At 69.9% G+C, this 57671-nt stretch carries 53 protein-coding genes (2 of these 53 cut by a window edge); 31 read left to right on the forward strand and 22 right to left on the reverse strand.

Annotated features, from left to right (window positions below; all coding sequences use genetic code 11):
* The 4 genes in view from IE200_RS00260 to IE200_RS00275 are tightly spaced (at most 11 nt apart) and all read left to right on the forward strand, a layout consistent with a single transcriptional unit that may run on beyond the window.
* Positions 1–916, forward strand: partial view of a hypothetical protein gene (locus IE200_RS00260; RefSeq protein WP_191277365.1) — the 3' portion only. 236 nt of this gene lie to the left of the window's left edge; only the last 916 of its 1152 coding nucleotides appear in the window; its start codon lies beyond the left edge, outside the window; it ends in the stop codon at positions 914–916.
* A complete protein-coding gene (locus tag IE200_RS00265) occupies positions 909–1934 on the forward strand; it encodes a glycosyltransferase family 4 protein (protein ID WP_191277366.1) in 1026 nt (341 codons plus the stop codon). Before IE200_RS00260 ends, IE200_RS00265 begins: the two co-directional genes overlap by 8 nt.
* Positions 1935–1945: 11 nt before the next feature.
* Positions 1946–3046, forward strand: a complete 1101-nt coding sequence (locus IE200_RS00270) for a glycosyltransferase (RefSeq protein WP_229855925.1) — start codon at positions 1946–1948, stop codon at positions 3044–3046.
* Between the two features lies 1 nt (position 3047).
* The gene (locus IE200_RS00275; protein WP_229855926.1) at positions 3048–4460 is read left to right on the forward strand and encodes a sugar transferase; all 1413 of its coding nucleotides are present in this window, start codon (positions 3048–3050) and stop codon (positions 4458–4460) included.
* Here the strand turns inward: IE200_RS00275 and IE200_RS00280 are convergent.
* Positions 4426–5907, reverse strand: a complete 1482-nt coding sequence (locus tag IE200_RS00280) for a polysaccharide biosynthesis tyrosine autokinase (protein ID WP_191277368.1) — start codon at positions 5905–5907, stop codon at positions 4426–4428. The two genes, IE200_RS00275 and IE200_RS00280, sit on opposite strands and share 35 nt — an antisense overlap.
* A gap of 72 nt (positions 5908–5979) precedes the next feature.
* Between IE200_RS00280 and IE200_RS00285 the strand changes: the two genes are divergently transcribed.
* Both IE200_RS00285 and IE200_RS00290 read left to right on the forward strand, forming a co-directional pair.
* Positions 5980–6837 (forward strand): nucleotidyltransferase family protein, encoded by an 858-nt coding sequence (locus IE200_RS00285; protein ID WP_191277369.1) that lies wholly within the window; start codon positions 5980–5982, stop codon positions 6835–6837.
* Positions 6834–7121 carry a PqqD family protein gene (locus IE200_RS00290; RefSeq protein ID WP_191277370.1) on the forward strand — a complete coding sequence of 96 codons (288 nt, stop codon included), beginning with the start codon at positions 6834–6836 and terminating at the stop codon, positions 7119–7121. The genes IE200_RS00285 and IE200_RS00290 overlap by 4 nt, the downstream gene beginning before the upstream one ends.
* On the opposite strand, the gene IE200_RS00295 is transcribed toward IE200_RS00290, so the two are convergent.
* Positions 7057–7506, reverse strand: a complete 450-nt coding sequence (locus IE200_RS00295; protein ID WP_191277371.1) for a VanZ family protein — start codon at positions 7504–7506, stop codon at positions 7057–7059. The genes IE200_RS00290 and IE200_RS00295 overlap by 65 nt on opposite strands.
* 23 nt (positions 7507–7529) lie before the next feature.
* On the opposite strand from IE200_RS00295, the gene IE200_RS00300 reads away from it, so the two are divergent.
* The 5 genes from IE200_RS00300 (at position 7530) to IE200_RS00320 (ending at position 13652) form a co-directional block, all read left to right on the forward strand.
* Positions 7530–8606: an ATP-binding protein gene (locus IE200_RS00300; RefSeq protein WP_191277372.1), complete on the forward strand. Its 1077-nt coding sequence runs from the start codon at positions 7530–7532 to the stop codon at positions 8604–8606.
* Between the two features lie 27 nt (positions 8607–8633).
* Positions 8634–9794 carry an acyl-CoA dehydrogenase family protein gene (locus IE200_RS00305; RefSeq protein ID WP_191277373.1) on the forward strand — a complete coding sequence of 387 codons (1161 nt, stop codon included), beginning with the start codon at positions 8634–8636 and terminating at the stop codon, positions 9792–9794.
* Positions 9795–9971: 177 nt separating this feature from the next.
* The gene (locus IE200_RS00310; RefSeq protein ID WP_191277374.1) at positions 9972–10925 is read left to right on the forward strand and encodes a hypothetical protein; all 954 of its coding nucleotides are present in this window, start codon (positions 9972–9974) and stop codon (positions 10923–10925) included.
* Positions 10926–11070: 145 nt separating this feature from the next.
* A complete protein-coding gene (locus tag IE200_RS00315; RefSeq protein ID WP_191277375.1) occupies positions 11071–11601 on the forward strand; it encodes a type 1 glutamine amidotransferase domain-containing protein in 531 nt (176 codons plus the stop codon).
* A 140-nt stretch (positions 11602–11741) separates the two neighbouring features.
* A complete protein-coding gene (locus IE200_RS00320) occupies positions 11742–13652 on the forward strand; it encodes a glycosyl hydrolase family 28-related protein (protein WP_191277376.1) in 1911 nt (636 codons plus the stop codon).
* A gap of 7 nt (positions 13653–13659) precedes the next feature.
* Here IE200_RS00320 and IE200_RS00325 read toward each other — a convergent pair whose 3' ends face one another.
* On the reverse strand, positions 13660–14334 hold the full coding sequence (locus IE200_RS00325) for a dihydrofolate reductase family protein (RefSeq protein WP_229855927.1): 675 nt from the start codon (positions 14332–14334) through the stop codon (positions 13660–13662).
* A 30-nt stretch (positions 14335–14364) separates the two neighbouring features.
* Here IE200_RS00325 and IE200_RS00330 point away from each other — a divergent pair, with 30 nt between their 5' ends.
* The gene (locus tag IE200_RS00330; RefSeq protein ID WP_191277377.1) at positions 14365–15267 is read left to right on the forward strand and encodes a dihydropteroate synthase; all 903 of its coding nucleotides are present in this window, start codon (positions 14365–14367) and stop codon (positions 15265–15267) included.
* Between the two features lie 47 nt (positions 15268–15314).
* Here the strand turns inward: IE200_RS00330 and IE200_RS00335 are convergent, their stop codons facing one another.
* Complete coding sequence (locus IE200_RS00335) at positions 15315–16187, reverse strand: hypothetical protein (RefSeq protein WP_191277378.1); 873 nt, start codon at positions 16185–16187, stop codon at positions 15315–15317.
* A 145-nt stretch (positions 16188–16332) separates the two neighbouring features.
* Positions 16333–17346 carry a UDP-glucose 4-epimerase GalE gene (galE, locus tag IE200_RS00340; protein ID WP_191277379.1) on the reverse strand — a complete coding sequence of 338 codons (1014 nt, stop codon included), beginning with the start codon at positions 17344–17346 and terminating at the stop codon, positions 16333–16335.
* A 42-nt stretch (positions 17347–17388) separates the two neighbouring features.
* Here galE and gmd point away from each other — a divergent pair, with 42 nt between their 5' ends.
* Both gmd and IE200_RS00350 read left to right on the forward strand, forming a co-directional pair.
* Positions 17389–18369: a GDP-mannose 4,6-dehydratase gene (gene gmd, locus IE200_RS00345; protein ID WP_191277380.1), complete on the forward strand. Its 981-nt coding sequence runs from the start codon at positions 17389–17391 to the stop codon at positions 18367–18369.
* The gene (locus IE200_RS00350) at positions 18366–19295 is read left to right on the forward strand and encodes a GDP-mannose 4,6-dehydratase (RefSeq protein WP_191277381.1); all 930 of its coding nucleotides are present in this window, start codon (positions 18366–18368) and stop codon (positions 19293–19295) included. Before gmd ends, IE200_RS00350 begins: the two co-directional genes overlap by 4 nt.
* Here the strand turns inward: IE200_RS00350 and rfbA are convergent.
* Positions 19292–20158 carry a glucose-1-phosphate thymidylyltransferase RfbA gene (rfbA, locus tag IE200_RS00355; protein ID WP_191277382.1) on the reverse strand — a complete coding sequence of 289 codons (867 nt, stop codon included), beginning with the start codon at positions 20156–20158 and terminating at the stop codon, positions 19292–19294. The two genes, IE200_RS00350 and rfbA, sit on opposite strands and share 4 nt — an antisense overlap.
* Before the next feature lie 64 nt (positions 20159–20222).
* On the opposite strand from rfbA, the gene IE200_RS00360 reads away from it, so the two are divergent.
* The 4 genes from IE200_RS00360 to IE200_RS00375 all read left to right on the forward strand — a co-directional run bounded on the left by IE200_RS00360 (position 20223) and on the right by IE200_RS00375 (position 25339).
* A complete protein-coding gene (locus IE200_RS00360; protein ID WP_191277383.1) occupies positions 20223–22124 on the forward strand; it encodes a DUF4012 domain-containing protein in 1902 nt (633 codons plus the stop codon).
* A 10-nt stretch (positions 22125–22134) separates the two neighbouring features.
* A complete protein-coding gene (gene rfbB / locus IE200_RS00365) occupies positions 22135–23133 on the forward strand; it encodes a dTDP-glucose 4,6-dehydratase (RefSeq protein WP_191277384.1) in 999 nt (332 codons plus the stop codon).
* Entirely contained in the window at positions 23130–24548 is a 1419-nt protein-coding gene (locus tag IE200_RS00370) for a sugar nucleotide-binding protein (protein ID WP_191277385.1), read from the forward strand. The genes rfbB and IE200_RS00370 overlap by 4 nt, the downstream gene beginning before the upstream one ends.
* Positions 24549–24697: 149 nt before the next feature.
* Positions 24698–25339 (forward strand): hypothetical protein, encoded by a 642-nt coding sequence (locus tag IE200_RS00375; protein WP_191277386.1) that lies wholly within the window; start codon positions 24698–24700, stop codon positions 25337–25339.
* Here IE200_RS00375 and IE200_RS00380 read toward each other — a convergent pair.
* The 4 genes from IE200_RS00380 to IE200_RS00395 all read right to left on the reverse strand — a co-directional run bounded on the left by IE200_RS00380 (position 25288) and on the right by IE200_RS00395 (position 27928).
* Positions 25288–25581: a DUF2516 family protein gene (locus tag IE200_RS00380; protein WP_191277387.1), complete on the reverse strand. Its 294-nt coding sequence runs from the start codon at positions 25579–25581 to the stop codon at positions 25288–25290. The two genes, IE200_RS00375 and IE200_RS00380, sit on opposite strands and share 52 nt — an antisense overlap.
* Positions 25582–25690: 109 nt before the next feature.
* Positions 25691–26410, reverse strand: a complete 720-nt coding sequence (locus IE200_RS00385) for a hypothetical protein (RefSeq protein ID WP_191277388.1) — start codon at positions 26408–26410, stop codon at positions 25691–25693.
* A 48-nt stretch (positions 26411–26458) separates the two neighbouring features.
* Complete coding sequence (locus IE200_RS00390) at positions 26459–26854, reverse strand: helix-turn-helix domain-containing protein (RefSeq protein WP_191277389.1); 396 nt, start codon at positions 26852–26854, stop codon at positions 26459–26461.
* Between the two features lie 117 nt (positions 26855–26971).
* Positions 26972–27928 carry an asparaginase gene (locus IE200_RS00395; protein WP_191277390.1) on the reverse strand — a complete coding sequence of 319 codons (957 nt, stop codon included), beginning with the start codon at positions 27926–27928 and terminating at the stop codon, positions 26972–26974.
* A gap of 41 nt (positions 27929–27969) precedes the next feature.
* Between IE200_RS00395 and cysC the strand changes: the two genes are divergently transcribed.
* The 3 genes from cysC to IE200_RS00410 are packed head-to-tail and all read left to right on the forward strand — an operon-like array spanning position 27970 to position 30729.
* The gene (cysC, locus tag IE200_RS00400) at positions 27970–29181 is read left to right on the forward strand and encodes an adenylyl-sulfate kinase (RefSeq protein WP_229855928.1); all 1212 of its coding nucleotides are present in this window, start codon (positions 27970–27972) and stop codon (positions 29179–29181) included.
* Entirely contained in the window at positions 29174–29719 is a 546-nt protein-coding gene (locus tag IE200_RS00405) for an arsenate reductase/protein-tyrosine-phosphatase family protein (protein WP_191277391.1), read from the forward strand. The genes cysC and IE200_RS00405 overlap by 8 nt, the downstream gene beginning before the upstream one ends.
* A complete protein-coding gene (locus IE200_RS00410) occupies positions 29719–30729 on the forward strand; it encodes a sulfite exporter TauE/SafE family protein (protein WP_191277392.1) in 1011 nt (336 codons plus the stop codon). Before IE200_RS00405 ends, IE200_RS00410 begins: the two co-directional genes overlap by 1 nt.
* A 60-nt stretch (positions 30730–30789) precedes the next feature.
* Here IE200_RS00410 and IE200_RS00415 read toward each other — a convergent pair whose 3' ends face one another.
* Entirely contained in the window at positions 30790–31386 is a 597-nt protein-coding gene (locus IE200_RS00415) for a TetR family transcriptional regulator C-terminal domain-containing protein (RefSeq protein WP_191277393.1), read from the reverse strand.
* Between the two features lie 118 nt (positions 31387–31504).
* On the opposite strand from IE200_RS00415, the gene IE200_RS00420 reads away from it, so the two are divergent.
* Positions 31505–32566: an NHL repeat-containing protein gene (locus IE200_RS00420; protein WP_191277394.1), complete on the forward strand. Its 1062-nt coding sequence runs from the start codon at positions 31505–31507 to the stop codon at positions 32564–32566.
* 13 nt (positions 32567–32579) lie between these two features.
* Here the strand turns inward: IE200_RS00420 and IE200_RS00425 are convergent, their stop codons facing one another.
* On the reverse strand, positions 32580–33404 hold the full coding sequence (locus IE200_RS00425) for a BKACE family enzyme (protein ID WP_191277395.1): 825 nt from the start codon (positions 33402–33404) through the stop codon (positions 32580–32582).
* A gap of 17 nt (positions 33405–33421) precedes the next feature.
* Here IE200_RS00425 and dtd point away from each other — a divergent pair, with 17 nt between their 5' ends.
* Positions 33422–33850 (forward strand): D-aminoacyl-tRNA deacylase, encoded by a 429-nt coding sequence (gene dtd / locus IE200_RS00430; RefSeq protein WP_191277396.1) that lies wholly within the window; start codon positions 33422–33424, stop codon positions 33848–33850.
* Here the strand turns inward: dtd and IE200_RS00435 are convergent.
* On the reverse strand, positions 33847–35043 hold the full coding sequence (locus IE200_RS00435; protein WP_191277397.1) for a glycoside hydrolase family 16 protein: 1197 nt from the start codon (positions 35041–35043) through the stop codon (positions 33847–33849). The two genes, dtd and IE200_RS00435, sit on opposite strands and share 4 nt — an antisense overlap.
* Positions 35044–35145: 102 nt before the next feature.
* Here IE200_RS00435 and cysD point away from each other — a divergent pair, with 102 nt between their 5' ends.
* From cysD to IE200_RS21150, 6 genes are all read left to right on the forward strand, one after another.
* Positions 35146–36060, forward strand: coding sequence for a sulfate adenylyltransferase subunit CysD (cysD, locus tag IE200_RS00440; RefSeq protein ID WP_191277398.1), 915 nt, complete (start codon positions 35146–35148; stop codon positions 36058–36060).
* Complete coding sequence (gene cysN / locus IE200_RS00445; protein ID WP_191277399.1) at positions 36060–37373, forward strand: sulfate adenylyltransferase subunit CysN; 1314 nt, start codon at positions 36060–36062, stop codon at positions 37371–37373. Before cysD ends, cysN begins: the two co-directional genes overlap by 1 nt.
* Before the next feature lie 115 nt (positions 37374–37488).
* Positions 37489–38415, forward strand: a complete 927-nt coding sequence (locus IE200_RS00450; RefSeq protein WP_191277400.1) for an NAD-dependent epimerase/dehydratase family protein — start codon at positions 37489–37491, stop codon at positions 38413–38415.
* On the forward strand, positions 38412–39680 hold the full coding sequence (locus tag IE200_RS00455) for a nucleotide sugar dehydrogenase (protein ID WP_191277401.1): 1269 nt from the start codon (positions 38412–38414) through the stop codon (positions 39678–39680). The genes IE200_RS00450 and IE200_RS00455 overlap by 4 nt, the downstream gene beginning before the upstream one ends.
* Before the next feature lie 104 nt (positions 39681–39784).
* Positions 39785–40288, forward strand: a complete 504-nt coding sequence (locus tag IE200_RS21145; RefSeq protein WP_407940955.1) for a methyltransferase domain-containing protein — start codon at positions 39785–39787, stop codon at positions 40286–40288.
* Entirely contained in the window at positions 40285–41214 is a 930-nt protein-coding gene (locus IE200_RS21150) for a glycosyltransferase family 2 protein (RefSeq protein ID WP_407940939.1), read from the forward strand. Before IE200_RS21145 ends, IE200_RS21150 begins: the two co-directional genes overlap by 4 nt.
* 712 nt (positions 41215–41926) lie before the next feature.
* On the opposite strand, the gene IE200_RS00470 is transcribed toward IE200_RS21150, so the two are convergent.
* The 9 genes from IE200_RS00470 to IE200_RS00515 form a co-directional block, all read right to left on the reverse strand.
* Entirely contained in the window at positions 41927–43240 is a 1314-nt protein-coding gene (locus IE200_RS00470; RefSeq protein ID WP_191277404.1) for an O-antigen polymerase, read from the reverse strand.
* 43 nt (positions 43241–43283) lie between these two features.
* The gene (locus tag IE200_RS00475; RefSeq protein ID WP_191278178.1) at positions 43284–44405 is read right to left on the reverse strand and encodes an MATE family efflux transporter; all 1122 of its coding nucleotides are present in this window, start codon (positions 44403–44405) and stop codon (positions 43284–43286) included.
* A gap of 227 nt (positions 44406–44632) precedes the next feature.
* Positions 44633–46750 (reverse strand): glycosyltransferase, encoded by a 2118-nt coding sequence (locus IE200_RS00485; RefSeq protein ID WP_191277406.1) that lies wholly within the window; start codon positions 46748–46750, stop codon positions 44633–44635.
* Positions 46751–46764: 14 nt separating this feature from the next.
* Entirely contained in the window at positions 46765–47640 is an 876-nt protein-coding gene (locus IE200_RS00490) for a glycosyltransferase (RefSeq protein ID WP_191277407.1), read from the reverse strand.
* 163 nt (positions 47641–47803) lie between these two features.
* Positions 47804–49675 (reverse strand): asparagine synthase (glutamine-hydrolyzing), encoded by a 1872-nt coding sequence (gene asnB / locus IE200_RS00495; RefSeq protein ID WP_191277408.1) that lies wholly within the window; start codon positions 49673–49675, stop codon positions 47804–47806.
* Between the two features lie 8 nt (positions 49676–49683).
* On the reverse strand, positions 49684–50493 hold the full coding sequence (locus tag IE200_RS00500; protein ID WP_191277409.1) for an MraY family glycosyltransferase: 810 nt from the start codon (positions 50491–50493) through the stop codon (positions 49684–49686).
* Between the two features lie 180 nt (positions 50494–50673).
* Positions 50674–52644: a polysaccharide biosynthesis protein gene (locus tag IE200_RS00505; protein ID WP_191277410.1), complete on the reverse strand. Its 1971-nt coding sequence runs from the start codon at positions 52642–52644 to the stop codon at positions 50674–50676.
* Between the two features lie 166 nt (positions 52645–52810).
* Complete coding sequence (locus tag IE200_RS00510; protein WP_191277411.1) at positions 52811–54598, reverse strand: DUF4012 domain-containing protein; 1788 nt, start codon at positions 54596–54598, stop codon at positions 52811–52813.
* A gap of 80 nt (positions 54599–54678) precedes the next feature.
* Entirely contained in the window at positions 54679–55098 is a 420-nt protein-coding gene (locus IE200_RS00515; protein WP_191277412.1) for a hypothetical protein, read from the reverse strand.
* A 216-nt stretch (positions 55099–55314) separates the two neighbouring features.
* On the opposite strand from IE200_RS00515, the gene IE200_RS00520 reads away from it, so the two are divergent.
* On the forward strand, positions 55315–56697 hold the full coding sequence (locus tag IE200_RS00520) for a polysaccharide biosynthesis tyrosine autokinase (protein ID WP_191277413.1): 1383 nt from the start codon (positions 55315–55317) through the stop codon (positions 56695–56697).
* Positions 56698–56779: 82 nt separating this feature from the next.
* On the forward strand, positions 56780–57671 hold the 5' portion of the coding sequence (locus IE200_RS00525) for a helix-turn-helix domain-containing protein (protein WP_191277414.1). 467 nt of this gene lie beyond the right edge of the window; only the first 892 of its 1359 coding nucleotides appear in the window; the start codon lies at positions 56780–56782; the stop codon falls past the right edge of the window.

Raw genomic sequence — 57671 nt, forward strand, 5'->3', positions numbered from 1 at the left:
CGCCGCCCTGCTGGCCCTGCTGACGTTCTCCGGCGTGGCCAACGACGTCGACTGGACCCGCCGGGTGGGCCACGTCGCGATCCTCGCTGGGCTCGTGTGGGCCCTCGGCACCGGACGTGTCTCGCTGCGCTCCGCGGCTGCCGGCCTCGGTGCCGGCCTGGTCGCCGTCATCGGGCTCGCCGTGGTCGGCATCGGCGGGGACACCTACCCCGGGCGGCTGACCGGGTTCCTCGGTGACCCCAACGCCGGTGCCTACTTCATCGTCGTCCTCGGCACCCTCGCCGTGCTCTTCGCCGACGACCGGTGGAAGGTACGACTGGCAGTGGCGCTGCCGCTGCTCGCGGGGCTCGTCCTCACCTTCTCCCGCACCGGCCTCCTGGCGGGGGCGCTCGCGATCGCCTGGGTGTTGGCCGGCCGCCGTCTGGGTGCCCTGGGAGGCGCCGCCCTCGTCGCCGCGCTGGTGTGGCTGGTCGACCACATCCCCGACGACCTCGTCCTCTTCGGCCCGTTCTCCAACCGGTCCGGCAGCGACGACCTGCGCGAGCGGATCATCGCGCAGGAGCACGTCGAGCTCGCCGCCGCACCCTGGCACGGCAACGGCCCCGGCACGGCGAGGGTCGTCGTCCGCGGGCTCGAGTTCTTCTTCCACAACAGCTATCTCGCCGTGCGGCAGGAGGGCGGCTGGATCGCGCTCCTGCTGGTCCTCGCGCTGGTCGCCCTCGCATTCGTCCAGCTCGCGGCACGCTCGCGCGCCGGCGACCTCGCCGCCGCGGGCGCCCAGGCCGCCCTCATCGGGTCCCTCGTCATGGCGATCACGCTCGGCGAGGTGCTCCTCGACACCCCCGTGGCGATCGCGGTCGGCTTCGCCCTCGGCCAGCTCCTGCGCCCGCCGCCCGAGGGAGTGCCGGATGCCTGAGCGGATCCACCTCGCGGCCAACAACCCGGACCTGGGCGGCGGCGAGCAGGTGCTGCTGCGCCACGCCGAGGCGCTGCTCGCGCTCGGCCACCCGGTGACCGTGGTGGCCGCCGACCGTCCCACCGAGGTCCTCGACGCCGCCGCCCGTGCCGGGGCCGACGTGGTCGCGATCCGCGCCGACGGGCGCCGCGACCACCTCCGCCGGCTGCGCGCCTGGGACCGTACGGAGCGTGAGGGCCTGCTGTGGTGCCACGGGCTGGTGCCCGCCCTCGCCACGGCCGGGCACCGGCGCCGCATCGTGCACCTGCACCAGGACCCGCGCAGCCGCGCCCAAGCGCTCGCTTCCCGCATCGCGCGCCGGGGTGCGCTGGCCACCCTGGTGCCGTCCGCCGACATGGCGGCACGCGTGCCCGGCAGCCGGGCGCACCCCAACTGGACCGCCGACCTCCCCCTGCTCGACCGGCCGGACGACGGCTCCCGCGACGTGGGCTACCTGGGGAGGATCTCGACGGACAAGGGCGTCGACGTCCTCGCCCGCGCGCTCGTCCGTACGGACTCCGCGCAGCGGCTGCTGCTCGCCGGCGACAGCCGTTATGTCCCCGACGCCGACGTGCGCACCGTCGAGCAGGCCCTCGCGGCGCTGGGTCCGCGCGCCGTGCGCCTCGGTCACGTCACCCCCACCGACCTCTTCGCCCACGCCCGTGTCGTCGCCTTCCCGAGCGTGTGGGCCGAGCCGTTCGGCCTGGTCGTCTCCGAGGCGATGGCGGCCGGCGTGCCCTTCGTCGTCTCCGACGCGGGTGCACTGCCCGAGGTCGCCGGTCCCGACCACCCGTGGGTGGCGCGCGCCGGCGACGCCGACGACCTGGCCCGCGTCCTCGCCCGCGCCCTCGCGGCCACCCCGGCGGAGGTGCACGAGGTGACCGCACGCGCCCGCCGGCGCTGGGAGGCGCACCACTCACCCCAGGCCGGCCGGCGACGGGTCGAAGCCCTCCTCGCGGACCTCGGGGTGGTCTCGTGAGGAGGCCGTCGGTGGCGATCGCCCACGACTACCTCACCCAGCGCGGGGGCGCCGAGCGCGTCGTCCTCTCACTGATGCGCGCCTTCCCCGAGGCCGCGGTCCACACGACGCTCTACGACAGCGACGGCACCTACCCCGACTTCGCCGGCGCCGACATCCGCACCTCGCCGCTCAACCGGCTCGGCCCGCTGCGCCGCGACCACCGCCTGGCCCTCCCCCTCCTCGCCCCGGCCGCGTCGCGGCTGCGCGTCGACGCCGACGTCGTCGTCGCGTCGAGCAGCGGCTGGGCCCACGGCTTCGAGACCGGCGACCGCACCCGCACGGTCGTCTACTGCCACAACCCGGCCCGGTGGCTCTACCAGACCGACGAGTACCTCGGCGGCGCCGCGTGGCGCTCCCCGGTCGGCCCCCCGCTGCTGGCGTTGCGGCCGCTGCTCAGGCGGTGGGACCGGCGCCGGGCCGAGCGCGTCGACGTCTACCTCGCCAACAGCCGCGTGGTGCAGCAGCGCATCCGCGAGACGTACGACCGCGACGCCGAGCTGCTGCCGCCGCCGCACGGCATGGACGCCTCCGCCCCGACCGAGCCGGTGCCCGGGCTCGCCGGCTGGGACCCCGGCTACGCGCTGGTCGTGTCCCGGCTGCTGCCCTACAAGAACGTCGACGCCGTCATCGAGGCCGTGCGCGGCACGCCGCGGCGCCTGGTCGTGGTCGGCCGCGGGCCGGAGGAGTCGCGGCTGCTCGCCACGCTCCCCGACAACGTGCGCATCCTCGGGGGCCTCCCCGACGCGCAGCTGCGCAGGGTGTACGCCGGGGCGGGTGTCCTCGTCGCGGCCAGCCACGAGGACTTCGGCCTGACGCCTCTGGAGGCCGCGGCCTTCGGCGTCCCGGCCGTGGCCCTGCGCGGCGGGGGGTTCCTGGAGACCGTCGTCGAGGGCGAGACGGGCGTGTTCTTCGACTGCCCCGAGCCCGCGCAGATCGCTGCCGCGCTCGCCATTTCCGACCGGCACGGGTGGGACGGTGCGAGACTGCGGGCGCGGGCCGAGGAGTTCGGTGAGGCCAGGTTCATCGACCGGATCCGCGCGATCGCGCTCGGGGAAGGGACGGTGGCCTGACGTGCGTCCCGAAGGCATCCGGCTGCTGCCGTGGCTGATCGGTGCCGTCGACCTCGTCATGATCGCCCTGGCGACCGTCCTGGCGATCCGCCTGCGGATCACACTGCCGATCTTCTCGGCCGCCGGCGACGTCCTGGAGAACACCGCCCTCGCCAGCGTCTTCTTCCTCGGCACCTGGCTGGTGCTGCTGGTCTACTCCGGCGCCTACGAGCCGCACGTCTTCGGCGCGGGCACCGAGGAGTTCAAGCTCGTCGTCAACGCGTCGTTCTTCACCGCCGCGCTCGTCGCGACCATGGCCTACCTGATGCAGTACCCGCTCTCCCGCGGGTTCTTCGTCCTTTACTTCCCCCTGGGCGTGATCGCGCTGCTGGTGGGGCGGCTGCTCAGCAGGCGGGTCATCCAGCGACTGCGCAGCGCCGGGCACTTCAACGAGAAGGTGCTCCTCGTCGGCACCCCGGGCTACATCGGCGAGATCCACACCGTCCTGGCCCGGGAGTCCTGGCTGGGCTACGACGTGATGGGCTGCCTGGTCCCCCGCGACTACGCCGGCCTGGAGGTCACCTCGGCCGGGGTGCCGGTGCTCGGGCTCAGCGAGGACGTACGCGCGGTGGTCGACGAGGTCTCGCCCGACGTCGTCTTCTTCACCGCCGGCGCCGTCAGCTCCTCGACGCAGCTGCGCCGCCTCGCCTGGGACCTCGAGGACCACGCCCACGTGCAGATCATCGTCGCCCCCAACGTCACCGACGTCTCGAGCGAGCGGGTGCGCATCCGCCCGGTCGCCGGGCTGCCGCTGATGCACCTGGGCCGCTCGCGCTCGCAGCTGGCGACCAACGACGCCAAGCGCGCCTTCGACGTCATCGGGTCGCTGACCGTCCTCGCCCTCACCTGGCCGCTCCTGGTGGTCATGATGCTCTGGATCAAGGTCCACGACGGCGGGCCGGTGCTGTTCCGGCAGACGCGCGTCGGTCGTCAAGGGGTCGAGTTCACCTGCCTCAAGCTGCGCTCGATGGCGATCGACGCCGAGGACCGGCTCACCGAGCTCGAGGCCCGCGACCACGTCCTCTTCAAGAGCGCCGACGACCCGCGCGTGACCCGTCCGGGCCGCTTCATCCGGCGCTTCTCCCTCGACGAGCTCCCGCAGCTGTGGAACGTCGTGCGCGGCGAGATGAGCCTGGTCGGGCCCCGTCCCCCGCTGCCCACCGAGGTCGAGCAGTACGAGGACGACATGCTGCGGCGCCTCAACGTGATGCCCGGCATGACCGGGCTGTGGCAGGTCTCCGGGCGCTCCGACCTGTCCTGGGAGGACACCGTGCGCCTCGACCTCTACTACGTCGACAACTGGTCGATGGTGCAGGACCTGCTGATCCTCGCCCGCACGGTCACGGCCGTGCTGGGGAGCCGCGGCGCGTACTGACCGCGTCGTCGGTCTCGGCGGGGACCGCATCACTCGGGGCAGCCACGGCCTCGGCGGTCTCGCTCGGGGTCGTCTCGCCGTAGCCGCCGTAGCCGCCGTAGCTCCCGTAGCCGCCGCCGTAGGCGATGGCCGCGGCACCCTTGACCGGGGCCTTGTTGAGCACGACGCCGAGGAGGCGGCCGCCGACCTGGTCGAGGATCCGGCGGCACTGCTGGCTCTGCTCGATCTGCGTCCTGCCGGCCGCCTGCACCAGCAGCGCGCCGTCGCAGAGCGCCGACAGCAGCCCCGCGTCGGTGACCGGGAGGAGCGGCGGGGCGTCGAGGATCACGAGGTGGTCCTGCGACAGCTCGTCGACTAGCTGCTTCATCCGCAGCGAGCCGAGCAGCTCGCTGGGGTTGGGCGGGATGCGTCCCGCGGGGAGCAGGCTGAGGTTGGCCATGCCGGACTCGACGATGACGTCGCGGACGTCGACGTCGCCGGCAAGGGCCTGGGTGAGGCCGACGGCGCCGTCGATGTCGAACGTGGTGGCGAGCATCGGACGGCGCAGGTCGGCGTCGACGAGCAGCACGGGGGTGCCGGCCTGCGCGACGAGGCGGGCGATGTTGGCCGAGACCGTCGACTTGCCCTCCCCCGCGAGCGCGGAGGTCACGACGATGCGGCGTGGCTCGTTGTCGACGTCGACGAAGCGCAGGTTGGTGCGCAGCTGGCGGAACGCCTCGCCCGCACGTCCCAGGTCTCCGCGTACGCCCCGGTGCACCAGCCCGAGCGAGTCCTCCTTGGGGATGACGCCCAGCACCGCGGCACCCGTGGCCTCCTCGACGTGCGCGGCCGAGCGGATGCGGCGGTCGATCAGCCGGCGCGCGATCAGCACGGCGTACGCGAGGCCGAGCCCGCCGGCGGCGCCCTTCATGGCCGCGGTGGGGTAGTCCGGGCTGAACGGGGCCGTCGGCAGCCGCGCCTCCTCGACCGGGACGATGCGCGTCAGCGGGGCCTCGCGCGGGTTCGCCTCGCCGGTCTCGACCTCCTGGGCGTAGACCACCACGGCGTCGACGACGGCGGTCGCCAGGTCCCGCGCCTCCTCGGGCGTGCTGCCGATGGCGGTCACCGTCAGGGCGTTCACGTCGGCGTCGACCGACGCCGAGAAGCGACCCGCGATGGCGCTCGGCGGCACGTCGAGCCCGAGGTCCTCCACGACCTTCTCCGCCACCGGGGTCTTGGAGACCAGGAAGGCGTAGAGCACCGCCTTGTCCTCGGCGAGCTGGGAGTTGCCCTGCTCCTCGCCGGCGGTCGTCGCGGTGCCGACCTGCACGAGCCCCGAGGAGGTCGCCGAGTAGAGCACGGGCTCGCGGGTGGTCCAGGCGACCATCAGCACCGCGCCGAGGACCGTGCAGCCGACCAGCACCCACACGTAGGCGCGGCTGAGCCGCACGAGGTCCGCGAAGGTCATGCTCGCGAGTGTAGGACCTCCGACGCGCTCATCTGGGCCGAAGCGGGACACTCGGGCTGGCACCATGTGCGCATGGACGAGCACCGGGAGGGCCGGGCGGCGCCGGTCGCCGCGCGCGTCCACCTCGCCCATGCCGTCGTGCAGAAGCTCGCCGACGACCGCGCCGTCGACGTGCTCCACCTCAAGGGTCCGGCGGTCCTGCCGGGGCTGCGGGCTGAGGGTCGCCAGTCGAGCGACGTCGACGTCCTCGTGCGCCCGAGCCACCTGCCGCGGCTCGTCGAGGCGCTCGAGTCGGTCGGCTTCGAGCAGCGCACCCACTTCGAGACGGGCTCGGTGTTCGCCCACGCGGCCAACTGGTGGCACGACGACTGGGGCTGGGTCGACGTCCACACGAGCTGGCCCGGGGTCGGGCTCGACGCCGAGGCCGCCTTCGACGTCCTGCGGCGCGACCGCGTGTGGCGCGAGATCGCCCACTGGGGCTGCCCGGTGCCCGACCGGACAGCACAGCGGCTGATCCTCGTCCTGCACGCCGCACGATCGCGGGGCGACGGCGACGTGGACCGGGCGTGGACCGCGGCCACCGCGGACGAGCAGACCGCGGTCCGCGCGCTGGCCGCCGAGCTGGACGCCGAGGTGGCCCTCTCCGCCGGGATCGGCGAGCTCGAGCTGTACCGCCACCACCCCTCGTACCGGCTGTGGCGCCACTACAGCGAGGGGGGCAGCCGCCTCGACGAGTGGCGAGCCCGGATGACGGCGGCGACGACGCTGCGCGCCAAGGCCGGCCTGGTGGCGGCGGCCCTCCGGGTCAACCGGGACCACCTCCGCATGGAGCTCGGCCGCGCGCCCACGCGCGAGGAGGTCCGGGCTCGTCAGCGGCTGCGCGTGCGACGCGCGGCGAACGAGCTCGTCGGTCGGGTGCGCCACGGATGACCTTCACCTACCGCATCGCCGATGACGTCGCCTGGGTGAGCCTCGAGCACCTCGACGTGGGCGGCGAGCCGACGGCGTACCTCACCCGGGTGCCCAAGGGCCTGCCGATCATGCTCGAGGGCTCCGGCTGCCTGGTCTGGCTCGCCCTCGCCGAGGGCGGCACGCTCGAGGACGTCACCTCCACCGCAGCCGCGATGTCCGACGCCGACGTCGACGCGATCAGGGACGACGTGGCGGCGCTGGTCGACCAGCTCGTGGCGATCCGCGTCGTCGACGAGGAGTGACCGCCGCCGCGCCGACCGCCGCGCCCAGCGTGTTGGCCGCGACGTCGACCCACGTGCCCTGCCGGTCCAGCCACAGCCACTGCACCGCCTCGATCACCGCAGAGCCCCCGGCTGCGAGCACGGTCACCGCCCACCACGGACTCCTCGTCAGCAGCACGGCCAGCGCACCGAGCGGGACGAACAGCACCACGTTGAGCAGCACGCCGTAGTGCTCCGGCGTGACCCAGTTCGGGGCGAGCGGCCAGTCGTACCTGAGCTGGACCCAGATCGCGACCGTGAGCCGGTTCAGCGCCCATCCCCAGGGCCCGGCGACCAGGACCGCGAGGGCCACGCCGTAGCCCAGCGCGAGCGCGATCAGCACCCGTCGATCGCCCCACCAGCCCACGTCGCCCACCCTAGAGTGGCCGGGTGAGCTCGCAGGCAACGCCGCAGGGGGCGCCCGGGGCGCCCGAGGTCGTGGTCGACGCGCTGGGCGTGCCCGTCGGCATCCCCGTCACGGGCGAGGCGGCCGTACGGCTGCGCCGCCAGTGGAGCCGGGCGCTCACCGACCGACCGGCCGCCACGGTCGTCGACCTCGCGCAGCTCGGAGTCGATGACGAGGTCGCGCACGACTACGCCGTCACCTCCCGGGTCACCCTCGCCGCGCTCGACGCGACAGCCGGACTGCGCGTCAACCTGCACGCCGGCGTGGTGGCCGACGAGGCGGGCCGGGCACTGGCCGTGGTCGGCCCGTCGGGCTCGGGCAAGACGACCGCGGTGCACCGGCTCGCGCGCCGCCTCGGCTACCTCTCCGACGAGACGACCTCGATCGACGAGGACCTGGTCGTCCATCCCCACCCCAAGCCGCTCTCGGTCATCACCGACCCGGACACGCCGCTCCTCAAGCAGTCCCTCTCACCCGACGACCTCGACCTGGCGCAGCCGCCGCCGACGGCCCGGCTGCACCGCGTCGTGCTGCTGCACCGCGACGGCACCGACCGCGGCCTGGTCCCGCTCACGCCGTCGCGCGCGATCGCCGAGATCGTGGCGCAGACCTCCTCGCTGGTCCGCCTCGAGCACCCCGTACGCCGCCTCGCCGACGTGCTCGACGCCTGCGGCGGCGCGTGGGCGCTGCACTTCGGCGACGTCGGTTCCTGGCTCGACGACCTCGCCGGGCTACTCGACGCCGAGGGCCGGCCGTCGCCGCCGCGCGTCCACCACCCCGGCGTGGACGAGGTCGCGTCCCGGCCCGGGGCCTGGAGCCGTGTGCCGTGGCGCGACGCGGTCGAGTACGACGACGAGCTGGTGCTCATGGTCGACGACCGGGCGCACGTCCTGGCCGGGCTCGGCGTCGTGCTCTGGCTGGCCCTCGACGTCCCGTGCACCACCGGGGAGCTCGTGGCCGAGGTCCAGGAGCTGTGGGGCGCGCACCCCGACGCCGCCTCACTGGTCGCCGACGCCCTCGACCTGCTCGCCGCGGAGGGACTGCTCCGGCCTGCAGGCTGAGCGGCCCGGTTGGGTAGCGTTCGTCACATGACCGCCCGCCGCCAGCTGCCCACCGACGAGGCCCGCGACCTGCTCGCCCTGACCCGCGAGATCTGCACCAAGGAGCTCGCTCCGCGCTCGGCGGAGGCGGAGGCGACCGAGACCTTCCCGCGCGACGTGTTCCGGATGCTCGGCCAGGCCGGGCTGCTGTCGCTGCCCTACCCCGAGGAGCACGGCGGCGGCGCACAGCCCTACGAGGTCTACCTGCAGGTGCTCGAGGAGATCGGCGCGGTGTGGTCGTCGGTCGGCGTGGGTGTCTCCGTGCACGCGCTGTCCTGCTTCGGCCTCGCCGAGTTCGGCACCGACGAGCAGCGCGAGCGGTGGCTGCCCGACATGCTCGGCGGCGACCTGCTCGGCGCCTACTGCCTCTCCGAGCCGCACGCCGGCTCCGACCCCGCCGCGATGCGTACGACCGCGCGCCGGGACGGCGACTCGTACGTCCTCAACGGCGCGAAGGCGTGGACCACGCACGGCGGCCACGCCGACTTCTACAAGGTGATGGCGCGGACGTCGGACGACCGCAACGGCATCTCCTGCTTCCTCGTCCCCGCCGACTCGGAAGGGCTGTCGGCCGATCCGCCGGAGCGCAAGATGGGCCTCACCGGCTCGGCCACCGCGACGATGCGCTTCGACGACGTCCGCGTCCCGGCGGAGCGCCTGCTCGGCGCGGAGGGCGAGGGCCTGCGGATCGCCCTTGCCGGCCTCGACTCCGGCCGCCTCGGCATCGCCGCCGTCGCCGTCGGCCTCGCCCAGGGTGCGCTCGACGCGGCCGTGGCGTACGCCCGCGAGCGCGAGACCTTCGGCTCGCGGATCATCGACCACCAGGGTCTGGCCTTCGTCCTCGCCGACATGGAGGCCGCGATCGTCTCCGCCCGAGCAACCGTCCTCCACGCCGCGCGGCTCAAGGACGCCGGGCTCCCATTCTCCCGCGAGGCCTCGATCGCCAAGCTCGTCGCCACCGACAACGCCATGAAGGTCACCACCGACGCCGTCCAGGTCCTCGGCGGCTACGGCTACACCCGCGACTTCCCCGTCGAGCGCTACATGCGCGAGGCCAAGGTGATGCAGATCTTCGAGGGGACCAACCAGATCCAGCGGATGGTCATCTCCCGCTCGCTCGCCAAGGACGACGCCGGCGCGATCGGCTGAGGTCTCCGGGCCGGTGTCCCGGGTTGGAACCACCGGTTCACCGGTGGTTCGCGCACTTCCAGCCCGTTGCAACGGGCTGGAAGTGTACGGAAGGGACTGCCGGACCACGGCCCGACGGTTCTCCACAGGCTGCGTCCAGCAGGATTGAGGCCCACCGCGGCCGGCAACCATCCCGCCATGATGAAGCCTGTGCAGCTCGCGGAGCTCCCCGTCGTGTCGTCGCGTGCGGCGCTGCTCGACGAGGGCATGACGGACCGACACCTCACGGCGCTCCTGCGCGCGGGCACGCTCGTACGGATCCGCCGGGGTCAGTACGTCGACGGCGAGGCGTGGCGATCTCTCAGCCGCGCCGACCACCATCGGCTCCTCACGCGCGGGGTGATGCTCGCCGCCCACCCCGGCACGACGGCCACCCACGTCTCCGCCGCCGTCGAGTGGGGCGCGCCGGTGTGGGACCTCCCGCTCGACGTGGTCCACACGACCCGGCGCGACGGCAAGGTCGGCCGCCGACGCGACGACTGGATCCAGCACGGCGGCGTCCTGCCCGCGATGGACGTCACGGTGCACCACGGCGTCCCCGTGTCCGTCGCAGCCCGCACCTGCGTCGAGATCACGACCATCACCGACGTGGAGCGGAGCCTGGTCGTGGTCAACGGCCTGCTCAACTCGGGTGCCACCACCGAGCAGGAGTTCGCCGACTGGGTAGGCAGAGCGCGCCACTGGCCGCACAGCCTGGCCACCGACCTGGTGCTCAGGTTGTGCGACTCGCGCATCGAGTCGGCCGGCGAGTCGCGGTTCCACTACCTCTGCTGGCGCCAGCACCTGCCCCGCCCGACTCCGCAGGTCAAGGTGTACGACGAGCGCGGCCGGCTCATCGGACGCGTGGACTTCCTCTTCGAGGACTTCGGCGTCTTCGTCGAGTTCGACGGCAAGGAGAAGTACCTCATCCATCGCCGCGAGGGCGAGACCCTCGACGAGTTCCTCCTGCGCGAGAAGAAGCGCGAGGAGCTGATCTGCCAGCTGACGGGGTGGGTGTGCATCCGCGTGACGTGGGCCGACCTCGCGACCCCGGAGCTCCTCGCGCGCCGGGTGCGCAAGATCCTCGACTCCCGTCGGCCCCTGGGCGCCTGACTTCCAGTCCTCTTCGTACGCTTCTCGGCCGTTGCAACGGACTGGAACCTCAGCAACCACCGGTGAACCGGTGGTTCCAACCACGCCCCACACCCCCACCCCGAAGGCGGTTGCCCGCCCCCCGACCGCGAGGAAGCGTGGACGCATGTCCAAGCGCATCGCATTCCTGACCGCATCCGAAGGCATCGAGGAGGTCGAGCTCACGAAGCCGTGGCAGGCCGCTGTCGACGCCGGCCACACCGCCGAGCTCCTCTCGCTCGATGAGGGCGAGGTCCAGCTCTTCGACCACCTCGACAAGTCCTCCACGCAGCGCGTCGACCGCCGCGTGTCCGACGCCGCCATCGGCGACTACGACGCGCTGGTCCTGCCGGGCGGTGTCGCCAACCCCGACGCCCTGCGCATGGACGAGGAGGCGGTGGCGTTCATCCGCGACTTCGTCGACTCCGGCAAGCCCGTCGCCGCCATCTGCCACGCGGCGTGGACGCTCGTCGAGGCCGACCGCGTCCGCGGCAAGCGGGTCGCGAGCTGGCCGAGCCTCCGGACCGACATCCGCAACGCGGGCGGTGAGTGGGTCGACGAGGAGGTCGTCACCGACGGCAACCTCATCACCAGCCGCAACCCCGACGACCTCCCCGCGTTCTCCCGCGCCCTGCTGGCGGCGCTCGACCCCGCCTGAAGCACGTCCGGGGCGAGCCCCGGGCCGTGAGCGAACGCCCCGGGACCGGGGGGAGACCACAGGTCGAACCACCTGTGGCGCCGGTCACACCGGCGTGCAACACTGCCGAGTGGAAGCGCTCTCACCCGGAAGGTCCAGACATGCCCCCACGCTCGAACCCCCGCCGTACGCCCCTGGCGGCGGCCCTCACCGCCCTCGCCCTCGGGCTGGTCGGGCTCGCCCCGCTCGCCCTCACCTCGCAGGCGGTCGCCGAGACCGCCGCACCCGCCGCGCCGGTTGCCGACGCCCCCGACCTCGGCGACCGGGTCATCGTCTTCGACGACTCGATGCCGGTCGCGGAGATCCGCGAGCGCACCGACGAGATCTGGCGCCAGCAGGTCGACGCCGAGATGTCGGAGGAGCGCTGGTCGCTGCTGTTCCGCCCCGGCACGTACGGCACCGACGACGAGCCGCTGCAGATCAAGGTCGGCTACTACACCGAGGTCGCGGGCCTCGGCGCCTCCCCGTCGGACGTCGTCATCAACGGCAAGGTCGAGGTCTACAACCGCTGCCTCACCGACGCCCCGACCCAGCCCTACTGCGTGGCGCTCAACAACTTCTGGCGCTCGCTGTCCAACCTGACGATCGACGTCAACGGCGCCGGCCAGGACGGCTGCCGCGCCTCAGCGAACTTCTGGGCCACCTCGCAGGCCGCCTCGCTGCGTCGCGTCGACGTCCGCGGCGGCAACCTCTCGCTCATGGACTACTGCACCGAGGGCCCGCAGTACGCCAGCGGCGGCTACCTCGCCGACTCGCGCGCCGGCACCATCATCAACGGCTCCCAGCAGCAGTGGCTGACCCGCAACAGCGAGGTCGGCAACTGGACCAACGGCGTGTGGAACCAGGTCTTCGCCGGCACGGTCGGCGCCCCGTCCGAGGCGGGCTTCCCCACCCCGCCCTACACCACGCTCGACGAGACCCCGCTGAGCCGCGAGAAGCCCTTCCTCCACATCGGCGATGACGGCCAGTGGCAGGTCCGGGTGCCGGACGCGCAGACCGGCTCGCGCGGCATCACCTGGGCCGAGGGCGCCACTGCCGGCAAGGACCTGCCGCTCTCGTCCTTCCACGTCGCCAGCCCGGACCAGTCCGCCAGGACGATCGCCAAGGCGCTGGACCGCGGCAAGAACCTGCTGCTCACCCCCGGCGTGTACGACGTCGACCGCAGCCTGGTGATCCGCCGTGACGACACCGTCGTGCTCGGCCTCGGCCACGCCACGCTGACGGCTGTCGGCGGCGCGACCCCGGTCGTCGTACGCCACCAGGCCGAGGGCGTCGTGCTCGCCGGCATCACCGTCGACGCCGGCACCGAGCTCTCGCGCAACCTGGTCCACATCCAGGGCCAGCCGGGCACCAAGCAGAAGCCGCGCACGACCACGCCCAGCACCACCCTCAACGACGTCTACATCCGCGTCGGCGGCCCGCACATCGGCAAGGCCGACGTCTCGATGCGCATCGACGCCGACGACGTCCTCGTCGACCACACCTGGGTGTGGCGCGCCGACCACGGCGTCGAGGGCTTCACGGCGGGCGTGGCCGGCGACACCGACCGGTGGAACACCAACATCGGCCGCGTCGGCGTGATCGTCAACGGCGACCGGCTCAAGGCGACCGGCCTCTTCGTCGAGCACTACCAGGAGTTCAACACCATCTGGAACGGCGAGGACGGCCACGTCGTGCTCTACCAGAACGAGCTCCCGTACGACCCGCCGAGCCAGGCCGACTGGACCCGTCCGGACGGCACGCTCGGCTGGTCGGGCTACAAGGTCGCCGACGACGTGCAGCGCCACGAGCTCTTCGGCGGCGGGGTCTACGTCTACAACCGCAACGACCCCTCCATCACCACCGAGAGCGGCTTCGAGGTGCCCGAGCGCGACGGCGTACGGCTCCACCACGTCATGACGGTCAACCTCGAGGCGGGCAGCATCGAGCACGTCGTCAACGACACGGGCGCGCGCGTCGACAGCGACGCACCCGGCGTCCCGAGCTACGTCGTGGACTTCCCGGCGCCCTGACCGGGGCTCACTCCACGAGCCAGCGGCCCAGCAGCGTCCCGTCCTGCTCCAGCAGCAGGGCGGGACGCAGCGCGACCTCGACCTCGGCGCCGGTGGCGATGCGGACCGCGTCGCCACCGGTGAGGGCCGGCACGATCGTCCAGCACAGCTCGTCGACGACCCCGGCCGCCAGCATGTCGGCGAACAGCGACGGTCCGCCCTCGCACAGCTGCTCGGTCCACCCGCGCTCGACCAGCGCGGCCTTGAGGGCGGGGAGGTCGATCTCGTCCTCGCCCAGCTCCATCACGTTCTCCTCGCCGAGCGCCTCGCGCGCAGCGGCCAGGCCGTCGGAGGACGACACCGTCGCCATCAGGATCCGCCCCCGCGGGGCGTCGGCCAGCGTCGGCGGGACGTCCGCGGACCGGCTCACCACCACGAGCGGGATCGGCGGCACGTCGTAGCCCTCCTCGCGCAGCGTCCCGGCGCCCACCACGAGGCAGTCGGCGCGGCGCCGCAGCGCGTCGAAGACCCGCTTGTCGGCGTCGTTGTTGATGCTCTTGCTCACGCCGTCGGCCCCCTGGGCGGCCCCGTCGACGGTGCTGACGAAGTTGACCCGCAGCCACGGCTCGCGCTCGGGCGTGTACGCCGCCGCCAGCTCGTCGTCGGACAGGTCGGCCAGGCGCTGCAGCTCGAGGTCGCTCACCTCTTCATCCTGCCGCCTACGCTGGCAGGCGTGATCACCCTTGCGGACCTGGCCGCCCTCCACCGTGAGCACGCCGACGCCCTCGCGGCGGTCGTCGAGCCGGTCGTCCTCGACGGGCCGCGCGGCGCGGTCGTCATCGGCGACGAGGCCGTCACCCTGATGGGCTGCATCAACCTCTCGCGCGACTCGACCTACCGTGAGAGCGTGGCGACCAGCCCGGCCGACGCCGTACGGATGGGCCGGATCCAGGCCGCCCAGGGTGCGGCGCTCCTCGACCTCGGCGCCGAGTCGACCAACGCCCGCGCGGCCCGCGTCACCGCCGACGACCAGGTCGCGACACTCGTGCCGGCGATCAAGGAGCTCGCCGTCGAGGCCGTCGTGTCGGTCGAGACGTACGAGCCGGAGGTGGTGCGCGCCTGCCTCGACGCCGGCGCGCGGGTCCTCAACATGACCGGGCGCCAGCACGAGGAGGAGATGCTGGCGCTCGCCGCGGAGTACGACGCGGCGGTGGTGATGTGCTTCGGCGTGACGTCCAACGTCCGCGAGATCGCCGACGTCCCGCCCGACGCCGACCCGGTCCCGGTCCTGCTCGACCACTTCGCCCCCCGCATCGCCCGCGCGCGCTCGCTCGGCGTGGACAAGGTCGTCATCGACCCCGGGATGGGCTTCTACTACGGCAACCTCGTCGACCCGATGACCCGCGCGCGCCACCAGATGCGCGTCCTGGCGCAGGGCTTCCGACTGCGCCCCCTCGGCGTACCGGTCTGCAACGCCGTCCCCCACAGCTTCGACCTCTTCGGTGACGAGTTCCGCAAGGCGGAGGGGTTCTACGCCGTCTTCGCCACCCTCGGCGGCACCCACCTGGTCCGTACGCACGAGGTGCCGCACCTGCGCACCGTGCTGCGGGGGCTCGACGAGCTGGACGTGCGCTGACACGAGCACCATGAAGGCAGTTCGCGCTCGGCGAGCGCATTCCACGCTCAGGCAGCCAGCCCGTGGCGCCCAACTGCCTGCATGGTGCGCCATCGGACGACGTCGGCGATCGCCTCGGCGACCTGGTCCGGCTCGAACATGACATCCGCCCAGGTGAACCGCAGCACGACCAGTCCGAGCCGCGCAGCCGTGGTGTATCGGTCGACGTCACGCTGGAGACCGGCCTTCGTCCAGTGGTGCTCCAGCGACTCGGCCTCCAGCACGATCCCGAGCACCCGGTCGAGCAGGTCGACGAAGCCGACACCCGGGACGGCGCCCTGCGGCACCACCTCGAGGCCGGGGACTCCCCGGGCGATCGCGTAGAGGCAGGACTCAAAGGGGTTCGCCCGGAGTGGCGACGCCTCCCGCGCCACCTGCACCGCCTTCGCACGCCCAGTGCGCGGGCTGCGCGCCGCACCGATCAGCAGGTCGTCGCGGTCCACGATCCCCTCGCGCAGCGCCGAGTCGGCGACCGAGAGCGCGACGTCGAAGTCATAGGCCCGGGCACAGTCGATGACCGTGCGCGTGCGGGACGTGACGTTGCGCCGCACCTCCCGATCCGAGAGGTCAGCCCAGTGGAGCTCGTACGCCCCCGAGGGCTTCCTGGCACTGCGCGGCAACGTGATGCACGGCCGCGTCGGATCCTCCTTGAGCTTCCAGCCGAACTCCTGCGCAGCGCTCAGGTGGGAGGCGGTGCCACCGGTCCGGGCCACGGCGTGCCGCACCGCATCGATGTCGGCCAGGCAGTAGCGGTTGTGCCGCGGCTTGCTGATCCGCCGGCCGGCGAGGGCCCTCTCGATCTCACCGCGATCCGTGAAGGGGATCAGCTCGCCGAACGTCGCCACCCCACCGAGCTCGCGCAGCGCCCCGACCGGATCCATGACTGGAGACTGGCACCTCGTCGCGGTCCTCGCTCGCGCTCTCCACAGGGCTCGCCCGCATCATGAAGGCAGTTCGTCGTGGCGGCGGAGCCGGCCACGCTCACAGTCCGCCGACCGCGGCCGAACTGCCTTCATGGTGCTGACCTCAGCCCGCGAAACCCCGCGGGTTCTGCGACTGCCAGCGCCAGGTGTCGGCGGCCATCTCGTCGACCGACTTCTTCGTGCTCCAGCCGAGCTCGCGGTTGGCCTTGCTCGGGTCGGCGTACGACGTGGCGACGTCGCCGGGCCGGCGCGCGACGACCTCGTAGGGGAGCTCGCGACCGACCGCGCGCTCGAAGGCGTGCAGCAGGTCGAGCACGCTGGTGCCGTGGCCCGAGCCCAGGTTCCACACGCTGACGGGGTCGGAGGTCTTCGTCAGGGCCTCGAGCGCCGCGACGTGGCCGGCGGCGAGGTCCTCGACGTGGATGTAGTCGCGCACCCCGGTGCCGTCGGGGGTGTCGTAGTCGTCGCCGAAGACCTGCAGCTTGTCGCGCTTGCCGACCGCGACCTGCGCGATGTAGGGCATCAGGTTGTTGGGGATGCCGGACGGGTCCTCGCCGATCGTGCCGGACTCGTGCGCGCCGACGGGGTTGAAGTAGCGCAGCAGGGCCACCCGCATCTGCGGGTCGGCGGCGGCGACGTCGCGCAGGATCTGCTCCTGCATCACCTTCGTCCAGCCGTACGGGTTGGTGGCGAAGGTGGGCCGGTCCTCGGTCGCGCCCGCCTGTTCGGTGCCGTAGACGGTAGCGCTGGAGGAGAAGACGAGCTTGTCGACATGGTGCTTCTGCATCGCACGGACCAGCGAGAAGGTCGAGCCGAGGTTGTTCTCGTAGTACTCCAGCGGCTTGGCGACCGACTCCCCCACGGCCTTGAAGCCCGCGAAGTGGATGACGGCGTCGAAGTCCTCGGCGGCGAAGAGGTGCTCGGTCTTGTCGTAGTCGCGCAGGTCGAAGGAGTGCAGCACCAGCGGCGTCCCGGTCAGCGACTCCATCCGCCCCAGGACGGTCGGGTGGGCGTTGCTGAAGTTGTCGACGATGACCACGTCATGGCCGGCGGCGACGAGCTGGATGACGGTGTGCGAGCCGATGTAGCCGGCACCGCCGCTGACGAGGATCTTCATGAGGCCCACCCTAACGATGCGCAGCCCTGACAGACTGCCCGCATGCCGAGCGCACTGATCACGGGAATCACCGGCCAGGACGGCCTCTACCTCGCCGAGCTGCTGCTGGAGAAGGGCTACGAGGTGCACGGCCTGATCCGGGGCCAGAACAACCCGCGGCGCGAGCTGGTGTCGACGCTCGTTCCCGACGTACGGCTGCACAACGGCGACCTCACCGACCTGTCCAGCCTGATGCGCGCGATGCGCGACTCCGAGCCCGACGAGGTCTACAACCTCGGCGCGATCAGCTTCGTCGCCTACTCCTGGGAGAACGCGTTCGTCACCAGCGACGTGACCGGCATGGGCGTGCTCAACATGCTCGAGGCCGTACGCCTCCACGCGGGCGACGACCCGGGCGCGATCCGCTTCTACCAGGCGTCGAGCTCGGAGATGTTCGGCAAGGTGCAGGAGGTGCCGCAGTCGGAGCGCACGCTGCTGTGGCCGCGCTCGCCGTACGGCGTGAGCAAGGTCTACGGCCACTACATGACCATCAACTACCGCGAGTCCTACGGCATGCACGCCTCCTCGGGGATCCTGTTCAACCACGAGTCGCCGCGCCGCGGCCCGGAGTTCGTGACCCGCAAGATCAGCCAGGCGGTCGCCCGGATCCACCTCGGCCTGCAGGACTCGATGGCGCTGGGCAACCTCGACGCGCGGCGCGACTGGGGCTACGCCGGCGACTACGTCGAGGCGATGTGGCGGATGCTGCAGCAGGACACGGCCGACGACTACGTGATCGCCACCGGTGAGACCTGGTCGATCCGCGACTTCCTCGACCTCGCGTTCGCGCACGTCGGGATCGACGACTGGAGCGCGCACGTCACCCAGGACCCGCGCTTCATGCGCCCGGCCGAGGTCGAGCTGCTCATCGGCGACGCGTCCAAGGCGCGCGAGGTGCTCGGGTGGGCGCCCACCGTCACCTTCGCCGAGCTGGTAGCGATGATGGTCGACGCCGACATCGCCGCGGCGAAGGCCGGCTGGTGACCGCGGCCCTCGTCACCGGCATCGGCGGGCAGGACGGCACCTACCTCGCCGAGCGGCTCGTCGCCGAGGGTCTGGAGGTGCACGCCCTCGTGCTCGAGGCCGACGGCCACCCGGACCACTGCCCCGACGAGGTCGTGCTGCACACCGGCGACCTCGCCGACGTCGAGGCCACCCGGCGCCTGGTGGCCGACATCGCGCCGCGCGAGGTCTACAACCTCGCCGCGATCAGCTCGGTCGCCCAGTCGTGGGACGAGCCCGACCGCACCTCGCTGGTCAACGGCCACGCCGCGGTCGCGCTGATGGAGTCGGCGCGCCGCGTGGGCGACGTACGCCTCGTGCAGGCCTCGAGCGCGGAGATCTTCGGCGAGGCCCACGAGTCCCCGCAGGACGAGGAGACCCCGCTCGCGCCGGTGAACCCGTACGGCGCGGCGAAGGCCTACGCCCACCTGGCCGCCCGCGTCTTCCGCCAGCGCGACCTGCACGCCTCCAGCCTGGTCCTCTACAACCACGAGTCGCCCCGGCGCCCGACGCGCTTCGTGACGCGCAAGATCACCCGGGGCGTGGCCGCGATCGCGCGGGGCGAGGCGGACGAGCTGGTGCTCGGCAACCTCGACGCCCGCCGCGACTGGGGGTGGGCGCCCGACTACGTCGACGCGATGGTGCGCGCCGCCCGGGCCGACCAGCCGGCCGACTACGTCGTGGCCACCGGCACCGCGCACTCCGTACGCGACTTCGTGGCCGCCGCGTTCGCCGCGGCCGGGATCGCCGACTGGGAACCGCTCGTACGCCAGGACGCGGCGTTCTTCCGCCCCGCCGATCCCGCCGAGCTGGTGGGCGACGCGACCCGGGCCCGCGAGGAGCTGGGGTGGGCCCCGACGGTCGGCTTCGAGGAGATCGTGCGACGGATGGTGGCCGCCGACCTCTAGCCGTGCTGCAGCAGCCCGATCAGGTACTCCCCGTAGCCGCTCTTGCGCAGCGGCTCGGCGCGCGCGACGAGCTCGTCGTCGGAGAGCCAGCCCATCCGCCAGGCGACCTCCTCGGGCGCACCGACCTTGAAGCCCTGCCGGCCCTCGATGGTGCGCACGAAGTTGGAGGCGTCGTTGAGCGAGTCGAAGGTGCCGGTGTCGAGCCAGGCGGTGCCGCGCGGCAGGACCTCGACGTGCAGGCGCCCCTCCTCGAGGTAGCGGCGGTTGAGGTCGGTGATCTCGAGCTCGCCGCGGGCCGACGGCTGGAGCTCCGCGGCGTACTCGACGACGTCGTTGTCGTAGAAGTAGAGCCCCGGCACCGCGAAGTCGCTCCGGGGGTGCTCGGGCTTCTCCTCCAGCGACAGCGCGCGTCCGTCCTCGTCGAACTCCACGACGCCGTATGCGCGGGGGTCGGCGACGTGGTAGCCGAAGACGGCGGCACCGTCGAGCTCGGAGAAGCGCAGCAGCTGGTGGCCGAGGCCCGAGCCGTAGAAGATGTTGTCGCCGAGGACCAGCGCGGAGCGCTCGTCGCCGATGTGGTCGGCGCCGATGACGAACGCCTGCGCCAGCCCGTCCGGCGACGGCTGGACCGCGAAGGTGATGGAGATCCCGAACTGCGAGCCGTCGCCGAGCAGGCGGTGGAAGCCGTCGGCCTCGTGCGGCGTGGTGATGATCAGCACGTCCCGGATGCCCGCGAGCATCAGCGTGGAGAGTGGGTAGTAGATCATCGGCTTGTCGTACACCGGGACCAGCTGCTTGCTGATGCCCTGCGTGATCGGGTGCAGTCGGGAGCCGGTGCCACCGGCCAGGATGATTCCGCGCATGGCAGCACCCTAGGGTGTCGGTCGTTCGCGCCCGCGAGTCCGGCCGGTTTGGCAGCATGAGCGCATGCCGTCCGCCCGTCCCACGCCGCAGCGACGGCTGGTCCGGCCGGCGACGGTCATCGGCGGGCTGCTCCTGCTGCTGGTGGGCATGGCCCTGCTGGCGATCCCGTTCCTCGCCGCGCCCGAGCACGCGGAGGGCGCCCGTACGGATCTCGAGGCCGCTCGTGACTCGCTGTCCGCGGGCGACGTCGGCGCCGCCGACGCGAGCGTACGGAGCGCGCGCCGGCACGCCGACCGGGTGCAGGACGCGATGCAGGGCCTCGGCGGAGACCTGTGGAGCCTGGTCCCGATCGTCGGCGAGCCGGTCGCGGACGTACGCCACCTCGGCAACGCGCTCGACCACCTGACTGCTGCGGCGGAGGCGGCCGTCGAGTCCTGGCCGGCGGTCAGCGGCGAGGACGCGACCCTGTTCGCCGGGCGCGGCGTGGACGTGGCCACGCTCGAGACGCTGGTCGACTCGGTGGACGAGGCGAGCACCCGGCTCGACGCCGCCCAGGTCGAGCTGGGCGAGGTGGGCGACTCCGCCCTCGGCGTCGGCACCCGGCTCGGCGACGCCCGCGACGAGGCGTCCGAGGTCGTCACCCCGCTGGCCGCCACCGCCCGGCGGGCGCGGTCGATCACCGACGTGCTGCCCGAGCTGTTCGGCGCACGCGGCGAACGCACGTACCTCCTGGCCCTGCTCAACCCGAGCGAGCAGCGCTTCTCCGGCGGGGCGCCGCTCACCGTCGTCCCGATGGAGGTCTCCGACGGCTCGCTGAGCATGGGCGACGCCGTCGACACCACCGACCCGCGCCTGTTCAAGGTCGGACGCTGGGACAAGGTCGAGGGCAACCCGTTCCACGACGGCAGGCTGCGGCTGTCGACCTCGACGTACGCCCCCGACTGGTCGGTCTCGGGCGAGGAGCTGCTGCGCGGCTGGGTCCGCCGCACGAGCCAGGAGGTCGACGGCCTCGTGGTCGTCGACGTCGTAGCGCTGGCCGACATGCTGCGCATCACCGGGCCGGTCGAGACCGAGGGCTACGGCACGCTCGACGCGGACGGGTTCGCCGCGCGGCTGGTCGGCGACTACGACAGGTTCCCCGACAACGAGGCCCGCAAGGACCTCAACCGCGCGATCGTGCCGCTCTTCGCCGAGCGGCTCCTCGAGCCCGGGGACGGCCTGGCCAAGCTCGAGTCGCTGCGCACGTCCGCGCAGGGGCGACACTTCGCGATCTGGATGCGCGACCCCGACGTGCAGTCCGCGGTCTCCGACACCGGCCTCGCCGGCGAGCTGTCCGACACCCGCCACGACTACCTCGCGGTCTTCAACCAGAACACCAACGCGAGCAAGGCCGACTTCTGGCAGCAGCGCTCCGTCACGAGCGAGGTGCGGCTGCGCGAGGACGGCTCGGCGCAGGTGCGGCTCACGATCTCGGTCCTCAACGACTCGCCGCCCTACGTCCAGCCGTTCGCCGACCCGCGTCGCGGCACCTACGTCACCAAGTGGAACGGGATGACGCTCGGCGTCTTCCTGCCCGTGGGGGCCGAGGTCACCGGCGCGACCGCGGCCGGCCGTCCGCAGGGCACCCGCGTCTTCGACTACTACGGCCGCCCCTACAAGCTGCTGCGCCTCACGCTGCCCCCGGGCGCCACGCGCGAGGCGGTGCTCGAGTACGACGTCCCGGCCGCGGCGCTCGCGCCCGGCGACGGCACCCTGACCTACCGCCTCGACGCCACGCCGCAGGGGCTGGTGGTCCCGCAGGCGGTGACGGTCGACGTGCGCTGGCCCGACGGCTACGAGGTCGGCGAGCTGCCCGAGGGCTGGACCCGTACGGGCCCGGGGCGGGCGTCGTGGACCGACCCCGGCCTGGTCACGCAGCCCAGCTTCAGCGTCACCGCTTCGTCCGTCGAGCAGACCGCGCCCTAGACTCCCCTCCATGGAACGCCTTCTTGTGACCGGGGGCGCGGGGTTCATCGGGTCGAACTTCGTGCACCACCTCGTCGACCACACCGATCTGAAGATCACGGTGCTCGACAAGCTGACCTACGCCGCCTCGAAGGAGTCGCTGGCGGGTCTGCCCGAGGACCGCGTCCAGCTCGTCGTCGGTGACATCGCGGACGAGGACGTCGTCGACCCGCTCGTGGCGGCCCACGACGCGGTCGTCCACTACGCGGCCGAGTCGCACAACGACAACTCGCTCAACGACCCGAGCCCGTTCATCAAGACGAACATCCTCGGCACGTTCACGATCCTCGAGGCGGTGCGCAAGCACGACAAGCGCCTGCACCACGTCTCGACCGACGAGGTCTACGGCGACCTCGAGCTCGACGACCCCAAGCGCTTCACCGAGGACACGCCCTACAACCCGTCCTCCCCCTACTCCGCCTCCAAGGCCGGCTCCGACCACCTGGTTCGCGCCTGGGTCCGCAGCTTCGGCGTGCAGGCGACGGTCTCCAACTGCTCCAACAACTACGGCCCCTGGCAGCACATCGAGAAGTTCATCCCCCGCCAGATCACCAACGTCATCGACGGCATCCGCCCCAAGCTCTACGGCTCCGGGGAGAACGTCCGCGACTGGATCCACGCCGACGACCACTCGTCGGCCGTGCTGACGATCCTGGAGAAGGGCGAGATCGGCGAGACCTACCTCATCGGCGCCGACGGCGAGAAGAACAACCTCGAGGTCGTCCGCCTGATCCTCACGCTCATGGGCAAGGACGCCGACGACTTCGACCACGTCAACGACCGCGCCGGCCACGACATGCGCTACGCCATCGAGTCCGGCAAGCTGCGCCAGGAGCTCGGCTGGAGCCCGCAGTTCCAGGACTTCGAGGCCGGCCTGGCCAACACCATCGAGTGGTACCAGACGCACGAGGACTGGTGGCGCCCCCACAAGGACGCCACCGAGGCCAAGTACGCGGAGAAGGGCCAGTGACCCTTCCCTCGCTCGAGACCACCCCGATCCCCGGCCTCGTCGTCGTACGGCTGGACCGCCGCGACGACGACCGCGGGTTCTTCAAGGAGAACTGGCAGCGCGAGAAGATGCTCGCGATCGGGTTGCCTGACTTCGGCCCCGTGCAGAACAACGTCTCCTTCAACGCCAGCCGCGGCGTCACCCGCGGGATCCACACCGAGCCGTGGGACAAGTTCATCTCGCTGGCCACCGGCAGGATCTTCGGCGCGTGGGTCGACATGCGCGAGGGCGAGACCTTCGGGACGACCTTCACCCTGGAGATGGACACCTCCGTGGCGGTCTTCGTGCCGCGCGGCGTCGGCAACAGCTACCAGGTGCTCGAGGACGGCACGGCCTACACCTACCTCGTCAACGAGCACTGGCGCCCCGGCATCGCCTACCCCGCGCTCGCGCTGGAGGACCCGTCGGCGGCGATCGACTGGCCGATCCCGCTGTCCGAGGCGATCATCAGCGAGAAGGACCAGAACAACCCCGCGCTGGACCCCGCCACCGCGATCGCGCCCAAGAAGACCCTCATCGTCGGCGCGCTCGGCCAGCTCGGGCGTGCGCTGCACGGTGCGTACCCCGACGCCGACCGGGTCGACCTCTTCGACGGGGACGGCGTCACCGCGCTCGACCTCACCGACGCCGAGGCCGTGGCCGCCTGGCCGTGGCACGAGTACGCCGTGGTGCTCAACGCCGCGGCCTACACAGCCGTCGACGCGGCCGAGACCACCGAGGGTCGGGTGGCCGCGTGGGGGGCCAACGCCACCGGTCCCGCGACGCTGGCCCGGTTGGCCCGCGAGCACCACTTCACCCTCGTCCACGTGTCCTCGGAGTACGTTTTCGACGGCACCGCCGCGCTCGACCCGGGCCACACCGAGGACGAGCCGCTCTCGCCGCTCGGCGTCTACGCCCAGAGCAAGGCTGCCGGCGACATCGCGGTCGGCCTGGCGCCGCGCCACTACCTGCTGCGCACGTCGTGGGTGATCGGCGACGGCAAGAACTTCGTCCGCACCATGCAGGCGCTCGCCGAGAAGGGCGTCTCCCCCAGCGTCGTCGAGGACCAGGTCGGCCGGTTGACCTTCACCGACGAGCTCGTGCGCGCGATCGGCCACCTGCTCGACTCGGGCGCGGAGTTCGGCACCTACAACGTCTCCAACGGAGGGCCGGCGATGTCGTGGCGCGAGGTCGCGCAGGCCGTCTTCGAGCGCTCCGGCCGCAGCGCCGACGACGTGTCCGGCACCACCACCGCGGCGTACGCCGAGGGAGTGCTGGCGCAGGGCAACCCGTTCGCGCCCCGCCCGCTCAACTCCGCCATGTCCCTGGCCAAGATCCGGGCCACCGGCTTCGAGCCGGAGGACGCGATGGTCGCGCTCGACCGCTACCTCGCCTGAGTCGTCCCGCGGCACCGCGCGCGACCGCCGTCCGTGCGCGACCCCTGATGCAGAGTTGATTGACGTCAATTCACTCCGCGTGCGGGCGGCCTCGCTGCGCCTGTGGATGAGCACGGCGGTGGCCGTGATCGTTCTGGTCTCCTGACCTGGTGGACCATGACAGGCACTTCATGCCGACCTCGGGGCCGATGTTCTCGCGCACCAGCCCCGCCAAGTCGAACCTGGCGACCGACCTCGCCATCCCCCTCCTGGCGCAGGGCGGCTGGCCGGCGCTCACGCTGCGCAACATGGCGCGCGAGGGCAACGTGACACCACAGGCCATCGCTGCGTGGTTCCCCTCCGTGCGTGACATGCGAGTGGCAATCGCGCGGACCTACGGCGAGCGGTGGCTGCGTGAGCGCGGACATCAGGCGCGGCGCCGGATGCGGTTCCCCCACATCTACCAGCCGCCGCCCCCACCGGCGGTCGGGGTCCCCGACGGACTACTGCCGCGCGCGGTCTTCGCCCTCCTCCCGGCGACGTGGCTGGAGGAGGTGTTCGACGGCGTGTGGCTGAGCGTGGTCGAGGCGAGCCGGTGGGACGAGGTGATCAGCTCGTCCGTGGGTGCGGTCGAGGACGGCGAGCGGCGGCTGGTCTCCGAGCTGCTCGGCGGGCAACCCGGTCTCGGCCGGGCTCCTCTGGAGCACGACGTCGACCTCGTACTCGCGACGGTCCGCGGGTTGCGCGCGGCGCTGGTGGCTCAGCGGGGCGAGGTGACCTCGGCGAGCGCGGGACGTACGTCTGCGATGTAGACGAGCGAGGCGATCGTGAACACGAGGTGGATCAGCCCGAGCGGCGACGAGCCGATCAGCAGCAGCTGGGCACCGAAGCCGAGGCCGGTGATCGCGACCCAGGCCTGCTTGGTGAGCTTGCCGGCGGCCTCGTACGCCTGGGCGGAGTAGGTCAGCGAGCTGATGAACGCGAATCCCTTGATCGCGAGGAGCGCGACGAGCACCACCAGCATCAGCGTGCTCTGGAAGGCGTAGATGTTCACGGGTCAAGAGTAGGCGACGCGAGAAGGCCCCCGCCCTGGACGGACGGGGGCCCTCGGTCGCGGTGACGACTCAGAACAACATCAGCTGGTCGTCATCGGCGGGTGCTCTTCAGTCGCCGACCTTCTCGGCGGCCTCGACGACGGCCTTGGCCGCGCTGGTGGCGGTCTTCTGGGCGGCGGTCGCGGTCGCCTTGGCGCTGCTCTGGGCGGTCGCGGTCTTCTTGGCGGCGCTCTTGCGGGCGGTGGTCGCGGCGGCCTTCTTGGCGGCGGCCTTCTGCGTGGCCTTCTTGGCGGTCGGCTTCGGCTTGGGGGCGACCTTGGTGGCGGCGGTCTTGTCGGCGGCCGCGGTGGTGGCCTCGGCAGCCTTCTTGGCCTGCGTCGCGGTGGTCTTGGCCTTGGCGACCGTGGACTTGGCCGAGGACACGGTGGCCTTGGTCGACTCCTGGCGGCGGATGCGGCCCACGAGGGACTCGCCGCGCTTGACGAGGTCGGCGTACGTCGCGTTGGCGGCGGCCACGTTCTCGTCCACGATGCTGGAGACCTGGGTGGTGACCTTGGCGGGGTAGGCCTTGGCATCGGCCTGGAGCTCGGCGACGCGGGCCTCGACGGCGGCGCGACGGGCCTGGGCCTGCTTGCGCAGGGCCTTGGTGTCGGTGGCGGTCTTCTGGACGTCGTTCACGCGGGTGGTGACGTCCTTCTGCACGGCGGCGACGCGCTTCTGCACGTCGGCGACGGCCTCGCGGACGGCCTCGACGGCGAGGTCGGTGACGCCGACGCCGGCGAGGACGGGCTTGAGGGCTTCGGTCTTGAGGTCGCGCTTGGTGGCCATGTGGCTCTCCTTCTGGTGGGTGCTGCTGATTCGGTGGGTGGCTGACAGCTAGGGCAGCTCGGGCTGCTCGATCTGGTCGGGGACTGCGTCCCGCTCGTTGAGGGCGAGGAACGAGGCGTAGACGTCGAGCAGCGAGTTCTTCTGCCGCTCGGTCAGGGCGGTGTCGGCGAGGATCGCCAGCTCGACCGAGCCGGCCTGACCTGGGTCGGGATGCACGATCCCGGCCCGGACGTAGAGCTGCTCGGCGCTGACGCGCAGCGCGCGTGCCAGCTGTTGGAGCACCTCCGCGGACGGCTTGCGCAGCCCGCGCTCGATCTGGCTGAGGTATGGGTTGCTGACACCGACCTGGTCGGCGAGCTGCCGCAGGGAGAGCTGCGCACCGAGGCGCTGCTCCCTGAGGTAGTCGCCCAGCGTGCCGAGCGCTCCCGTCTTGTCCTTGGCCATGTATCCAGTGTGCTAACTCAGTTAGCACAACTCAAGTCCTCGCAGGGTGAGTCGACTCACAACGCCAATTCGCAAGCGGAACTTGTGCGCTAGCACGCCTGCTCGCAACAAGGCGGCTCAGAAGGCCGCGCGGATCTCCCCGACCGGCACCCCACCGCCGAGCAGCTCGAACCGCCCCGTTGACCGCACCGCGTCCGCGTCCACGCCGGGCTCGTCGAGCACCCCGGAGCGGCGCAGCGCCTCGGCCATCAGCACCGGGCGTACGCGCGGGGCGCCGTCGTCGGTCTTGAGCGCCCACGCCCGGCCGTCGGGCAGCGCCACGGCGTGGACCGACTCCGCCCCCGCCTTGCAGATCAGGCCCGGCACCGCGCGGTGCAGGACGAGCTCGTCGCGGGTGGTGCCGCTGACCATCTCGGGGTGGCGCCGGATCGCGTCGGCGACACGGCGCTGCGGGCCCTCGGTGGCGGTCGCCAGCGTCGCGAAGGCGCGGGCCAGCCCGATGAGCGACGTCGACAGCAGCGGGGCGCCGCAGCCGTCGACCGCGACGGTCGTGACGGGCTCGCCGGTGAGCCGCTCGAACGTCTCGACGATCGCGACCTGCAGCGGGTGGGCGGCGTCGAGGTAGGTCGCGGTGTCCCAGCCGCGCAGCACGCAGGTGGCGAGCATCGCGGCGTGCTTGCCGGAGCAGTTCATCAGCATGGGCGTACGGGCGCCGCCGCCCCGGATCACCGCCTCGCGGGCGGCGTCGTCGAGCGGGTAGTCCGGCGGGGTCCGCAGGGCCGACTCGTCGAGCCCGGCGGAGGCCAGGGTGCGGCGCACCCCCTCGACGTGGAACGGCTCGCCGGAGTGCGACGCGCAGGCGAGCGCGAGCAGGTCGTCGGGCAGGTCGAGGCCGAGCTCGACCATCGCGAGCGCCTGGACCGGCTTGTTGCTCGAGCGCGGGAGGACCGGCGCTCCGACGTCGCCGACCGACCAGTCCACCGTCCCGTCGGCGGCGAGCGCCACGATCGAGCCGTAGTGGTGGCCCTCGACGAACCCGGAGCGGACGATCTCGGCGACGACAGGGGCAGACATGCGGGCAGGCTAGGCGATCACAGGTCTGAGAGGATGCGCGGGTGATCCAGCACTGCCCCACGCCGACCGAGCTCGACGACCTGGAGCTCCTGGTCTCCGGCGCCTACGCCCCGCTCACCCGCTTCAACGAGCAAGGCTCCCCCGTCACCCTGACCCTCCCCGACGGCGCCGCCGAGGCCGAGCTGGTCGACCCCGAGGGCCTGCCCCTGGCCCGGGTCGCCGCCGACGGCTCGCTCGAGCCGCTGACGCACGCGCAGTACGGCCCCTTCCGCCGGCTGCACCTCACGCCCGCGCAGGCCCGCGAGCAGCACGCCGGCGCGACCTGGGTGCCGGTCGTCGACGCGCTCACCGAGGCCGATCTCGACGACCTCCGCGGCCGGGGCCGCGTGGTGCTGCTGGCCCTGATGGGCACCGGCACCTCCGCGCTGTCGCCCGTCGCGCTCGTACGTGCCACGCTCGCCGCGTCCGACCTGCTCGACGACGCGTCCGCCGTGGCCGTGCCGCTGCCCTCCCACGGTGACGCCGAGGCCGACCACGCCCTCGGCACGCAGGTCGTGGGGACGTACGCCGGGGGCGACCCGGTCCACGCGCTCCCCTCCCGCTGGTTGAGCAGCGAGCGAAGCGAGCGTGTCGAAACCGACTCCTTCCCGGACACCATCGCCGCGATCGTCGACGAGGACCAGCCCACCCCCGAGGAGCAGGGGCTCGTCCTGTTCTTCACCGGCCTCTCCGGCAGCGGCAAGTCCACACTGGCCCGCGCCCTGATGGACCTGCTGCTCGAGCAGGGCGGGCGCTCGGTGACCAGCCTGGACGGCGACGTCGTACGGCGGCACCTGTCGGCCGGGCTCACCTTCTCCAAGGCCGACCGCGAGACCAACATCCGCCGCATCGGCTGGGTGGCCGCCGAGATCGCCCGCCACGGCGGCGTCGCGGTCTGCTCGCCCATCGCGCCGTTCGCCGAGACCCGCGAGCAGGTCCGCGAGATGGTCGAGGCCGCGGGCGGGGCGTTCTTCCTCGTCCACGTCGCGACCCCGCTCGAGGAGTGCGAGCGCCGCGACCGCAAGGGCCTGTACGCCAAGGCGCGCGCCGGCGAGATCCCGGAGTTCACCGGCATCTCCTCGCCCTACGAGGAGCCGGACGACCCCGCCGTACGCGTGGACACCACCGGCCGCAGCATCGAGGACGCGCTCGACGACGTGCTCGTCGCGCTCGACGAGGCCGGCTACCTCCACCTCACCCGCACCGATGGCTGAGCCGCTGCGGGTGCTCTTCGTGTGCACCGCCAACATCTGCCGCTCGCCCGTGATGGAGCTCGTCGCGCGCGACCTCGCCGGCGACCCGGAGGAGTCGGGCGTCGTGTTCAGCAGCGCCGGCACCCACGGCCAGGAGGGGCACGTGATCAACGCCGACATGGCGCCCACGCTGCCGACGACGCTCGCGCCCGACGCCGCCGACGCCTTCCGCAGTCGCCACCTCTCGGCGGCGATCCTCCAGGAGGCCGACCTCGTCCTCACCGCAGAGGCGGTCCACCGCCAGCACATCCTCGACGACCGCCCGCAGCTGCACCGCAAGGTCTTCACGCTCGGCCAGTTCGAGGCGACGATCGCGGACCTGCCGGGCCTCAGCGGGCGCGAGCTCGTCGAGGCGGCCGGCCGGCGGCGTACGGCGTCGTCCCCCGCGCACGACGTCGCCGACCCCTACCGGCGCGGTACGGCTGCCGCCGAGAACGCAACCGGCACAATCACTGCCATGCTGAGCGTCGTCGTACCCAGACTCGTCGGAGACCGCTGATGCTCGAGTTCCTCACCGTCGCCTTCTTCTCGATCCTCGCGGCCGGCTTCTTCGTCGGCGTCGTGGTCGGGCTGACCGGCATGGGCGGCGGCGCGCTGATGACGCCGGCGCTGCTCTTCCTGGGCGTCGGCTCGCCGGCCGTGGTCGTCACCGCCGACCTCACCGCGGCGGCCGTCTACAAGACCGGCGGGGCGATCGTGCACAAGCGCGAGGGCTCGCCCAACATGCAGCTGGCCAAGTGGCTGATGATCGGCTCGATCCCGATGGCGCTGCTCGGCCCGCACCTGGTGGCGTGGTTCACCGACGACGCCGACCAGCTCAACTACGTCCTGATCATCTGCATCGGCTTCGCGCTCCTGCTGGCGGCCGCGACGTACGCCCTGCGCCTCTACGTCAACCTCCTGCGGGTGCGCTCGGGCTCGCACGTCGAGGACGACAACCCCGCGGTCCGGGTCGTGCCGACCCTGCTGGTCGGCATGCTCGGTGGCCTGCTGGTGGGCGTGACCAGCGTCGGCTCCGGCTCGGTCATCATGATCGCGCTGCTGATGCTCTACCCCGGTCTGTCCGCCGTACGGCTCGTCGGCACCGACCTCGTGCAGGCGGTCCCGCTGGTCCTGGCGGCCGCGGTCTCCAACATCTTCCTCCACGGCATCGACTGGGCGATCCTCATCCCCCTCCTGCTCGGGTCGGTGCCCGGCACCATCCTCGGCTCGATGCTCGCCCCGCGCGTGCCGCAGTCGTTCATCCGCCGCGGGATCGTCGTGGTGCTGACGATGAGCGGCGTCGCCCTGCTCGACAAGTCCGGCTGGGCCCCGCTGGGCGTCGAGGAGACCCACCCGATGCTCATCGCCGGCATCGGCCTCGCGGTGCTGGTGGTGCTGCCGATCGTGTGGGGCTTCCTGCGCAAGCAGCAGGGCCTGCCGATGTTCGGCTCGCCGACGATCGCGCAGCTCGAGGACCCGTCCTACCGTCCCGGGCTGGTCGGGATGAAGAAGGTCGACGACACCTGAGGCCGTCGATCGTGTGCCGGACGCCCGTCACCCGGGCCCCTCGCCGGTGAGTGCAAGTTTTCACTCAGCGGCGGAGGGCGAGCGGTCGAGGGCCGCGATGAGCCGGCCGAGGAGGTCGGCCGCTCGCTCGGGGGTGAACGCGGGGTCCAGCGCTCGACGGATCGAGGTCCCCAGGACGTACGCCTGGAGCACCTCCGCGTCGTCGCGCACGTCGTCGTCGACGGCCTCCGGAGCGATGGTGCCCATCAGCTGGGCCTCGAGCCCCCGCAGCTCGGACGCCCACGCGGCGCAGACGGCGCTGGCGGCGGCGGACGAGGCCGCGCCCAGCTCGAGGCAGGCGATCCACACGCGCACGTCCGTGAGGTCCCTCGCGGTTGCCGGGAGCCAGCGACCCCACCCCTCGGAGGCCCACCCGGGCGGATAGGTCCTGGTCCGGGCCCGGACGAGCGCTGAGACCAGTCGCTCCTCGGTGCACACTTCCTGCATCCGACGACCGACCGTGGCCTCGGACAGCCGCGCCCAACGCGCAAGCTGGCGTCGGGCCGGCAGACGCAGCCCCGTCTCGGCGATGGTCATGTGCAGCGCAGCAGCCAGCTCGCCGAGCCGGGTGTAGCGCGACTCCAGGTGCTGGACCATCCGCGGCGGGAGCTCGTACATGCCTCCCACCCCACCAGCGTCCGGCCCGAGGGGGAAACGCCTCTCCACAGACGCCGGCTGGACCAGACCAGCGACTATCTCAGTGGCGACCGGCGCCCTGCCGTGGATCATCGAAGGCATGCGCGTCGGCCGGCCTGCAGTGACGCTCCTCCTGCTCGCAGGGGTGCTGCTCGGCTGCGCCGAGGGGGACCGGGCCGAGGGGTCCGGGAGCACGACCGAGACCCCGAGCCAGACCCCCAGCGAGACGTCGGGCGGGAGCGAGACCGACGACGAGACCACGTACGAGCCGACCTACCTCGAGGCGGGCGACCTGCCCCGAAGGCTGTCGCTGGAGGAGGTCGGCGCCCGCACGCTGCCGGCCCGGCCGTTCGCCGACTTCGCCGTGACCGCGGGCGACGGGGTGTGGCTGTCGGGCGTCGCGCCGGGCGCCGTGCGCTACGCCGCGGACGGAACCGTCACCGCGCGTGCGCGGATCCCCGGCGAGGTCGTGCAGGCGCTGGCGGCGAGCCCGGGGTCGGTGTGGGTGCCCAGCCTCAACCCGAGCGCCCTCTTCCGCCTCGACGCGGCTACGGGCGAGGTGCTCGCCCGAGTGCCACTGCCCGGCAGCCCCCTGGCCGAGGGCGTCGTCGGCGCCGCGGGCGACCGGGCGTACGTGCTGGTCGACCCGCTGGAGCCGCGGATCGTCGTGGTCGAGGGCGACGCGGTCGCCGACGAGATCGAAGCACCCGCGGGGGCGGTGGCCGTACGGGCTGGGTTCGGGTCGCTGTGGGTGCCGACCAGCGAGCACGCGGTCGAGAGGTACGACTTCCGCTCACAGGAGTGGACGAGCATCCCGGTGGGTCCGCGGCCGCGATTCCTCGACGTCGGCTTCGGGGCGGTGTGGGTGATGAACCAGGGCGACGGCTCGGTCTCCCGCATCGACCCACGCACCGGCGAGACCGAGCAGCTCGCGATGGGGGGCGTGGCCATCGGCGGCGGCGACCTCACCGTCGGCGGCGGCGCGGTGTGGCTGCGTACGGACTCGCTCGTCATCCGCATCGACCCGCGCACGCGACGGGCCACCCACGTCGTCGCACCGCCCCCGGGCAGCGCGAGCGCGGCCGCGACCGACGACTTCCTGCTGATCTCCAACCACGACCACAACGCCGTCCACGTGGTGGGGCTGCCGCTGCCGCGGTGACCCCGGGCGCGGGTCAGCCCAGGCCGAGCAGCTCCCGGCACCCCGCGGGCGTCATCGGCTCGCGCTGGGCGATCCGGCCGAGCTCGACCGCGCGCTCGACGAGCTGGGCGTTGGACTCGACCGGCACGCCGCGGCTGATCGTGAGGACGTCCTCCATGCCGACGCGCAGGTGCCCACCCATCGAGAGGGAGGCCATCGCGACCGCGAGGGTCGAGCGGCCGATGCCGGTGGCGGACCACGACGTGACCTCGGGCGGGAGCGCCGAGACTCCGGCGACGAGCGCGGGGGCGGTGCCGGGCATGCCGCCGGGCACGCCCATCACGAAGTCGACGTGCACCTTGCCGCCGTCCGGGATGCCGTACTCGCGCATCAGCCGTCCCAGCGCGTGCACCTGGCCGAGGTCGAAGAGCTCGAACTCGGGGGCGACGCCGCGTGCGAGCGCCAGCTGGTAGAGCTCCTTGACGAACGGCCACGGGTTGAGGAAGACGTCGTCGCCGAAGTTCGTCGTGCCCATCGTCAGCGAGCACGAGTCGGGCTCGGCGTCGAGCACCTTGAGCCGCTCCTCGAGCGGGTCGTGCACCGACCCGCCGGTGGAGAGCTGCACGACGAGCGAGGACGACTCGCGCACCGCGGCGACCCACTCGCGCAGCAGCGCCTGGTCGAGCGTCGGGGCGTGCGAGGTGTCGCGCACGTGGATGTGGATCATGGCGGCGCCGGCCGCCTCGCACTCGGCGGCCGTGCGCGCGATCTCCTCCGGGGTGGTGGGGAGCTGCGGGCAGTCGGCCTTGGCGGTCTCGGCCCCGGTGGGGGCGACCGTGATCAGCAACGCGTCAGACATGGCGGCATCCTTGCACCATGCGTGCGGTCATCCAGCGGGTCCTCTCCGCCAGCGTCCGGGTCGACGGCGAGGTGGTCGGCGAGCTCGACCGGCCGGGGCTGCTGGTCTACCTCGGCGTCACCCACGACGACGGCCCGCGCGAGGTGGGGTGGACGGCCCGCAAGGTGTGGGACCTGCGCCTGCTGCGCGAGGAGCAGAGCGCGAGCGACGTCGGCGCCCCGGTGCTCGTGGTCAGCCAGTTCACGCTCTACGGCGACGCGCGCAAGGGCCGCCGCCCCACCTGGCAGGCGGCCGCGCCGGGTCAGGTGAGCGAGCCGCTGTACGACGCGGTGTGCGCCGAGCTGGAGCGCCTGGGCGCGGAGGTGGCGCGGGGCCGCTTCGGCGCCGACATGCAGGTGGAGAGCGTCAACGACGGCCCGATCACCCTCGTGCTCGACACTCCCTAGCGCGGGCCGGTCTCCCACACCCGCGCCCAGTCGACCTCCATGGTCTCGGGCAGCTCGCCGTTGAAGCGCGGCAGCTCGTAGTCCGAGGACAGCAGCGACAGGATCAAGAACTCCGGGCGCCCCGACGTCGGGCCCTCGAGCCGCTGGGTGACCTGGCCGTCGATGCGGAAGACGTACTCCTCGGGCGTCCACTCCACGGAGAACACGTGGTACTGCTCGGACCAGTCGTCGCCGAGGTCCTCGACGTCGGGCAGCCAGCCGCCGACGGTCTGCTTCTTGCCGTCCTCGTCGAGGAAGTAGGTGAAGCTGGTCAGCCCGCCCTCGGGGTGGTCGTCGCCGAAGTACTCGATGATGTCGATCTCGGCGCCGCCCTTCTGGGGCCCGCCCTCCTGCTGGCCCCCGGCGGCCTGCATCCAGAAGGCGGCGTGCTGTCCGCGCGCGGACTGCGTACGGATGCGCGCGGCCGCGAAGCCGTAGGTGAAGTCGTAGGTGCCCTCGGTGCCGACGTGGCCGTTGAGGCGGTAGGGGAACTTCTTGCGGCGCCCCGGCAGCTGGCACTCGTCGCCCTTGCGGTCGGGGTCCTCCGCGACGCTCAGCTCGAGCACGCCGTCGGTGACCTCGGCGGCCTCGGCGCTGGCGCGCGAGCAGGTGCGTACGCCGATGTAGCCCTGGTCGCGGGTCCTCCACGAGCCGTCCGCGGTGTCGACCGAGTCCTCGTCGAAGTCGTCGGTGAAGCTGGCCTCGGGCGCATCGCCCGTGGAGACCTCGGCGCCGATCGCGTCGTCGCCGTCCCCGACGACGACGTGCAGGTCGCCGTCGGCGCGGCTGGTGAGCGAGACGCGCCCCTCGGCGTCGGTCTCCTGCTCGTCGACGTCGCTCCAGCCGTCGTCGGTGCGGGCGACGAGGGTGACCTCGGTGCCCTCGTCGACGCCGTCGACGGTGGCGTCGACGACCCAGGCCGCGTCATCGGCGGCCTCGGTGTCCTCACCGTTGGCGGCCAGCTGCGGCAGGACGGTGGCGTCGACCGCGTCGCTGCGCTCGTACGCCGGCGGGGTGTCGCTCTCGCCGGAGGCCGAGCAGGCGGCGGTGACGAAGACCATGGCGAGCGTCCCGGCCAGCAGGCGCTGGGAGCGGCGTACGCGGGGGGCCGGGCGGCGGGCGGGGCGGTGCGCGAGTCGGGGGGTGCGGCTCATTCCAACGAGTCTGACCGACCGCGCCCCGCAGTGCGAATTCACCGAAGGGTGCCTCGTCGCTACGATGAACGCTGCTGTCCCTAGAGAGGTCTTCGCCACGCCATGACCAACACCCACGTCGACTACCAGCTGAGTCAGCTGGACCAGCTCGAGGCCGAGTCGATCCACATCTTCCGTGAGGTCGCCGCCGAGTTCGAGAAGCCGGTCCTGATGTTCTCCGGTGGCAAGGACTCGATCGTCATGCTCCGCCTGGCGGAGAAGGCGTTCTTCCCTGCCAAGCTGCCGTTCCCGCTGCTGCAGGTCGACACCGGCCTCGACTTCGACGAGGTGCTGTCCACCCGCGACTCGTGGGTCGAGCGCCTCGGCGCGCGGATGGTCATCGCCACGATCGACGAGGCGATCAAGGCCGGCCACGTCGTCGACGACGGCAAGACCAGCCGCAACCGGATGCAGATCGGCACGCTGCTCGGTGCCATCGAGGAGAACGGCTTCACCGCCGCCTTCGGTGGTGGCCGCCGCGACGAGGAGAAGGCCCGCGCCAAGGAGCGCGTCTACTCCCACCGCGACGACTTCGGCCAGTGGGACCCCAAGAACCAGCGCCCCGAGCTGTGGAGCCTCTACAACGGGCGCATCCACGCCGGCGAGCACATGCGGATCTTCCCGCTGTCCAACTGGACCGAGCTCGACATCTGGAGCTACATCCACCGCGAGCAGATCGAGATCCCCTCGATCTACTTCGCCCACGAGCGCGAGGTCATCGAGCGCGACGGCATGCTGCTGTCGGTCGGCCCGGAGATCCAGCCCAAGGGCGGCGAGAAGGTCGAGACCCGGATGGTGCGCTTCCGCACCGTCGGCGACCGCACCCAGACCGGCTGCGTGGAGTCCGAGGCCACCGACACCGCCTCGATCATCGAGGAGATCGCCGTGGCCCGGGTCACCGAGCGCGGCGCCACCCGAGGAGACGACCGGTTCTCCGAGGCCGCCATGGAAGACCGCAAGAAGGAAGGCTACTTCTGATGGCCAGCACCCCCCAGACCCAGTCCAGCGCCGGCGAGGAGGCCGCTGCGGTCACGGAGAACGCCGACCTGCTGCGCTTCGCCACCGCCGGCTCCGTCGACGACGGCAAGTCCACCCTCATCGGGCGGCTGCTCCTCGACTCCAAGTCGATCTTCGAGGACCAGCTCGAGGCGGTGGAGTCGACCAGCCAGTCCAAGGGCTACGACTACACCGACCTCGCGCTGCTGACCGACGGCCTGCGCTCCGAGCGCGAGCAGGGCATCACCATCGACGTGGCCTACCGCTACTTCGCGACGCCCAACCGCAAGTTCATCATCGCCGACACCCCTGGCCACATCCAGTACACCCGCAACATGGTGACCGGCGCCTCGACCGCCGACCTGGGCCTCGTCCTCGTCGACGCCCGCCAGGGCCTCACCGAGCAGTCGCGCCGCCACGCGGTGCTGCTCTCGCTGCTGCGCGTGCCGCACCTGGTGCTGGCGATCAACAAGATGGACCTCGTCGACTGGTCGGAGGAGGTCTACGAGAAGATTCACCGCGAGTTCACCCAGTTCGCGACGAAGCTCAACATCCCCGACCTCGAGGTCATCCCGATCTCGGCGCTGCAGGGCGACAACGTCGTCAACCGCTCCGAGAACACCCCGTGGTACTCCGGGCCGACGCTCATGCACCACCTCGAGCACGTCCACGTCGCCTCCGACCGCGACCTCGTGGACACCCGCTTCCCCGTGCAGTACGTCATCCGCCCCAAGTCCGACCAGTACCACGACTTCCGCGGGTACGCCGGCCAGGTCGCCGGTGGCGTGCTGAAGAAGGGCGACGAGGTCGTCGTGCTGCCCAGCGGCATGACCTCGACCATCTCCAAGGTCGAGCTGTTCGACACCGAGATCGCCGAGGCGTTCCCGCCGATGTCGGTGACGATCCACCTCGAGGACGACGTCGACGTCTCGCGCGGCGACATGATCGCCCGTCCCAAGAACGCGCCCAAGCCCAGCCAGGACATCGACGCGATGATCTGCTGGATGACCAACGAGCCGCTCAAGCCGCGGCAGAAGCTGGCCATCAAGCACACCACCCGCACCGGGCGCGCGATGGTCAAGGACATCCAGTACCGCCTTGACGTCAACTCGCTGCACCGCGACCAAGAGGCCGGCGAGCTCGGGCTCAACGAGATCGGCCGCGTCCAGCTGCGCACCACGGTGCCGCTGCTGTGCGACCCGTACTCGAAGAACCGCACCACGGGCTCGTTCATCCTGATCGACGAGGCGACCGGCGTCACCGTCGGCGCGGGCATGATCAACAGCGGCAGCTAGGACGAGTGACGCAGCTTGGCCCACCAGCGGGTGGGCGGCCGCGGTCGCGTAAGATCTGCGGGCCGCAGCCGCATGGCCGTATGCGCGCGTGACGTACTCACGGGGGAAAGCGAAAATGCACCTGCTCATCACGGGAGGAGCCGGCTTCATCGGCTCCAATGTCGCCGAGATGGCACTGGCCTCAGGCCACCAAGTGACCATCGTCGACGACCTTTCGACCGGCTACGCCGAGAACCTCGTCGACATGGACGTCGATTTTCTCCAGAGCTCCATCCTCGAGCTCGAGACTCTCGCCAAAGCCATGCGTGGAGTGGACTCGGTTATCCACTTGGCGGCTCTCGGCAGCGTCCCTCGGAGCATCAAAAACCCCGTCGCCACGCACGCAGCCAATGCCACCGGCACTCTCACGGTGCTGGAGGCCGCGCGCGCCGCAGGCGTCAATCACCTACTCGCGGCCTCATCATCCAGCGTCTACGGACTCAATCCCGCACTCCCCAAGCACGAGCGAGAATGGGTGCGCGCCATGAGCCCGTACGCCGTGACCAAGATGGCGACGGAGCAGTATCCACTCGCCTACCAACAGTCCTATGGCATGGAGACGCTGTCCTTCCGTTTCTTCAACGTCTTTGGCCCGCGGCAGCGGGCTGGGCACGCATATGCCGCCGTCATCCCTACGTTCATCGATTCGCTTCTCAAGGGCGAGCCGCTGTGGATCAACGGCGACGGCTTCAACTCGCGCGATTTCACCTACGTCGGCACCGTGTGCCGAGTGTTGCTCGATGCTTGCGAGCGCCGCATCTCGCACCCGGAGCCGGTGAACCTCGCCTTCGGCACCAACACGAACCTCTTGCAGCTCGTGACCGAAATCGAGCGCACCTCCGGGCTGGCCGCCGACGTACGACACAGGGACCCGCGTCCCGGAGACGTCCCGCACTCGCAGGCGGACAACCAGTCGCTTCGGTCGCTGTTTCCCGGCGTCATGCCTGTGACGTTGGAGCAGGGCCTCCAAGAAACACTCAACTGGTTCAAGGAGATTCAGTGACCGGCACCCTCGTCGTCATCGGACAGGGCTACGTCGGGCTGCCTATGGCCCTACGAGCTGCCGAGGGCGGATTCAAGGTCTATGGCCTCGACACCAACGCCAAGACCGTCGAAGCGCTCAACTCAGGCTTGTCGCACATCGATGACGTGTCGGACGACGAGCTGCGGCGAGGCCTGAAGAATGGCTTCGAGGCTTCGGGCGACCCGGCCGTGATCGGGCTGGCCGACGTGGTCCTCGTCTGCGTTCCCACCCCGCTAGCCGAAGAGGGCGGCCCCGACCTGGAGGCAGTTCGCATGGCCGCCGGGACCATCGGTGACTACATCACGCCCAAGACACTGGCCATCCTGGAATCGACCACCTATCCCGGGACCACCGAGGAAGTGTTTGCGCCCTTGGTCAGCAAGGGCGGGCTCACGGTCGGCGAGGACATCTTCATCGCCTTCTCCCCCGAGCGCATCGACCCCGGCAACGAGAAGTACGGCGTCCGCAACACCCCCAAAGTCGTCGGAGGGATGACCGAGGCCTGCACAATCCAGGCAGTGCAATTTTACACCCACTTCGTCGACACGGTCGTCCCTGCCAAGGGCGCGAAAGAGGCGGAGATGTCCAAGCTCATCGAGAACACCTTCCGTCACGTCAACATCGCCCTGGTCAACGAGATGCTCCGGTTCTCCCACGAGCTGGACATCGACCTGTGGAACGCCATCGATTGTGCTGAGACGAAGCCGTTTGGTTTCATGGCGTTCCGTCCCGGCCCTGGCGTAGGAGGCCATTGCATCCCGGTCGACCCGTCATACCTCAGCCATCGGGTCAAAGCACGACTGGGATACTCGTTCCGCATGGTCGAGCTCGCGGAGGAAATCAACACCGCAGCCCCCTTATACGTCGCAGACCGGGTGAGGGAGCTGCTCAACGAGCGCGAGCGGTCAGTCAAGGGTGCAAAGATCCTGTTGCTGGGCGTAACATACAAAGCGAACATCTCCGACATGCGCGAAAGTCCCGCCGATCCGCTTGCCAAGCGCCTCATCGGCTGGGGCGCAGACGTCTCCTACCACGATCCGCACGTCCCACAGTGGCAGCCTCATCGGGCTGGCGTCTCACTCACGAGTGTCGAAGACCCTGATCAGGCGGCTTCGGTGGCGGATCTCACCATCCTGCTTCAACTGCACAGCACATACAACTTGCCCGCTCTCGCGTCGCGCGCGAAGTGCATGCTGGACACTCGTGGCGTTTCCCAGAACGACGGAAGGGTTGCCAAGCTGTGACTGCGGAGTTCTCCCAAAGGACACTTGAGGTTTTTCTCCAGCGGCCCAAAGTCAGTATCGAGTTGGGGTGCGGACCGGCTAAACGTGACCCCCAGGCACTCGGCGTGGACGTCCTAGACCTTCCGGGAGTAGATCTGGTCTCAGATGCCCAAACGTTTCTGCAGAGCCTTCCGGACGGCAGCGTGGACTCCATTTACTCCGAACACTTTCTTGAGCATGTCCCCAATGCCTACGCACTCGTGGCCGAGTCGAGCCGAGTCCTCAAGGCCGGTGGTCAGTTCCGAGCCGTGATCCCTCACTTCTCGAATCCTTGGTTCTATAGTGACCCAACTCACTCTACACACTTCGGCCTATACACCTTCGCCTATTGGGTGGAATCGCATCCATTCAGCAGAGGCGTGCCGCATTACAGCACTCCACTGCCTTTCCATGTGGAATCTGCAAATCACATATTTAAGTCAAATCGCCCGTTTCTCCTTCGGCATGCCTTAAAGAAGACACTCGGGAGTTGGGTGAACACCTCCCGATGGACGCAGGAATTCTACGAAGAGCATCTGACTTGGATCATGCCTTGTTATGAGATCGACTACAGGCTGACGCGCCTGTGACGTCGCCATCTCAACTTGAAGAGTTCTCCGAGCATGGGATCGGTGCCGTAGTCGTTGCCTACATGTCCGCAGGCACGATTGAGTCCTGCGTGACCAGCTGCCTTGCAGACCCGCTGACTACCGCGGTCGTGGTCATTGACAACTCGAGCGACCGCGCTACGGAATCGATCGTTTCAGCCATCGCTCAAAACGACTGCCGAGTCCGCTATCGCGCGGTCCCAAACCTTGGGTTTTCTCGCGGCTGCAATCTGGGCGCGGCTATGTGTGACACGCCGTGGATTGCTTTCGTAAACCCCGACGTAGTGCTTGACAGACCCCTATCGGAACTCGCACGCGCGCTTGACACTACATCGTTTTCGGTTGGGGCAGGGATACTCCAAACCCAAGGCGGACGAGCGCACGGCATCAATTGTCGCCTCTCATTTTCCGTTCGAAGAGAACTTCTTGCGGTTGCCATGGGTCCTACGCGTGTCTACTCTCCGAGGTTCGCTCTTGGAGTCGACGGCTGGACGCGAGTCGGACAACTCGCCGGCGCGCTCTTGGTAATGCGGACTGCAACATTCCAGAGAATCGGCGGATTTGACGAGCGGTTCGAGCTGTACTACGACGACGTCGATCTCGCAGTCAACCTTGAGGCGTTCGGAGGCTCGGGCTTGTTGCACGTCCCATGGGGTACCCACTTTGCTGGACAAAGTTCGCGCAGCGTGCCACATATGTCATACGTGGTCGGCAAGGTAAGCCGAGTGCGCTTCCTAGCAAAGCATTACTCGAGATGGCGAGCGGCGCTAGCTGCACTGAGCATTGCTGTAACTGAATGGGCGGCACGCACGCTGGCCAGGCGCCCGGAGGGGCAATCGGCTCGAAATGAGGCACTGCGTCTGCAGACCAAGGAAGTCTTTCGACCAGGCGTCAAGGTCCTGAAGTAGCGCGATAAGCCGACTGGCCGTGATCGATCCAGTCACCGCAAGTCCCACTTGGGTCGAGCGCCCGCTTCCGACCGTGCCGAAAGAAGCTGACTGGGTCAGGATCAGGTTCTCCGCCACCGCCCACGCAACATGGGTTCGCGGCGCTCGAGCGCGACCGCGGCGCAGATCGCTGAGTCGCTTGCGTTCGGCCGCACCGTTCACCACATCGGGTCTGCGCATGATGCGAACGAGCTGGGACCGCTGCTCGAGGAAGCCAACTGGCTGCGGGCCAATGACCAGCGAGGTACACGACCCTCGGCGCACTCCGGCGTCCCCGAGTGCCAAGAAGGCGCCGCCCGCACGGACCGGCTTGTTCCGCGGCGCTCTGGCATCTCCGCCGTCCCGGCAGTCGTGGCCGACGGTGTGCTCAAGACGTCCCGGCCGCGGTGTACGCCCGCGTCGGATTCGACCTCGTGGACGGCGGAGTCCGTTGCCGGCTGGCGATCCCACGCGCAATCGAGCCGATCACTCTGCTGGACGTCCACGTGGCCCTGCAGAGATGCTCGCAGCGCTGCCGGCGGGGCGCCGGGTAGTTCCGGGAGGAGCAACCCCAGTCCCGCTCAGCGGGCATAAGTCGCATTCCAGCTGCTGCGATGAGTGATAGCACGGCGCGTTGAACCATTGAATTCGCCGATCGCGGGCGAGTACCTGCCGCGCGCGCAATGGCAGACGTTCAAGAACGGCGGGAAGGCCGACGGATTGGCTGCGCGCCGCGCCTAGAAGGCGCACGCATAGTCGCCTCACGTCGTTCCCCCATACGCGCAAGCGAAAGAAACACAGCGAATCCGACAATCAATTGAACGGCGACATCTAGGAAGAACAACCGATACGTTAATGGCAACGTCAGAACCAAGACCATGCTCGATGATGAGACCCACGCCCACTCGGGAGCTCCGCGCATAGCACGGCGATGAGATGTCACGGCGACATGCCCCAGGAGCAGGGAGAGAGCGGCAACCCCGACGATGCCGAAGTCGAACCAGATCTGGCCGAACCCGGTGAAGACGTTGAATGGGATCGGGATAGGCACGAAATCCCCCACGGTATTTGGTGACGTCGCGACGAATCCCAAAGCTTGCGCGAAGCGCACGATGGCGAAGATGGAGCCCCCCTGTTCTTGAGGGCTGATCCCGTTGTCCATAGACACGCTGAGGGCAGGTAACCCCCCAGTGAAGTAGAGCACTGGACTCAACGTCCATTGGGGCCAGGAATAGTCAGGGAAGTACATCGAGGCTGTCGAGTTCTTTCCTAGCTGCCCACCGACGTAGTTGAAAATCAATGTGCCGGCCGTCAGAGTCAACAAAGATAGAAAGATTAGCCGTTTGCGACTGGTCCTCGCGATGAACGATCCCACCGAAGAATACGCGAGAAAGGCGATTGCTTGCACGACCAAGCCGACACTGAGGAGCCTGCCTGGGCTCTGAAGGGCAATCATCACAGCGAAGACAGGAAGTAGCCAGGCCCATCGATATCCAGTCTTCGCCGCATAGATGCCGACACAAGCGAGGATGGGGTTAGCGGCGATCAGTAGTGCGGCGATACCTCCCCCTCGAGCATCGGAAGTTTGCGCCCTTCTGACTTCCTCCATAGTGAGTTGTCCAAAGCTCGAGCCAGTCGCCGCGGCGATCTGGCTCCGGAATGCCAGGATTCCGATGAGATCTGCTGCGACGAGCACGGACACCAGAATCAGCAGTCCCGCCAACGGAACCTTAGGCCATGCATTGTGAAGCAACCCCGTGGGCAGAGTTTGCCCCCTCGGCATGAATGTCGCGGCAAACATCGCCACGACCCCCACTATGGCCACGGTCGCGGCACTCCAACTGACTTCGGCCAGACCGAGCGGATCGACCAGCAGGATCGCCGTCGCCCCGACCCAGAGCCAAGAACTGGCAGCGAGTGCGCCAAACCCCTCTCGCTTTGTTGCTACTGCTGCAGAAATCAGCGCGACAAGGAGCAAGCACATCACCGGCACGGAGGCGGAACTCATTGACTCCTGTCCTCGCGACCATCCAAAAGATAAGAGTTCCCCTTCATGAACCCCACTCCCGTCGGGCCAACTGCCGGTCAACGAGAAGAACCCCTATACCCTGCAAGCCGAACAGCACGGACGCCGCCGTCGCCACTCCAATTGCACCCCACGCCGCAGCGACGGGGAAGAAGGTAAGGGAAAGGACCCCAGAGATTATGCCGATTCTGGAACTAGCATTCACACCGCCGCGTCCGGTGACACGGGACATCGCAACTCTTGCGTGCCCTTGCACTAGGACACCCGGCAGCAGAATTAAGACCAGCAAAGGCACTTCGGGGAAGGTTGGCAGGATATATGGGAACAGAGTTACTACACCCACTGCGATAACTGCGGCGCTCACTGTGGTCATCCATACGTGGAGAGCATGAAGAGTTCGATCCCTGTCCCGTTTTTGTTGCCGGTCAGCGACCGCCTTCCGGAAGGCTAAGAGACTGAACGCCTCAGATATCAGCCACGTTAGTTCGCTGATCGGCGCCGCCACCGAGTACACACCGACCGTCGCTGGAGGAGCAGTGACGCCGAGGGCCACGACTGGCAGCCTGTTGAGTACCTGCGTTCCGACCGTTCCGGCATGCGCACGAAGTGAGTGGGACAGAAGCCGCCGCCTTTGGGCGCCATGATATTCCGGGGCGAACCACGTGCGCCGCCGGAAAACGTAGAGCGCCGAGGCAAACAAACTGCTGAGCCATACCACCAGGAATGGCGTCACAGTCGGAAACACGAGCAGTATCGGAATGCCCGGAAAGACCATCATCAGTCCCTGGATCAGCCAACCACGCTTGAACCCCTCATCGTCTCCTAGTGCTTGGCACGCCCTCAGAATGAACAAGTTGAGTACGACGAGGGCGGCGCCCATCCCAGTGACAAGCACCAGCGCCGCGGTATCCGCGTGGTCAGTGGCTAAGAGGAATCCGGACCACACGACGCTCGCAATGAAGATGCCGAAGGAGATCCTGGCTGCCATACTGAGGCCCACTCGGGGGGCTAATTCATTTCCTTCGCTGACCTCTTTAAGGACACCCACGTGGAGGCTGCTGAATCCCAATGCGCCAATGATATTCGACGCCGCCAGAACGAATGCTATCTGTCCTCGGCCCTCCGGGCCCAGGAGGAATGCAGTCATGAAGACGGTAATGACAGACGAGGTTGCGGCGACGAAGTGCGCCGTCAGGAGGGCGAAGAGTGGTTTTACCCTATCCACCGCATGCCCCCAGTTTCCGCGCATGACGGAGTACCGATTGCGACCTCAGCGCCTCGGTAGTTCGCCCACACGGTCGGGTTTTCATGGACGTCCGTCTTGTGAAATCGCCGCCTGCGCCCAGTGGACGCGACTTAGGCCAGGTAGGAGCATCAGATCTTTGGCCATGACGTTGCAGTGGATCCACCGCTGGCTAGTCGGTTTGTGACTCCACGCATGGGCGGCGCCGTCTTCCGCTTTGCGGCGGCCGGGTATGAGTCCAGGAGGGGGTTGTCACCCAAGGCCCGTCGCAGCCGCGAAGTATCCACAACGAGGGACTCCGTCATCTTCTCGAGCCGCTCTAGCGTGAGTGGGCCGCCAACCATGGTTCCGACTGTCGCACCGAGCCGTACAAGGCCCCGCGGGACGCGGAGCACGAGGGGTCGTCGTCCCGCGGCAGCTCCCATCGACCTGACGATGTCCACGGTGGACAACGGCTCGTCGTCCGCGACGTTGTAGAGGCCAGCGGGCAGCGCCCCGACCCCCGCGAGCTCCACCACGTGCGCGAGGTTGCGGATGGACAGAACGGACCGCGAGTTCTGAAAGGCCCCGAGCGGATAGGGGATGCGCAGTCTGACGAGGGACTGCAAGAGCCTGAGATTGCCCTTCACCTCGGGTCCGTAGATGAGGCAAGGACGCAGGATGGTCAACTCTGGGCTGTCGGGTTGCTCCGCCAACGCCGCAACAGCACGCTCAGCACGCAACTTGGATGCACCGTACGGAGTCTGCGGCGATGGCTCAACTTCCTCGGTGATTGGCCCGTTCGAGTGGTCGATCACCGCCTTGATCGAGCTCATGAAAACGAAGCGAGCGGCACGGTGGCGACGCGCGAGATTCCACACCTCGACGGTCAGATCGACGTTCACCTCGTCGTACTCAGCAACAAGGGTGTCGTCGCGCAGGTCGTGGGCCTTACCGGCCAGGTGCACGAAGCAGGCCCCGACGGGGATCGCCGCGCCGGCCAGCGCCGCGTGATCAAGGTCGCATCCTCGACGGCCCACGGTGATCACCCGATGTCCGCGCGCACGGAGGATCGGCACGATGCTCCTCCCGACGAACCCGGTAGCGCCGGTAACGACGAAGGTCGTTGGTGGCCAGGGGCGGGGCTGCTCAGCCGGCTGCCGGACTCCGAGCGCGTGGTCCACGATCGCGCGCGCCACATCTGTGGGCTGGAAGTCGCGCACCGCCCGATCACGAGCGGCTGCGCCGAGACGGGCACAGAGGGCGGAGTTCTGGATCAGGGTGAGGATCGCGGCGCCCAGCGCCCCGGCATCCTGCGGCGGCACCAGAAGGCCCGTCTCGTCGTGGACAACTGAGTCAATCGCGCCGGTCGCGGTGGTGGTGATGCTCGGGACGCCCATGGCAGCCGCCTCGAGGACGACGTTGGGCATGCCCTCGCGGAGGGTCGGCAGCACCAGCAGGTCGCTCGCGGCCAGGTAGGGACGCACGTCGTCGAGGTGATTGAGGACACGCACACGTTCAGAGACCTCGCGAAGGCTGGTGACGTGCATCGCGGAGTCACGCTCGTCTTGGGCTCCGACGACGACGAGCTGCACGTGTTCCCCAACCTGCGCCACCGCCCGCAGCGCCTCGATCAACGTCGAAGGACCCTTGTCGGCCGTGAGACGCCCAATGAAGATCAGGACGGGGTGATCGGGGTCGAGGCCGAGCTCGTTCAGCAGGGCGATGTTCCGCTCCCGCGGCTGGAAGAAGTCGGTGTCGACGCCATGGCTGCTGCCGTGATTCGGCACCACGACAGGTCTGCCCGCGTGGAGCCACTTCCGTCGGTACTCCTCGGCCAGCGAGGGGGACACCGCGATTACCACTTGGCTGCACCAGCTGCTGAGCCTCTCCATCAGGGCTAGCACCCGTCGCTTCGGTCCGTGCACACCCTCGAGACGCAGACCCTGCAGCAGGTAACCGCGCCGCGGGACCCTGACCAGGCGGGAAGCGATCATGCTCAGCAGACCGGCCTTGGGCGTACCGCCGATGATGATCTCCGGGCGAAGTTGTCGAAGCAGACGCACCCACCTGACGAGTGCCCGAACGTCCTTGAGCAACGAGACGTCACGGGCCATCTCGATCAGCCGCACCTCGTCGGCACGCTGGGACAGTCGCGGGATCTCTGGGCCGGGCGACGTCACGACTACCACTCGGAAGCCACGGCCCCGGAGGTCGTCGATCATCTGACCGTAGAAGCTGTCGACGCTCCTCGAAATGGTCGTGGTCACCACCGCAGTCGGGGTCATACGCCGACCGCCCCCTTCCAGGCATCCGTCCACACGTCGAATGAATAATGCGCCCGCACAGCGGAGATGGCCGTATCACCGCGACGGCGGCGCTCCGCCGGTGAGGAGTGGAGCAGCGACGTGATGGCGTCGATCCAGTCATCCAGCGTGTTTGCGGCTAGCCCGTCGAACCTCGACAGAGCCAACTTGTTGGCGCCCACTGGAGACCCGACCATGGGCAGCCCTGACGCGGCGTACTGCAGAAGTTTGTACGCGCATTTGCCGCGGGAGTACTCGTCGTCGCTCAGCGGTCCCAGCGCGACGTCCGCCGCGGCCAGCAGCTCGGGCGTCGACTGCGGGTTCCACGCGGCTCTGTCGGTCAACCCGTCCAGCTCGGGGTGCTCGACCTCCTTCGGCACTGAGATCAGAGTCAGCCTCGCTCCCGTGCGCCGGTGGACCTCTCGGAGAGCTGGTGCGATGTCCAGGAGGTACCGCTCGGTCGACGGCGATCCGAGCCAGACGAGCCTCGGCCGGTCAGTCAGGTCATAGGTCGGCTTGTGCTTATACGCCGCCGGCTCCACGCAGGTCGGGATGACCGTGACATCGTGGGAGTACCGGGCCGCGTACTCGGCGAGGTATTCGTTACCGACGATGACGTGATCGGCCGACTCCATCGAACGACGACACTTGGGCTCCTTGCCCAGCATTCGCCGCCAACCCTGACGATCCGCGAACAACGCGTCGTCCAGGTCATAGACACCCCGTCGGGCGCTCTGCAACAGCCGCGACTCGAGCCCGCCCGAGCTCCAGGGGCTCGCCTCGCGCGACAACAGGAGCACGGAGTCTCGCACGCCCACCACCATGGATCGGGTCCGGCGCTCGGCCTGCACCACCGCCGCAGGGTGGGAGGCAATGGAACCCAGCCCGTTCCTCCCCAGCCCGGCGTACTCACCTCGCCGGGCAGACAGATTCAAGTGATCCAGCCATTCGTACAGACGGACCCGCGTGCTGGGGGCGGCAGGCCCGTAGGGCGACATCACAACGAAGGACTCGGCATCAGGCGGCATTGCTGTCCCTCAGCCACATCTCCAACACCAGCAACCCGTAACGGAGGTAGGTCAGATTGCGGTCCGCGTACCCCGTCCCGTCGACAAGCTCAACTACCGCGTCCCGATCGATGAAGTCGAGCACGCGAGCATCGGGCGCCAGTACCAGGTCCTGGACCATTGGCCGCAGCCCGCCGGCCAGCCAGTCCGACATGGGGATCTCGAAACCGCGCTTGGCGCCGTCGAGCACCTCCGAGCTGAGCAGGCCGCGGTAGCTCTCACGCAGCAGACCCTTGGGGGTGCGCTTCGGCAGTCGGACCTTCGGCGGGAGCGACCACACGTAATCAGCGAGCCGGTGGTCGAGGAGCGGCGACCGCGCCTCCAGCGAGTGGGCCATGCTGGCTATGTCCATCTTGACCAGTAGGTCGGACAGCAAATTGATGCGGATATCGCTCAGCAGCTGCTGGTCCAGTGCGCTGAGCCACGGCACACGGGTGGCCGCAACGAGTCTCTCCGTCGGCTCACAGTGCCTACCCCGCCAGATGGCGGTCTTGTCGCCCTCGCGCAGCATGTCCGTGGTCCAGGCCAGATAGCGCTCGTCTGCGGGAAGTCGGAGACCACGTGCGACTCGCAGGGCGAGTCCCAAAGGCCCTCTTCGCGCGACCGAGCGCGGCACCAGCGACTGCATCAAGCCGGCCGCCCCACCGACGAGCCGCGCGCGCGGAACCATGAGGTGCGCCGCCAGGTGGCGCCGATAGCCACCGAAGACCTCGTCGCCTCCATCGCCATTGAGGACTACGGTCACGTGCTCGCGCGCCAGCGCCGAGATGGCAAGTGAGGGGATTGCGCTCGAATCCGCAAAGGGCTGGTCGTAAGCCCGGACGACTTGTTGGACGCCGGCCACCGGGTCAAGCGTCAAGGGAAGAACCGTGTGGCGGATGCCGAGCGTGGCGGCCGTGCGAGCTGCAACGTCCGACTCATCCAGTTCTCCGCTCGTCTTGACCGTGAACGCCTGGAGTTCTCCACCGAGGGCTCGGGCCGCCTCGTAGCCGACCACTGAACTGTCCACCCCGCCCGACAAGAAGATCCCCAGAGGCACGTCCGACCGCAGCCGGATTCGCGTCGCCTCAGCGATGAGCTCCCTGACCCGCTTACCTGGGTCGCCCAGCGGCTCGGCGCTCCCCTGCTGGGCGACACCCTCGATGACAGGACTCCAGTAGGAGGTGGTGCGAGAGCGCCCGGCCCGATCCGTCACCATTACCGTGCCCGGCTCGAGAGTCAGCACACCTTCCCAGATGGTGGCTGGCTGCGGCACTACTCCCAGGGAGAGGTAGTCGTAGACGGACTGCGGCCGAACCCGCCTGTCGAGGCCTGCAGCCGCCAGCATCGGGGCCAGGCCCTTGAGCTCAGACGCGAAGGTCAACCCACCCTCGGGAAGGCCTGCGTAGTAGAGCGGCTTCTTGCCGAACCTGTCGCGAGCCAGCACAAGCTCGTCCGAGCGACTGTCGGCGATGGCCACGGCGAACATGCCTACCAGGTCGTCGACGAAGCGGAGTCCCTTTCTCAAGTACGCCGCGAGAACAACCTCCGTATCGGAATTGGTGAGGAACCGGTGGCCCGACCCCTGAAGGCCTTGCCGCAGTTCCTTGTAGTTGTAGATCTCACCGTTGAAGACGATGGCGACCTTGCCCTCGGCTGCCGTCATCGGCTGGCGACCGTCGACGGGGTCAATGACAGCCAGACGGGTCATTCCCAACGCGGCATCCCCGAGGCGGATGCTCCCCATGTCGTCGGGACCGCGGTGGCGGATGCATGCGAGCGCTGCCGGCAGCGCGTCCGCGACCTGTTCCGGCGCACGCCAACTGCCTGCGATACCGCACATGAAGACTCTTACCTCTTACCCGAATTGTTCTTGACGGCATCGCCATCAACTGGTCGCTTCCGTACGGCGGGTGACGCAACGTAGGCCAAGCCGACCAAGATCGCCAAGATAACTGCAATCCAGCTCTCAGATACCCATCTCACAATCAGAAGCATTGACGAAAGCACGCCTGCCGCTAGAAACGCGACACCCAGATGTGGCAGCCCTGAGTCCACCCAGCGTTGATATGCATGCAGACGGTGTGGCTCCCCGGGGCGCCCCCCGCGTCTCATCAGCAGCAACATGGCGGCTGCGGTCTCGAGCCCATACAACGACATGGGCGCGAACGAGGTCACCACGTCAGTTCCAGAAGCCAGTGCCAGGGCGGTCATGGACCAGATGAGCGAACCCAGCGCATAGCTGCCGACGTCTCCCAGGAACACTTTCCCTCGACTGTTGAGCAACAAGAAGCCGAATGCGGACGCCGCCGTCGCCCAAGCGAGAGTCTCCAAGGACCCCTCGCCTACCAGCACGAACCATAGCGACACGACAATGGTCATGGCCGCCGAGATCCCGTTGATGCCGTCCATGAAGTTCATTGCATTGACGAACGCGACCCAACTGAGCGCGAGCGCGAGCAGAGCAAGAAGACCCATCGTCGGCATCTGGGGACGAACAAGTGCTACTGCAAGGAGAGCCAGGACACACTGCGCAAGCAAACGTGCCCTCACCTCGAGTCCGAACCTATCGTCGGCGAGCCCGAGCAAGCCGACGAGGACGGCTACGGCAATCGAGCTTGCCAGATCTCTCGGAAAACCAGTGGCGAGCAGACCAGCCACGACACCTACCAGCACCGCCAGCCCCCCACCCCGCGGCACAGGACTCGAGTGAGATGACCTGGCGTTCGGTCGATCCACAAGGCCCAAACGAGGAAGGACGCGTACAAGTGCGACAGTCGCAGCCCAGGACGCCAGAGCAGCGACTAGTGCGGGGAGCAACATCGAGGCTTTAAGCATTCCTCACCCAACACCACGAACGTGTCGGTCAAGAGGTCTGTGGCCACTCCGCTCAGCCTGCGACGCACGGCCGTCGGATCCCCGACGAAGATCAACGGAGTGCTGCTCATCTCTTTCCGAGCGGGGGACAGCGGATGCTCCTTCCGCGTGGAGAACAGGCATGCCCGGATCGCGCAGGTGTACCCAGTCCTCGAAGGCCTGGAGCAGGCCGAGGTGGTGGGCGGCGCCAAGATCGAACGAGCGTACGACGTCGACCGACAGGGGTTGCACGTGCGCGTGGGAGACGAGCGGGTGCTTCGACCGCTCGTCGCTCTCGGCGGCGCCGAAGAGCTCCTCGTGCAGCTTCTCGCCGTCGCGGAGGCCGGTGTAGACGATCTCGATGTCCTTGCCCGACATCGCGATGAGCTGCTGGGCCATGTCGACGATCCGCACCGGCTCGCCCATGTCGAGGATCATCACCTCGCCGTCCTCGCCGATGGCACCGGCCTGGATGACGAGCTGCACCGCCTCCTCCACCGTCATGAAGTAGCGCGTGACCTCGGGGTGCACCACGGTCACGGGGCCGCCCGCCTCGATCTGGGCCGTGAAGGTGTGCAGCACCGACCCGCGCGAGCCGAGGACGTTGCCGAACCTCACGCTGAGGTAGGCACCCTCGGCCCGGCGTGACATGTCAGCGGTCAGGCGCTCAGCGGCGCGCTTGGAGTAACCCAGGACGCTGGTCGGGTCGGCCGCCTTGTCGGTCGAGATGTTGACGAAGGTGGTCACGCCGACAGCGTTCGCAGCCTCGAGGACGTTGGCCGTACCGAGCACGTTGGTCTTCATCGCCTCGTGGGGATACTGCTCGAGCATCGGCAGGTGCTTGAGCGCCGCGGCGTGGAAGACCACCTCGGGACGGCGGTCCTCGAAGACGCGCCGCAGCGCGACCTCGTCGCGGATGTCGTTGAGCACCACGTCGGGGCTGTCGAGCAGGGCGCGGCCATGGATCGAGAGCTGCACGCCGTGCAGCGCCGACTCGTCGCGGTCGAGCATGATCAGCTCGGCGGGGCTGAAGCGGTGCAGCTGGCGGCACAGCTCGGAGCCGATCGAGCCGCCGGCGCCGGTGACCAGCACCCGCTTGCCGGTGACGTAGCCCGCGATTGCTCCCAGGTCGGTGTCGATGGCGGCGCGGCCCAGCAGGTCGCGCATGTCGACGTCGCGCACGTCGCGGACGTCGGCCTTGCTGGCGAACGTCTCGGCGAAGGACGGCAGCACCTTGGCGGTGACGTTCAGCTCGGTGCAGCATTCGACGACAGCCTTGATCAGCTCCTTGCTGGCGCTGGGGATCGCCACGACCACCGTTGTCGCACCGGTGGCACGCACGACGCGCTCGAGGTCGGCGACCGTGCCGAGCACCGGGACGCCGAAGTGGCGCCGCTTGCGCATCCACCGGTCGTCGTCGAGGAAGCCCACCGGGCGCAGGCCCGCGTCCGGGTGGGAGCGCATCGAGTGCACGAGCCGGGCGCCGCTGGCACCCGCACCCACGACGATCGTCGGCTGCCCCTCAACCGTCGACACGAGTCCCAACCGCAGGGTGAGGCGGCGCCAAGCCGCGCGGGTGGCGATCATGGCGGACAGGGCCAGGAAGGTCGCTGTCACCGGCAGGCTGCGAGCGACCCAGTACGGGTCGACCCAGGCGTTGGCCACGAAGACGATGCCTCCCGCGGCGAACGCTGCCGAGCTGAGGACCAAGGTCTCCTCGTTGGTGGCGACGCCGACCCGGCCGAGGTAGACCCGCCCCAGCATCCCGAACAGCCAGTGCAGGCCGATCGCGGCGGTAGCCACCAGCGCTGCGTTTCGCCAGATCTCGGGCGGCACCGTGTCGTAACGAACGACGACTCCGAAGAAGTAGGCGGCGGCGAGCGCCAGCGCGTCGAGCGCCATCAGCATCGCCGTCCTGCGCCCGCGCACAGCAGACTCGAGCCCCAGCACAGTCATCGACATGTCCCCACATGTGTTGATCGCCTCAGAGAGGCAGCAAGACCCAGTTCCCCGAGAACGGTCATCCCTGATCCTAAGTCAAGCGTGCCCTGACGCGTGACCATCTCGCGGCACGGACGTGCAAAACCACCCGCGGGGGTGGACAGGCGAGGGGTGAGTTCCATCACTCCTCCCCGCTGGCGCACGGCGCCGGGACGAACTGCTTGCCGCCGCCGCGCTGGACGCCGGGCGTGCTGATGAGCTCGACGCCGCCGGAGTGGTCGGCACCCGAGGTCGCGCGCCAGGTCAGGGTGACCACGTCGCCCGGCTCGAGCAGGATCGGCACCGAGACGATCGGGCGGCCCTCGAAGGTGCGGTTGGTGCCGGTCGACCGCACCCCGTTGACGACGACGTCGGTGATCTCGCCGCCGGTGGGCGCGACGAGGTCGAAGACGTTGAGGTGGTCGCCGCGCGCCACCCCGTACTCTCCCGACCCAGTGACGGTGGGCGGCAGGGACGCGGCGTCTGCGGGAGCGCTCGAGTGGATCCGGAGCTGGCCGCTGAAGCCGATCTCGCCGGCCGCACAGGAGACGCTGCTGATCCGCGCGTCGTAGTCGAGGAACCAGCCCATCTTGGAGCCGGTGGCGTCGTTGACGTAGACGCCGGCCTGCGCCGCGCCGCCGTCCTCACTGGGGAAGGAGCCGGCGACTCGGGTGCCGTCGAGCTGCTCCTGCTCGGCCTCGACCGCGGAGTGCGCCAGCAGGCGCCCCTCCGTGGCGCCGCGCGACAGGGCGGTGACCAGCGCGGACGGGTCCGTCCCGGGGGCGAGGAGCCGGTCGAAGACCGTGGTCAGCACCTCGCCGAAGAAGGCGTCCTCCGCAGCGGAGTCCTCGGCATAGCGCAGGTACGGCTGGTGGAGGATCTCGTCGACGAAGTTCTCGCTGGTCAGCCGTCGACCGTCGACCTCGAGCGGCCCCGTGGCCTCGAGCAGGTAGGACAGGGCGACCGGGTCGACCGACAGCACCCCGTCGACGTCCTGACCGGTCTCGAGCTTCCACCGGGCGGCCATCAGCTCGCCGGCCCGCTCGAAGTCGGGGATGAAGACAGCGTCCTGGAACCAGGTGCCTGGCTGGTCGAACCAGATGTCCCGCTCTTCCTCGGTCAGCGGCAGGATGGGCCGGTCGAGCTCGCCGAACTCGCTGGCCGCGACCGTCTCGCCGAGCGTGATCGTGCCCTTGTCGGCCCTTAGCGGCGCCATCAGGCCGGGCATGCCGCCGAGCGAGCGGGGCTCGGCATTGTTCTGGAAGACGAGGAGGTAGTCGCGGGCGCCGTCGCGACCGAGCATCGCCGGGAGCAGCTCGGCCGCCCGGGTCGCGCCGTCGAGCGTGCCGACGCCCTCGTCGACCTGGCGGCTCAGGGCCTCGAGCTGCGGTCGCAGCTCGCGCACCAGTCCCTCGACCCGGATGCCGTCGAGCTCGTCCTGCGCGCGGACAAATCCGTCGCGGGCCTCGGCGAGCGGGGCGGCAGCACGCGCCACCCGGTCGACCGGGATGCGACCGCCGCGCGGGGCGAACGTCTCGGCGCTCAGCCCGCTGTCGACCAGCGGGCCGGCGCCGTCGCGGGCGACGATGTCGACCGCGCGGGAGACCCGGGCCGCGGCGTCGAAGTCGTCGCCGAGGGCCGGCAGCGCGCTGAGCACCTGCCACGTGGGCCCCGACGTACGCTCGGCGGCCGCACCCGCGTGCGCCTGGAGCTCGTCGACCACCGCGGCGCCGTCGCCGGCGTCACCGGCCAGCGCCTCGGGCAGCGCGACGGCCTGGGCGCGGGCAGCCGACAGGTCGCGCTGGACCTGCCAGACCGTCCAGCCGGCCCAGAGGACCCCGGCGACCACGACCGCCAGTGCGGTCGCGAGCACCCAGCGCCACCGGCGCCCGGTCGCGCGCTCGGCGCGCTCTCGTGTGGTTGTCGCCACAGTGCATTACCCCGTCATGACTGCTGCCCACCCGGCTCGGCCTGGTGGGCAGCAGATCGTTGAAGCGTGTGGAGCCCGGATCAGAAGCGCTTGCGCACCTTGATCTTGGAGGTCGTGGCCTCGCAGTTGCGGAAGATCGACGTGCGCTTGGCAGCGGTCTCGAACTCGACGTAGTAGTTGCCGGTGCGCTTGAAGGTGAAGTACTTCACCGACGCCTGCTTCTTGGCACCGCTCCAGAAGAAGCCCTTCTCGACGGTGCCGGTGCGCTTGCGGGTCACGGTGTAGTTGACGCGGCCCTTGGGCGTGATGTTGCCCTCGGCGGTCCACTTGAACTTGACCTTGACGCGGTCACCGGGGCCGACCTTGGTGTCGGCGGCGACGGCGACACACGCGGTGTCGATCGAGCGCGGGTACGGGTCGGCCTGGGCGGCGGGAGCGACCAGCACAGTGCTGGCCGCGGCGAACATGGTGGCGGCGGCGATGGCCGTCTTCTTCAGCATGAAGAACCTTCCAATGGGTGCGGGTGGGATCGTTACCCCAATTTTTTCGATCCGATCCGACCCACGGCAAGGAGGTCTTGACGGGGGCGGTCGCGGGAACCGTAACCCGAAACGTGCACAGATCGGTAACCGGTTGCCAAACCGTGGTCAAGTTGCCCTTGTCGCCACGCGTGGCTGACACTGGCGGCTCATCCGACTCTGGGGGAACGCCGCACCGTGGAACTGTCCGACTACTTGCGCATCCTGCGCCGACGCTGGCGCCTCGTGGTCGCCACCCTCCTGGTCGTGCTCGTGGGTGCCGCGCTCGTCACCTGGCGCACCACCCCGCAGTACCAGTCGACGACGCAGCTCTTCATCTCCACCAGCGCGTCGTCGTCAGCGGAGGCCTACCAGGGCAACCTGTTCAGCAGCCAGCGGCTCTCGTCGTACGCCGACCTGGCCGCCGGCACCGAGCTCGCCACCCGCGTCGTCGCGGAGACCGGCAGCGACCTGACGCCCAGCGAGCTGGCCGCCAAGGTGACCGCGCAGGCCTCCCCCGAGACGGTGCTGCTCAACATCTCGGTCACCGACCCCGACCCGGTCGTGGCGCAGCAGCTCACCCAGACCTACGGCGAGGAGCTGATGGCGCTCGTCGCCGAGCTCGAGACGCCGCCCGGGCGCAACAAGCCCGTCCTCAAGGCCACCATCGTCGACGCGGCGAGCCTGCCCACCTCGCCCATCTCGCCCAACCCGGTGCGCAACCTCGGCCTCGCCCTCGTCCTCGGCCTGCTGCTCGGCGTCGGCCTCGCCGTCGTGCGCGAGCTGCTCGACACGAGCGCCAAGTCGGCCGACGACGTCACCACCGCGCTGGACGCACCGATCCTCGGCACCTTCGCCTTCGACGGCGAGGTCGGCAAGCGCCCGCTGCTCACCCAGCTGACCTCGCACGAGCCGCGCTCGGAGGCCTTCCGGGTGCTGCGCACCAACCTGTCCTTCGTCGACATCGACGCCACGTCCAAGGCGATCGTGATCACCAGCGGCCTGCCCGGCGAGGGCAAGTCGACCACTGCGGTCAACACCGCCCTGGCGCTCCAGCAGGCCGGCGAGCGCACCCTGCTCATCGACGGCGACCTGCGCCGCCCGCAGGCCGCGGAGCTGCTCGGCCTCGACGGCACGATCGGGCTCACCACCGCGCTCGTCGGCAAGGTCACCGCCGACGACGTCATCCTCACCCACGGCTCCGGCCTGCACGTGCTGCCGTCCGGGGCGATCCCGCCCAACCCCTCGGAGCTGCTGCAGTCGCAGGCGATGGCCACGCTGCTGCGCGAGCTGCGCGCGGCGTACGACGTGATCATCATCGACGCGCCGCCGCTGCTGCCGGTCACCGACGCCGCGCTCATCGCCTCGCAGGTCGACGGCGCCGTCGTCGTCGTGCGGCACGGCCGCACCACCCGCGAGCAGCTCGCCGCCGCACGCGAGCGCCTCGACGCCGTCGGGGCACACACCCTCGGCGCGGTCTTCAACATGGTGCCGAAGAAGGGCCGCGGCAACTACGGCTCGGGCTACGGCTACGGGTACGGCTACGGCTACGCCCCCAAGGCGGGACCCGCCGAGGCCTGAAGCCCCGGGATTCCAGCTGGTGTCAGCCCCACTTTGACGGAATTGGACACCACGCCGGCAAGTCGTGTCGCACAATGTGCGGATGGACCCACGCCATGCCGAGCTGTTGGAGCACGCCGACCGTGAGGAGCTGGGACGCCGCCTGCGCGCCGCGCGCCTGGCCCGCGGACTCACCCAGGGCGAGGTGGCCGACGACCTCATGTCGGTGGCCTTCCTCTCCCGCATCGAGTCCGGCCACCGCGGCCCGTCCTACCCCGCGCTGACCGAGCTCGCCACCCGTCTCGGCGTCACCGTCGACTCGCTGCTCGGCGAGCCCGACCGCCACGTGGTCGACGAGATCCGCCTGGCGCTCGACTATGCCGAGCTGTCGCTGGAGTCGGGCCAGCCCGCGGACGCCGAGACACACCTCCGGAGCGCTCTCGAGCGGCTCGACACCTCGCGCATCGACGGCATGCGCGACCGGGCCCGGCTGCTGCACGCGCGGTGCCTCGAGGCGACCCAGCGCGAGGACGACGCGATCGTCGAGCTCGAGGAACTGGCCGACGACGAGCACGTCGACGGCGTCACCCGCATCAAGGCCGGCATCGCGCTGTGCCGCATCTATCGCGACACGGGCGACCTGGGCCGCGCCATCGAGTGCGGCCAGCGCGTCATGACCTACGTCGAGGAGGCCGGTCTCGAGGCCTGCGACGAGGCCGTGCAGCTGTCCGTGACCCTGGCGGCCGCCCACTTCGAGCACGGCGACACCGGCCACGCCGTACGGATGTGCCAGAAGGCCATCGCGCGGGCCGAGTCGCTCGGCACGGCCAGGGCACGTGCCTCGGCCTACTGGAATGCCAGCGCCATGCAGGCCCGGCGCGGCGACGTTGCGGCGGCCGTCCCCCTCGCCGAGCGCGCGCTCGCGCTGCTCGGCGAGGGCCAGGACGCACGCAACCTGGCCCTCCTGCGCGGCGAGGTCGGCCGGCTCCAGCTCG

The organism is Nocardioides flavus (ex Wang et al. 2016), from assembly GCF_014653115.1.
Taxonomy (GTDB): domain Bacteria; phylum Actinomycetota; class Actinomycetes; order Propionibacteriales; family Nocardioidaceae; genus Nocardioides; species Nocardioides flavus.

Excerpts from the sequence above, each read along its gene's own strand:
- IE200_RS00265 (WP_191277366.1), top strand. The coding sequence starts at position 909 with ATGCCTGAGCGGATCCACCTCGCGGCCAACAACCCGGACCTGGGCGGC.
- IE200_RS00280 (WP_191277368.1), bottom strand. The coding sequence starts at position 5,907 with ATGACCTTCGCGGACCTCGTGCGGCTCAGCCGCGCCTACGTGTGGGTG.
- IE200_RS00285 (WP_191277369.1), top strand. The coding sequence starts at position 5,980 with ATGGACGAGCACCGGGAGGGCCGGGCGGCGCCGGTCGCCGCGCGCGTC.
- IE200_RS00290 (WP_191277370.1), top strand. The coding sequence starts at position 6,834 with ATGACCTTCACCTACCGCATCGCCGATGACGTCGCCTGGGTGAGCCTC.
- IE200_RS00305 (WP_191277373.1), top strand. The coding sequence starts at position 8,634 with ATGACCGCCCGCCGCCAGCTGCCCACCGACGAGGCCCGCGACCTGCTC.
- IE200_RS00310 (WP_191277374.1), top strand. The coding sequence starts at position 9,972 with ATGATGAAGCCTGTGCAGCTCGCGGAGCTCCCCGTCGTGTCGTCGCGT.
- IE200_RS00315 (WP_191277375.1), top strand. The coding sequence starts at position 11,071 with ATGTCCAAGCGCATCGCATTCCTGACCGCATCCGAAGGCATCGAGGAG.
- IE200_RS00320 (WP_191277376.1), top strand. The coding sequence starts at position 11,742 with ATGCCCCCACGCTCGAACCCCCGCCGTACGCCCCTGGCGGCGGCCCTC.
- IE200_RS00335 (WP_191277378.1), bottom strand. The coding sequence starts at position 16,187 with ATGGATCCGGTCGGGGCGCTGCGCGAGCTCGGTGGGGTGGCGACGTTC.
- galE (WP_191277379.1), bottom strand. The coding sequence starts at position 17,346 with ATGAAGATCCTCGTCAGCGGCGGTGCCGGCTACATCGGCTCGCACACC.
- gmd (WP_191277380.1), top strand. The coding sequence starts at position 17,389 with ATGCCGAGCGCACTGATCACGGGAATCACCGGCCAGGACGGCCTCTAC.
- rfbA (WP_191277382.1), bottom strand. The coding sequence starts at position 20,158 with ATGCGCGGAATCATCCTGGCCGGTGGCACCGGCTCCCGACTGCACCCG.
- IE200_RS00360 (WP_191277383.1), top strand. The coding sequence starts at position 20,223 with ATGCCGTCCGCCCGTCCCACGCCGCAGCGACGGCTGGTCCGGCCGGCG.
- rfbB (WP_191277384.1), top strand. The coding sequence starts at position 22,135 with ATGGAACGCCTTCTTGTGACCGGGGGCGCGGGGTTCATCGGGTCGAAC.
- IE200_RS00385 (WP_191277388.1), bottom strand. The coding sequence starts at position 26,410 with ATGGCCACCAAGCGCGACCTCAAGACCGAAGCCCTCAAGCCCGTCCTC.
- IE200_RS00390 (WP_191277389.1), bottom strand. The coding sequence starts at position 26,854 with ATGGCCAAGGACAAGACGGGAGCGCTCGGCACGCTGGGCGACTACCTC.
- IE200_RS00395 (WP_191277390.1), bottom strand. The coding sequence starts at position 27,928 with ATGTCTGCCCCTGTCGTCGCCGAGATCGTCCGCTCCGGGTTCGTCGAG.
- IE200_RS00405 (WP_191277391.1), top strand. The coding sequence starts at position 29,174 with ATGGCTGAGCCGCTGCGGGTGCTCTTCGTGTGCACCGCCAACATCTGC.
- IE200_RS00410 (WP_191277392.1), top strand. The coding sequence starts at position 29,719 with ATGCTCGAGTTCCTCACCGTCGCCTTCTTCTCGATCCTCGCGGCCGGC.
- IE200_RS00415 (WP_191277393.1), bottom strand. The coding sequence starts at position 31,386 with ATGTACGAGCTCCCGCCGCGGATGGTCCAGCACCTGGAGTCGCGCTAC.
- IE200_RS00420 (WP_191277394.1), top strand. The coding sequence starts at position 31,505 with ATGCGCGTCGGCCGGCCTGCAGTGACGCTCCTCCTGCTCGCAGGGGTG.
- IE200_RS00425 (WP_191277395.1), bottom strand. The coding sequence starts at position 33,404 with ATGTCTGACGCGTTGCTGATCACGGTCGCCCCCACCGGGGCCGAGACC.
- dtd (WP_191277396.1), top strand. The coding sequence starts at position 33,422 with ATGCGTGCGGTCATCCAGCGGGTCCTCTCCGCCAGCGTCCGGGTCGAC.
- IE200_RS00435 (WP_191277397.1), bottom strand. The coding sequence starts at position 35,043 with ATGAGCCGCACCCCCCGACTCGCGCACCGCCCCGCCCGCCGCCCGGCC.
- cysD (WP_191277398.1), top strand. The coding sequence starts at position 35,146 with ATGACCAACACCCACGTCGACTACCAGCTGAGTCAGCTGGACCAGCTC.
- cysN (WP_191277399.1), top strand. The coding sequence starts at position 36,060 with ATGGCCAGCACCCCCCAGACCCAGTCCAGCGCCGGCGAGGAGGCCGCT.
- IE200_RS00450 (WP_191277400.1), top strand. The coding sequence starts at position 37,489 with ATGCACCTGCTCATCACGGGAGGAGCCGGCTTCATCGGCTCCAATGTC.
- IE200_RS00470 (WP_191277404.1), bottom strand. The coding sequence starts at position 43,240 with ATGAGTTCCGCCTCCGTGCCGGTGATGTGCTTGCTCCTTGTCGCGCTG.
- IE200_RS00475 (WP_191278178.1), bottom strand. The coding sequence starts at position 44,405 with ATGACTGCATTCCTCCTGGGCCCGGAGGGCCGAGGACAGATAGCATTC.
- asnB (WP_191277408.1), bottom strand. The coding sequence starts at position 49,675 with ATGTGCGGTATCGCAGGCAGTTGGCGTGCGCCGGAACAGGTCGCGGAC.
- IE200_RS00505 (WP_191277410.1), bottom strand. The coding sequence starts at position 52,644 with ATGACTGTGCTGGGGCTCGAGTCTGCTGTGCGCGGGCGCAGGACGGCG.
- IE200_RS00515 (WP_191277412.1), bottom strand. The coding sequence starts at position 55,098 with ATGCTGAAGAAGACGGCCATCGCCGCCGCCACCATGTTCGCCGCGGCC.